This window comes from Methylobacter sp. BlB1 (genome assembly GCF_015476545.1).
In the GTDB taxonomy this organism is placed as follows: Bacteria; Pseudomonadota; Gammaproteobacteria; order Methylococcales; family Methylomonadaceae; genus Methylobacter.
This window is the reverse complement of sequence record NZ_JADMKV010000010.1, coordinates 1-57084: the sequence shown is the minus strand read 5'-3', so window position 1 is coordinate 57084 and position 57084 is coordinate 1. Positions and strand designations below refer to the sequence as shown.

At 49.6% G+C, this 57084-nt stretch carries 57 protein-coding genes and 4 tRNA genes (1 of these 61 only partly in view); 32 read left to right on the top strand and 29 right to left on the bottom strand.

Annotation, left to right across the window (positions count from 1 at the left end):
* The 4 genes from ubiD to IT781_RS22220 all read right to left on the bottom strand — a co-directional run.
* Nucleotides 1-134 carry the 5' portion of a 4-hydroxy-3-polyprenylbenzoate decarboxylase gene (gene ubiD / locus IT781_RS06015; RefSeq protein WP_194969233.1) on the bottom strand. It extends 1327 nt beyond the left edge of the window, so 134 of the gene's 1461 nt are visible here — the first part of the coding sequence; its start codon is at nt 132-134; its stop codon lies off the left edge, out of view.
* Nucleotides 131-2170, bottom strand: coding sequence for an oligopeptidase A (gene prlC, locus IT781_RS06010; RefSeq protein WP_194969232.1), 2040 nt, complete (start codon nt 2168-2170; stop codon nt 131-133). Before prlC ends, ubiD begins: the two co-directional genes overlap by 4 nt.
* Nucleotides 2171-2510: 340 nt before the next feature.
* Entirely contained in the window at nt 2511-2981 is a 471-nt protein-coding gene (locus IT781_RS06005; protein ID WP_194969231.1) for an RDD family protein, read from the bottom strand.
* Complete coding sequence (locus tag IT781_RS22220; protein WP_228778958.1) at nt 2982-3161, bottom strand: hypothetical protein; 180 nt, start codon at nt 3159-3161, stop codon at nt 2982-2984.
* Nucleotides 3162-3391: 230 nt separating this feature from the next.
* Here IT781_RS22220 and pcnB point away from each other — a divergent pair, with 230 nt between their 5' ends.
* The 13 genes from pcnB (at nt 3392) to pmbA (ending at nt 18945) form a co-directional block, all read left to right on the top strand.
* A complete protein-coding gene (pcnB, locus tag IT781_RS06000) occupies nt 3392-4783 on the top strand; it encodes a polynucleotide adenylyltransferase PcnB (protein ID WP_194969272.1) in 1392 nt (463 codons plus the stop codon).
* 27 nt (nt 4784-4810) lie between these two features.
* Nucleotides 4811-5314, top strand: a complete 504-nt coding sequence (gene folK, locus IT781_RS05995; protein ID WP_194969230.1) for a 2-amino-4-hydroxy-6-hydroxymethyldihydropteridine diphosphokinase — start codon at nt 4811-4813, stop codon at nt 5312-5314.
* Between the two features lies 1 nt (nt 5315).
* On the top strand, nt 5316-6131 hold the full coding sequence (gene panB / locus IT781_RS05990) for a 3-methyl-2-oxobutanoate hydroxymethyltransferase (RefSeq protein ID WP_194969229.1): 816 nt from the start codon (nt 5316-5318) through the stop codon (nt 6129-6131).
* 3 nt (nt 6132-6134) lie between these two features.
* Nucleotides 6135-6977: a pantoate--beta-alanine ligase gene (gene panC / locus IT781_RS05985; RefSeq protein WP_194969228.1), complete on the top strand. Its 843-nt coding sequence runs from the start codon at nt 6135-6137 to the stop codon at nt 6975-6977.
* Nucleotides 6978-7169: 192 nt separating this feature from the next.
* On the top strand, nt 7170-7550 hold the full coding sequence (gene panD / locus IT781_RS05980; protein WP_194969227.1) for an aspartate 1-decarboxylase: 381 nt from the start codon (nt 7170-7172) through the stop codon (nt 7548-7550).
* A 585-nt stretch (nt 7551-8135) separates the two neighbouring features.
* Nucleotides 8136-8603, top strand: coding sequence for a 23S rRNA (pseudouridine(1915)-N(3))-methyltransferase RlmH (rlmH, locus tag IT781_RS05975; protein WP_194969271.1), 468 nt, complete (start codon nt 8136-8138; stop codon nt 8601-8603).
* Entirely contained in the window at nt 8603-9178 is a 576-nt protein-coding gene (locus IT781_RS05970; protein ID WP_194969226.1) for a nucleoside triphosphate pyrophosphatase, read from the top strand. The genes rlmH and IT781_RS05970 overlap by 1 nt, the downstream gene beginning before the upstream one ends.
* Nucleotides 9175-10629, top strand: coding sequence for a ribonuclease G (rng, locus tag IT781_RS05965; protein ID WP_194969225.1), 1455 nt, complete (start codon nt 9175-9177; stop codon nt 10627-10629). The genes IT781_RS05970 and rng overlap by 4 nt, the downstream gene beginning before the upstream one ends.
* 89 nt (nt 10630-10718) lie before the next feature.
* The gene (locus IT781_RS05960; RefSeq protein WP_194969224.1) at nt 10719-14582 is read left to right on the top strand and encodes a YhdP family protein; all 3864 of its coding nucleotides are present in this window, start codon (nt 10719-10721) and stop codon (nt 14580-14582) included.
* Nucleotides 14575-15387, top strand: a complete 813-nt coding sequence (locus IT781_RS05955; RefSeq protein ID WP_194969223.1) for a carbon-nitrogen hydrolase family protein — start codon at nt 14575-14577, stop codon at nt 15385-15387. Before IT781_RS05960 ends, IT781_RS05955 begins: the two co-directional genes overlap by 8 nt.
* A gap of 12 nt (nt 15388-15399) precedes the next feature.
* A complete protein-coding gene (gene bamC / locus IT781_RS05950; protein WP_194969222.1) occupies nt 15400-16005 on the top strand; it encodes an outer membrane protein assembly factor BamC in 606 nt (201 codons plus the stop codon).
* 47 nt (nt 16006-16052) lie between these two features.
* Nucleotides 16053-17492, top strand: a complete 1440-nt coding sequence (gene tldD / locus IT781_RS05945; protein WP_194969221.1) for a metalloprotease TldD — start codon at nt 16053-16055, stop codon at nt 17490-17492.
* Nucleotides 17493-17610: 118 nt separating this feature from the next.
* Complete coding sequence (gene pmbA, locus IT781_RS05940; protein ID WP_194969220.1) at nt 17611-18945, top strand: metalloprotease PmbA; 1335 nt, start codon at nt 17611-17613, stop codon at nt 18943-18945.
* Between the two features lie 43 nt (nt 18946-18988).
* Here the strand turns inward: pmbA and IT781_RS05935 are convergent, their stop codons facing one another.
* Nucleotides 18989-20002, bottom strand: a complete 1014-nt coding sequence (locus IT781_RS05935; RefSeq protein ID WP_194969219.1) for a quinone-dependent dihydroorotate dehydrogenase — start codon at nt 20000-20002, stop codon at nt 18989-18991.
* A 60-nt stretch (nt 20003-20062) separates the two neighbouring features.
* Nucleotides 20063-21160, bottom strand: coding sequence for a glycine oxidase ThiO (thiO, locus tag IT781_RS05930; RefSeq protein ID WP_194969218.1), 1098 nt, complete (start codon nt 21158-21160; stop codon nt 20063-20065).
* Between the two features lie 329 nt (nt 21161-21489).
* Here thiO and IT781_RS05925 point away from each other — a divergent pair, with 329 nt between their 5' ends.
* The 3 genes from IT781_RS05925 (at nt 21490) to IT781_RS05915 (ending at nt 24128) form a co-directional block, all read left to right on the top strand.
* The gene (locus tag IT781_RS05925; RefSeq protein WP_228778956.1) at nt 21490-22425 is read left to right on the top strand and encodes a porin family protein; all 936 of its coding nucleotides are present in this window, start codon (nt 21490-21492) and stop codon (nt 22423-22425) included.
* 166 nt (nt 22426-22591) lie between these two features.
* Nucleotides 22592-23554 (top strand): prolyl aminopeptidase, encoded by a 963-nt coding sequence (pip, locus tag IT781_RS05920; RefSeq protein ID WP_194969217.1) that lies wholly within the window; start codon nt 22592-22594, stop codon nt 23552-23554.
* A gap of 1 nt (nt 23555) precedes the next feature.
* A complete protein-coding gene (locus tag IT781_RS05915) occupies nt 23556-24128 on the top strand; it encodes a UbiX family flavin prenyltransferase (protein WP_194969216.1) in 573 nt (190 codons plus the stop codon).
* Nucleotides 24129-24213: 85 nt separating this feature from the next.
* On the opposite strand, the gene pqqE is transcribed toward IT781_RS05915, so the two are convergent.
* The 5 genes from pqqE to pqqA form a co-directional block, all read right to left on the bottom strand.
* Complete coding sequence (gene pqqE, locus IT781_RS05910; RefSeq protein WP_194969215.1) at nt 24214-25341, bottom strand: pyrroloquinoline quinone biosynthesis protein PqqE; 1128 nt, start codon at nt 25339-25341, stop codon at nt 24214-24216.
* Entirely contained in the window at nt 25319-25591 is a 273-nt protein-coding gene (gene pqqD / locus IT781_RS05905; RefSeq protein WP_194969214.1) for a pyrroloquinoline quinone biosynthesis peptide chaperone PqqD, read from the bottom strand. Before pqqD ends, pqqE begins: the two co-directional genes overlap by 23 nt.
* A 143-nt stretch (nt 25592-25734) precedes the next feature.
* Nucleotides 25735-26466 carry a pyrroloquinoline-quinone synthase PqqC gene (gene pqqC / locus IT781_RS05900; protein WP_194969213.1) on the bottom strand — a complete coding sequence of 244 codons (732 nt, stop codon included), beginning with the start codon at nt 26464-26466 and terminating at the stop codon, nt 25735-25737.
* Between the two features lie 10 nt (nt 26467-26476).
* Nucleotides 26477-27388 carry a pyrroloquinoline quinone biosynthesis protein PqqB gene (gene pqqB, locus IT781_RS05895; protein WP_194969212.1) on the bottom strand — a complete coding sequence of 304 codons (912 nt, stop codon included), beginning with the start codon at nt 27386-27388 and terminating at the stop codon, nt 26477-26479.
* Nucleotides 27389-27502: 114 nt separating this feature from the next.
* Nucleotides 27503-27577, bottom strand: a complete 75-nt coding sequence (gene pqqA, locus IT781_RS05890; protein ID WP_006892363.1) for a pyrroloquinoline quinone precursor peptide PqqA — start codon at nt 27575-27577, stop codon at nt 27503-27505.
* A gap of 271 nt (nt 27578-27848) precedes the next feature.
* Here pqqA and IT781_RS05885 point away from each other — a divergent pair, with 271 nt between their 5' ends.
* Complete coding sequence (locus tag IT781_RS05885; RefSeq protein WP_194969211.1) at nt 27849-28055, top strand: hypothetical protein; 207 nt, start codon at nt 27849-27851, stop codon at nt 28053-28055.
* 63 nt (nt 28056-28118) lie between these two features.
* Here IT781_RS05885 and IT781_RS05880 read toward each other — a convergent pair whose 3' ends face one another.
* Complete coding sequence (locus IT781_RS05880) at nt 28119-28865, bottom strand: molybdopterin-synthase adenylyltransferase MoeB (protein WP_194969269.1); 747 nt, start codon at nt 28863-28865, stop codon at nt 28119-28121.
* 142 nt (nt 28866-29007) lie between these two features.
* On the opposite strand from IT781_RS05880, the gene groES reads away from it, so the two are divergent.
* Both groES and groL read left to right on the top strand, forming a co-directional pair.
* A complete protein-coding gene (gene groES, locus IT781_RS05875) occupies nt 29008-29295 on the top strand; it encodes a co-chaperone GroES (RefSeq protein ID WP_194969210.1) in 288 nt (95 codons plus the stop codon).
* 54 nt (nt 29296-29349) lie between these two features.
* The gene (gene groL, locus IT781_RS05870) at nt 29350-30999 is read left to right on the top strand and encodes a chaperonin GroEL (RefSeq protein ID WP_194969209.1); all 1650 of its coding nucleotides are present in this window, start codon (nt 29350-29352) and stop codon (nt 30997-30999) included.
* Nucleotides 31000-31069: 70 nt separating this feature from the next.
* Here the strand turns inward: groL and IT781_RS05865 are convergent, their stop codons facing one another.
* The 13 genes from IT781_RS05865 to IT781_RS05805 form a co-directional block, all read right to left on the bottom strand.
* On the bottom strand, nt 31070-31966 hold the full coding sequence (locus tag IT781_RS05865) for an alpha/beta hydrolase (protein WP_194969208.1): 897 nt from the start codon (nt 31964-31966) through the stop codon (nt 31070-31072).
* A 392-nt stretch (nt 31967-32358) separates the two neighbouring features.
* On the bottom strand, nt 32359-33330 hold the full coding sequence (lipA, locus tag IT781_RS05860) for a lipoyl synthase (protein WP_194969207.1): 972 nt from the start codon (nt 33328-33330) through the stop codon (nt 32359-32361).
* Entirely contained in the window at nt 33327-33935 is a 609-nt protein-coding gene (gene lipB / locus IT781_RS05855) for a lipoyl(octanoyl) transferase LipB (protein WP_194969206.1), read from the bottom strand. The genes lipA and lipB overlap by 4 nt, the downstream gene beginning before the upstream one ends.
* 136 nt (nt 33936-34071) lie before the next feature.
* Nucleotides 34072-34338, bottom strand: a complete 267-nt coding sequence (locus IT781_RS05850; RefSeq protein WP_194969205.1) for a YbeD family protein — start codon at nt 34336-34338, stop codon at nt 34072-34074.
* The gene (locus IT781_RS05845; protein WP_194969204.1) at nt 34335-35180 is read right to left on the bottom strand and encodes a D-amino acid aminotransferase; all 846 of its coding nucleotides are present in this window, start codon (nt 35178-35180) and stop codon (nt 34335-34337) included. Before IT781_RS05845 ends, IT781_RS05850 begins: the two co-directional genes overlap by 4 nt.
* Nucleotides 35180-36346: a D-alanyl-D-alanine carboxypeptidase family protein gene (locus IT781_RS05840; RefSeq protein WP_194969203.1), complete on the bottom strand. Its 1167-nt coding sequence runs from the start codon at nt 36344-36346 to the stop codon at nt 35180-35182. The genes IT781_RS05845 and IT781_RS05840 overlap by 1 nt, the downstream gene beginning before the upstream one ends.
* A 259-nt stretch (nt 36347-36605) precedes the next feature.
* Nucleotides 36606-37190 (bottom strand): septal ring lytic transglycosylase RlpA family protein, encoded by a 585-nt coding sequence (locus IT781_RS22700; RefSeq protein WP_194969202.1) that lies wholly within the window; start codon nt 37188-37190, stop codon nt 36606-36608.
* A complete protein-coding gene (gene mltB, locus IT781_RS05830) occupies nt 37108-38085 on the bottom strand; it encodes a lytic murein transglycosylase B (protein ID WP_228778955.1) in 978 nt (325 codons plus the stop codon). Before mltB ends, IT781_RS22700 begins: the two co-directional genes overlap by 83 nt.
* A 92-nt stretch (nt 38086-38177) precedes the next feature.
* Entirely contained in the window at nt 38178-39308 is a 1131-nt protein-coding gene (gene rodA / locus IT781_RS05825; protein ID WP_194969200.1) for a rod shape-determining protein RodA, read from the bottom strand.
* The gene (mrdA, locus tag IT781_RS05820) at nt 39298-41142 is read right to left on the bottom strand and encodes a penicillin-binding protein 2 (protein ID WP_194969199.1); all 1845 of its coding nucleotides are present in this window, start codon (nt 41140-41142) and stop codon (nt 39298-39300) included. The genes rodA and mrdA overlap by 11 nt, the downstream gene beginning before the upstream one ends.
* Nucleotides 41143-41159: 17 nt before the next feature.
* Nucleotides 41160-41642 carry a rod shape-determining protein MreD gene (gene mreD / locus IT781_RS05815; RefSeq protein ID WP_194969198.1) on the bottom strand — a complete coding sequence of 161 codons (483 nt, stop codon included), beginning with the start codon at nt 41640-41642 and terminating at the stop codon, nt 41160-41162.
* Nucleotides 41635-42540, bottom strand: a complete 906-nt coding sequence (gene mreC, locus IT781_RS05810) for a rod shape-determining protein MreC (RefSeq protein ID WP_255528658.1) — start codon at nt 42538-42540, stop codon at nt 41635-41637. The genes mreD and mreC overlap by 8 nt, the downstream gene beginning before the upstream one ends.
* A gap of 120 nt (nt 42541-42660) precedes the next feature.
* Nucleotides 42661-43707, bottom strand: coding sequence for a rod shape-determining protein (locus tag IT781_RS05805; protein WP_194969197.1), 1047 nt, complete (start codon nt 43705-43707; stop codon nt 42661-42663).
* A 126-nt stretch (nt 43708-43833) separates the two neighbouring features.
* Between IT781_RS05805 and gatC the strand changes: the two genes are divergently transcribed.
* Genes gatC through gatB form a run of 3 tightly spaced genes read left to right on the top strand, consistent with a single transcriptional unit; the run spans nt 43834 to nt 47025 of the window.
* Complete coding sequence (gene gatC / locus IT781_RS05800) at nt 43834-44121, top strand: Asp-tRNA(Asn)/Glu-tRNA(Gln) amidotransferase subunit GatC (protein WP_194969196.1); 288 nt, start codon at nt 43834-43836, stop codon at nt 44119-44121.
* Between the two features lie 10 nt (nt 44122-44131).
* Nucleotides 44132-45583, top strand: a complete 1452-nt coding sequence (gatA, locus tag IT781_RS05795) for an Asp-tRNA(Asn)/Glu-tRNA(Gln) amidotransferase subunit GatA (RefSeq protein WP_194969195.1) — start codon at nt 44132-44134, stop codon at nt 45581-45583.
* A gap of 11 nt (nt 45584-45594) precedes the next feature.
* Complete coding sequence (gene gatB, locus IT781_RS05790) at nt 45595-47025, top strand: Asp-tRNA(Asn)/Glu-tRNA(Gln) amidotransferase subunit GatB (RefSeq protein WP_194969194.1); 1431 nt, start codon at nt 45595-45597, stop codon at nt 47023-47025.
* Between the two features lie 162 nt (nt 47026-47187).
* Here gatB and IT781_RS05785 read toward each other — a convergent pair whose 3' ends face one another.
* The 4 genes from IT781_RS05785 to hemA are packed head-to-tail and all read right to left on the bottom strand — an operon-like array spanning nt 47188 to nt 50831.
* On the bottom strand, nt 47188-47607 hold the full coding sequence (locus IT781_RS05785; protein ID WP_194969193.1) for a Mov34/MPN/PAD-1 family protein: 420 nt from the start codon (nt 47605-47607) through the stop codon (nt 47188-47190).
* Nucleotides 47608-47641: 34 nt separating this feature from the next.
* Nucleotides 47642-48484: a peptide chain release factor N(5)-glutamine methyltransferase gene (gene prmC / locus IT781_RS05780; RefSeq protein WP_194969192.1), complete on the bottom strand. Its 843-nt coding sequence runs from the start codon at nt 48482-48484 to the stop codon at nt 47642-47644.
* 5 nt (nt 48485-48489) lie between these two features.
* Nucleotides 48490-49575, bottom strand: coding sequence for a peptide chain release factor 1 (gene prfA / locus IT781_RS05775; protein WP_194969191.1), 1086 nt, complete (start codon nt 49573-49575; stop codon nt 48490-48492).
* Nucleotides 49572-50831 carry a glutamyl-tRNA reductase gene (gene hemA / locus IT781_RS05770; protein WP_194969190.1) on the bottom strand — a complete coding sequence of 420 codons (1260 nt, stop codon included), beginning with the start codon at nt 50829-50831 and terminating at the stop codon, nt 49572-49574. Before hemA ends, prfA begins: the two co-directional genes overlap by 4 nt.
* 299 nt (nt 50832-51130) lie before the next feature.
* On the opposite strand from hemA, the gene IT781_RS05765 reads away from it, so the two are divergent.
* The 10 genes from IT781_RS05765 (at nt 51131) to IT781_RS05720 (ending at nt 56997) form a co-directional block, all read left to right on the top strand.
* A complete protein-coding gene (locus tag IT781_RS05765) occupies nt 51131-52876 on the top strand; it encodes a tetratricopeptide repeat protein (RefSeq protein WP_194969189.1) in 1746 nt (581 codons plus the stop codon).
* Nucleotides 52877-52878: 2 nt separating this feature from the next.
* Nucleotides 52879-53472 (top strand): lipoprotein insertase outer membrane protein LolB, encoded by a 594-nt coding sequence (gene lolB, locus IT781_RS05760; protein ID WP_194969188.1) that lies wholly within the window; start codon nt 52879-52881, stop codon nt 53470-53472.
* Nucleotides 53453-54334 (top strand): 4-(cytidine 5'-diphospho)-2-C-methyl-D-erythritol kinase, encoded by an 882-nt coding sequence (gene ispE / locus IT781_RS05755; protein WP_194969187.1) that lies wholly within the window; start codon nt 53453-53455, stop codon nt 54332-54334. The genes lolB and ispE overlap by 20 nt, the downstream gene beginning before the upstream one ends.
* Before the next feature lie 4 nt (nt 54335-54338).
* A tRNA-Gln gene (locus tag IT781_RS05750) sits at nt 54339-54413 on the top strand.
* Nucleotides 54414-54468: 55 nt separating this feature from the next.
* Nucleotides 54469-55407 carry a ribose-phosphate diphosphokinase gene (locus tag IT781_RS05745; RefSeq protein ID WP_348532246.1) on the top strand — a complete coding sequence of 313 codons (939 nt, stop codon included), beginning with the start codon at nt 54469-54471 and terminating at the stop codon, nt 55405-55407.
* 45 nt (nt 55408-55452) lie between these two features.
* Nucleotides 55453-56058, top strand: a complete 606-nt coding sequence (locus IT781_RS05740; protein WP_194969185.1) for a 50S ribosomal protein L25/general stress protein Ctc — start codon at nt 55453-55455, stop codon at nt 56056-56058.
* A gap of 9 nt (nt 56059-56067) precedes the next feature.
* Entirely contained in the window at nt 56068-56634 is a 567-nt protein-coding gene (gene pth / locus IT781_RS05735) for an aminoacyl-tRNA hydrolase (protein ID WP_194969184.1), read from the top strand.
* Between the two features lie 93 nt (nt 56635-56727).
* A tRNA-Tyr gene (locus IT781_RS05730) sits at nt 56728-56812 on the top strand.
* A 20-nt stretch (nt 56813-56832) separates the two neighbouring features.
* A tRNA-Gly gene (locus IT781_RS05725) sits at nt 56833-56906 on the top strand.
* A gap of 15 nt (nt 56907-56921) precedes the next feature.
* Nucleotides 56922-56997, top strand: a tRNA-Thr gene (locus IT781_RS05720).
* Nucleotides 56998-57084: the final 87 nt, after the last annotated feature.

Genomic DNA, 57084 nt, shown 5'->3' with positions numbered 1-57084 from the left:
GGACCGCCTTGCTTCAAGGTGCGGTCGCAGATTTCGGTCATTTCCAGATAGGGATCGACAGGGATCGTGATCCGCTTCAGCTCGCCCTGTTTTTCCAGTTGCTTGATAAAGTCGCGCAGGTCCCTGTATTTCATGCCGCTATGCCGTTGTGCCGCAGTAACGCATCGATGGTCGGTTTGCGGCCGCGGAAGCGGACGAACAAGTCCATGGCATTTTCGCTGCCGCCTTTTTCAAGAATGTTGGCCAGGAATGAGCGACCGGTTTCCTGATCAAAAATGCCTTTTTCTTCAAACAGAGAGAAGGCGTCGCTGGATAGCACCTCGGCCCATTTATAGCTGTAATAGCCGGCGGCATAACCGCCTGCGAAAATATGCGAGAAGCTGTGCGCAAACCGGTTGAATTTGGGCGGCTTGATGACGGCGACCATATCTCTGACCTGTTCCAGTGTCTGGTAAATACGGTCGCCTTTTTTAGGATCGTAATCCCGGTGGATTCTGAAATCGAACAGGCTGAATTCGAGCTGTCTGACCATCATCATGCCGGACTGGAAGTTTCTGGCGGCCAGCATTTTATTGAACAGTTCTTCGGGCAGCGGTTCCCCGGTTTGATAATGGCCGGAGATCAGCGCCAACGCTTCTTTTTCCCAGCACCAGTTTTCCATGAACTGACTGGGCAGTTCGACAGCGTCCCACTCGACGCCGTTGATGCCCGATACGCCCAAATGATCGACCTGCGTGAGCATGTGGTGCAGGCCATGGCCGAATTCATGAAACAGCGTCGTGACTTCGTCATGGGTCAATAACGCCGGATCATTGCCGGCAGGCGGCGTAAAGTTGCAGGTTAAATACGCGACCGGCGTTTGAATGCGATCGCCGGATTTCTTGCGGCTTACGCAATCATCCATCCAGGCCCCGCCGCGTTTTTTCGGACGCGCATACAGATCGGTATAAAACTGGCCGCGCAGTTGGCCGTGCTGGTCGTGGATCTCGAAGAAGCGCACATCAGGATGCCAACTGTCGAAGCCGATAATTTCGCTGATATTCAGACCGAAAAGTTTTTCAACGACGGCAAACAGGCCCGGCAAGACGCGTGTGATGGGGAAGTAGGCTTTGACTTCTTCCTGGGACAGCTGGTAATAGTGCTGGCGCATTTTTTCCGAGTAATAGCCGATATCCCAAGGCTGCAGGTCACCGATGCCGTAGTGCTGCTTGGCGAACTGGCGCAATTCCACTAAATCCTTGCGTGCCTGGCGCCAGGATCGGTCGGCCAGATCTTCCAGGAAGCCGATCACGTCGTCGGGTTTTTCGGCCATTTTCCTGGCCAGCGACAATTCGGCATAATTGTTAAAACCCAGCAATAGCGCTTTCTCATGACGCAAGGCCAAGGTTTTTTTCATGATTTCGCCGTTGTCGTAAAGGCCGGCATGCGGTCCCTGGTCCGAGGCGCGCGTAGCAAAGGCTTCATAGTGTTCACGGCGCAATTCCCGGTTGTCGGCATAAGTCATGACCGCGCTGTAGGAAGGAAACTGCAGCGTGATCATCCAGCCTTCTTCATTATGGCTTTCAGCGGACTGCCGGGCCACCGCCAGTGCGGACTCCGGCAGTCCGGCCAGATCATCTGCATCTCTGATCAGCTTGGTCCAGGCATTGGTTGCGTCCATCAGGTTTTCTTCGTACTTGCTGGCAAGCTGCGATAATTCCTGACTGATTTCCTTATAACGCTGCTTTTTTTCGGCATCGAGATCGATACCGGACAACCTGAAGTCTCTTAACGCGTTCTGGATGATTTTTTGCTGCGCCGTATCCAACGCGGCATATGCATCGCTGGCGGCAATAAACTGATAGGCATTAAACAATCTTTCATTCTGACCCATTTCAGTCGAATATTCGCTGAGCTTGGGCAGGCAGGCGTTATATGCCTCGCGCAGGGCGTCGCTGTTGACGACCGAGTTCATATGGCTGACCGGAGACCAGGCCTTGCCCAGGCGGTCTTCCGCATCTTCAATCGGTTCAACCAAATTTTCCCAAGTGTATTCGGCAGTGGCCTGAAGATGCTGTTCGACAACGGCTCGGGCTTCAGCCAACAGTTGATCGATGGCAGGCTCAACCTGTTCGGGTTTGATTTGTGAAAATAACGGTAATACTGAGTTTTGCAGTAATGGATTGTTCATAGTTTTAAGCAAAGTAGGTTCGCGGTTGCATTGATGCGTTTTATGCGGTTCGTGCAGAGAAAAGTCAGGACTAATTCGTTACATCTCAATACGGCATAGGCGAGCATGGCTTTCTTGCTCTCTGAATCAAGACTGCTGATGGGGCCGGCCCATAGTAGCAAAGGTTGGTTTCGGTCTTCAGTGGGGCCAGGAGGCGTCCGGGATGCGGATAATTTATCTGCACTGGTGACGGATTGCCGCTCGATTTATCTATTGGATAAGCGTTTTTAGGGTCGGAAGAAAAATGTCGGATAAACCAATATAATGCCATCACGTCAATTCCTGATCTGATTGGCCTCAGTTAGCGCCGCATATCTTGAGAGTCAAAAAACAAGGCGGTTTTCGATAAATAGTCATGCCAGCCGCGACGGTTTTTATCGATAAGAATCCATAAAAAGCCCAATCCAAAAAAGGCCCAGGAGATTATAGCGCCTAAAAAGCGCAAAAAGGCTTGTTTCCAATTAATGGGTTCGCCGTTGAAGGTCAGTACTTTCAGTTTCCATGTCCGCAGTCCCAAGGTTTGTCCTCCATGGGTCCAGAACCAGGCATAAAAAAAGAAGCTGATAACGAGCAGATAAACGGGATAAAAAAATTGTTGGGAAGTGAAGGCCTCCCCGGCATTCAACGGCAGTAGCAGTGCTGTCGCGAAAAACAAAAGGGCGAGCAGCAGAAAAAGATCATAAATAATAGCCGCCAGACGGCGCAAAAAACCAGGTACTGGCGATGAGCCATTATCTGGTTTTAGCTGCTTTTTCCGGATCGAACGAGACAATTAGTCTTTAAATAAAGCCAGTTTTTGGCCGAAATACATGCACATAGTGACTAACGCTCCCAGCATCGCCAATGAGAACAGGAAAGGCGGTTTATGGAACAGAAGAATTAAGAAATCTGTTACAAAAAGGCTGGTTAGCAAAGGTTGGTCAATGAAGCCATTTATAATCTTTTTGAACATAACAATTCCGTCAAGCACGTTAATGATTTGTGCAGGTAGTTAAAAAAAGGGTTGCCTGATCTTTATAAACCGTTAAAAACAAAATGTCGAACCGATTGAGACTGCTATTAAAAATCAGGATTGCGATTTTACTATAATAAAAAGGGGAATGTAAAAGAAAAGAAAGTTGTCAATTGGGCTAGAATCATATGAAATGATATGATTACTAAATTTTAGAAAACAGACAGGGTATAAAGACTATTTTAAACTTCTTTAAAAAAATTATTAATCCAGCCAGAAATGAAGCTGAACCGGATGCTGTACCAGCAGTAAATGCGCCAGCAGTGAGAATATATGCGCGCGCCGAACATAATATTTCGCGGTCCCAGATCAGCGAAAATGCATTGAAGGTTTTATATCGGTTGCAGAAGTCGGGATTCCAGGCCTATCTTGTCGGCGGCTGTGTGCGGGATTTATTGCTGGGGCGGGAGCCTAAGGATTTCGATGTCGTAACGGATGCGGATCCCGAGCAGATCAGAAAGATTTTTCGCAATTGCCGCATAATCGGTCGCAGATTTCGCCTTGCGCATGTGCATTTCGGCCGCGAAATTATTGAAGTGGCTACTTTCCGCGGCGCAGGAGATGCTCAGGATGATAAGCAGGTGCTTAGCAAGGAAGGGCGCCTGCTGCGCGACAATGTCTACGGCACGATTGAGGAAGATGTCTGGCGGCGCGATTTTACGGTCAATGCGCTCTATTACAACATCAAGGATTTTTCGGTAGTCGATTACACCGGCGGCATGGACGACCATAAGACCGGAACGCTCAGGCTGATCGGCGATCCTGAAACGCGCTTTCGTGAAGACCCCGTGCGCATGCTGAGGGCGGTGCGTTTTGCCGTGAAGCTCGGTTTTAATCTGGACCCTGCTTGCGAGAAGCCCATTCATGAGCTCGCCGAGTTGCTGTACGGCATACCGGCTGCCCGGCTTTACGATGAAGCCTTGAAGCTGTTTTTGTCGGGCTACGCATTGCAGACTTTTGAAATGCTCAGGCATTATGGGCTGTTCCAGATATTGTTTCCCGATACCGAGAGCAGTCTGGCGCTCGAGGAAGAAGGTTTCCCCAAATTGTTCCTGGTCAAGGCGCTGGAAAATTCCGATAACAGGATTGCCGAAGGCAAAACCGTTACGGCTTATTTTCTATGGTCTGCTTTTTTATGGGAGCCGGTAGCGATACGGGCCAAGGAAAAAATAGCGAGAGGCATGGCGGAATCCATGGCCTATCAGGAAGCCGCCAATGAAGTGGTCTCCAGGCAGAATAGCAGTACGTCCCTGCCTCGCCATATTACCATGTCAATGCGCGAAGTCTGGACGCTGCAGCCCAAATTCAATATGCGCATCGGCTCCAAGCCCAGTCGTTTGCTGACACACCCGCGCTTTAGGGCTGCCTATGATTTTCTGGTGCTGCGTGCAGAGACCGGCGGTGCCGATCCTGAGCTGCCGACATGGTGGGCCCGGTATCAGGAGGCCGACGAAACCGAGCAAAGGAAGATGACCCGGCCTCCGCGCGGCGTTAAAACCGGCAAGGCAAAGCGGAAAAGAACTTACCGTAAAAAACCTGCCGCTCAGGATAAAAGTGTTTAAAGTGTTTGGTTTGAAATGAGTTCAGCTATGAAAAACTCAGGCAAGGACCAGGTTATCGCTTACATAGGCTTGGGCAGCAACCTTGAAAACCCGGCAGAGCAAATTCAATCGGCGCACGCAGCAATTGCCGGCTTGGCGGGTGTTGAAGAGCTTGCCTTTTCGAGCCTGTACCATAGTTCGCCGATGGGGCCGCAGGATCAGCCTGATTATGTCAATGCTGTTATGGCCATCACTACGGTCTTGTCGGCCATGGATTTGCTGAGAAACCTGCAGCGTATTGAGCATGAGCACGGCCGAGTGCGCAAAGGCGAGCGCTGGGGCGCCAGGACGCTGGATCTGGACTTGCTGGTTTATGGCCAGCAGCAAATTGATCTGCCTGAGTTGACCGTTCCGCATGTAGGCATCGCCGAGCGAGCCTTTGTGCTATATCCCTTGTATGAAATTGCGAAGGAACTATTGGTGCCGGGCAAAGGCCATATCGCGGAGCTGGTTAAAAACTGTCCTTTAAATGGCCTGAAACGGTTGGCTTGAGATGACTCAATATTCCTCGTTATCCACGGTAAAGCCATTATCAATCAATGATCTGGTTGCGATGAAGCGATGTGGTGAAAAAATTAGTTGCCTGACTGCCTACGATGCCAGTTTCAGCACGCTGATCGACAGTATTGGTATCGATGTGATGCTGGTGGGGGATTCCTTGGGCATGGTTATCCAGGGGCGTACTACCACTTTGCCGGTCACTATGGATGACATGGTTTACCATACCCGTTGCGTCAGTCATGTCAGGCGACGGGCGTTCGTTATCGCCGATCTGCCTTTTATGAGTTATGCCACGCCGCTTATGGCGGCCGAAAACGCTGCCCGTCTGATGCAAGCCGGCGGCGCGCAAATGGTCAAGCTCGAAGGGGCGCGCATTGACTGTGTCCGTTTTCTGGTCGATCAGGGTATTCCGGTTTGTGGACATTTAGGTTTATTGCCGCAATCCATCAATCAATTAGGCGATTATAAAGTGCAGGGCAAAGAGCGCCTCGAGGCCGAAAAAATAATTGCCGATGCGCATCAGCTGGAACAAGCGGGGGCGGGATTGCTGGTTCTGGAATGCGTACCTGCCGAGTTGGCCAAGGACGTCAGCACTCAGCTGACTATCCCCGTCATAGGCATCGGAGCCGGTATCGACTGCGACGGGCAGGTGCTGGTGCTTTATGACATGCTCAATATCGGCGTCAGCAAGCGGCCGCGATTTTCGAAGAATTTCATGCAGGATGCCGCTGATATCGGGCAGGCTATCGCCGCTTATCATTCAGCCGTCAAACAGTCGCAGTTTCCAGCATCCGAACACAGTTTTTAAATCATGCAGAAAGTTACTTTAGCATCTGAACTGCGCAAAGCCATCGCTGGCTGGCGCTCGGCCGGTGAGCGCATCGCCTTTGTGCCGACCATGGGCAACCTGCATGCAGGTCACTTGAAATTGGTCAGCGAGGCCCGGCAAAAAGCCGATCGCGTGGTGGTCAGCATTTTCGTCAATCCCACTCAATTCGGCGCGGGTGAGGATTTTGAAACGTATCCGCGCACTGAACGGGAAGATCAGGAAAAACTCGAGACTGTCGGCGCAGATCTGCTGTTTCTGCCTCCTGTTTCGGAAATGTATATGCCTGATGCCAAAACGGTCGTATCGGTAGCGGGGCTTTCCGAACTGCATTGCGGAGCGTCCAGGCCTGGGCATTTTAACGGCGTGGCGACAGTCGTCTGCAAATTATTTAATTTGGTGCAGCCGGATATTGCCTTATTCGGGTTAAAGGATTTTCAGCAATTGGCCGTGATACGGACCATGGTCAGGGATCTGAATTTTCCGGTGGAAATTATCGGCGTAGATACGGTGCGGGAGCCCAGCGGTTTGGCTATGAGTTCCAGAAACGGTTATTTATCCATGGAAGAAATAAAGGCGGCGCCTAAACTCTATGAATCCTTATGCATGGCGCGTGATGCCGTTTTATTCGGCAAGCAAGCTTATGCGGATATAGAGATTCAGGCGATGCTGTCTTTGCGCGAAGCCGGCTTCCAACCGGATTATTTTTCCATATGCCGCAGCAATGATCTAAAAAAAGCGGAAGCAGAGGATAAGGATTTGGTTATACTGGCAGCGGCAAAGCTGGGCAGAACCCGGTTGATCGATAATATCTATTTTTCCAGATAAAGTTAAAGGCGATAATTTCTTTAAACTGCTGCGTACTTGCTCGAATTTTTTGTTTTTGGCGCAAATCGGCAGGCCTTGTGCAATGATGGAAAATACTGGATGTCATTTTATTTTTGATATCTAAAAAGTTGAAGCCATTATGCAATTAATGCATAATGAGTAGTTCTTAAAAATATTTACATTGTTTTTAATATGCAACTTACAATGCTTAAAGCGAAATTACACAGAGCGACGGTAACCCATTCGGAATTGGGTTATGAAGGTTCCTGTGCAATCGATGGCAATATTCTTGATCTCGCAGGCATTCGGGAATACGAGCAGATACAGATTTACAATATTAATAACGGTGCCCGTTTTACTACCTATGCCATTCGCGCGGAAGAAGGTTCCGGATTGTTTTCCGTTAATGGGGCGGCGGCTCGAATGGCCTGCCCTGGCGATCTGATTATTGTTTGCGCTTATGCTATTTTGGATCAAAAAGAGCTGGCAAATTACAAACCTACGCTGGTCTATTTCAATGAAAAGAACGAAGTTCTGCGTTCTTCTCATGCCATTCCCGTTCAGGCCGCTTGAGTTCTTGATGTTTAGCATCGTATAGCAAATCAGCTAGATTTTTTTATTCTTATTCGGCTCAGAGTCTGAGCGCTTTTCATCTGAAGCCTGCCTGCCGTCGAATGGAGAGCAGGTTATATTCTTCAAATCATATTGGCCGAAATTGCTTCGGTGTCCCATTATTGGGAATGCGGCTATTCCGCTGTTTTTAGTCGTGGTCGCCAGTTTTTTTGATACCGTGAATAAAACTGTCGACGTCCGTTCTTATGCCGTAAGAAAACACCGGAAGAGAACTTGCTAAGGATTCGGTTGGAAATACTTCCCGACTTGTAGAATGACCTGTAGGGGCGAATTCATTCGCCCAAGGCGATTAAATCGCCTCTACAACTGTGCATCATCAGTTAAAAAAATTAAGCAAAAACGGAGCCATAAAGGCTACACTATAGTATTTTCGCTAACAGTTGATACGACTGAATGGTTAAGCTTCAGGCCGTATCATTTTTCGCCAGTATGCGCCTGATGATCGACCAGTATTTTTATTGAATGGCTGATTTTGTCCATCAGGCTGCATTGCATCAAAACCGTGATCTCTATATTCTGCACAGCATGCAAATAAATCTGATTTCAGTAGGAAACCGTATGCCCGGCTGGGTGCAGCAGGGATATGATGAGTATGCCAAGCGCCTGCCGCGTGAATGTGAGCTTGTGCTTAAAGAGATAGCGCCGGGTAAACGAGGGAAGAACAGCGACGTGGCCAGAATCGTCAAGGAAGAAGGTGAACGCATGCTGGCGGCCATCCCTCAAGGGGCGCATATTGTGACCCTGGATATTCCCGGCAAGCCCTGGACGACTCCCGAACTGGCACAGGCCATGAAGCGCTGGCTGGAAGGCGGGCAGAACATCGCCTTGCTGGTCGGCGGACCGGAAGGTCTGGCCGATGCGGCCAAGCAAATGGCCAGGGAATCCTGGAGTCTTTCAAAGCTGACATTTCCTCATCCCCTGGTGCGGATTATCGTGGCCGAGCAGATTTATCGTGCCTGGAGCATTCTTCACAATCACCCCTATCATCGATAATGACTGTACAGCTTATTCTTGCTTCCGCTTCGCCCCGCCGAAAGGAACTGCTGGATCAAATCAAGGTCACTTATGCGGTTAATCCGATCGACCTTGACGAGACGCCACACATTAATGAGTCGCCGCTGGATTATGTAAAGCGCGTGGCGGCGGAAAAATCGGCTGCCTGTGCCGCGCAAGTGGGAGTCAGCGTGCCGGTTCTGGCGGCCGATACGGCTGTGGTGTTGGATGATTTGATTATGGGAAAACCTAAAAATCAGCAGGATGCGATCGCCATGTTGACGCAGTTGTCGGGCAGAACCCATCAAGTCTATAGCGCAATTTCGCTCAGAGGGCGCGAACACTGGCAGGCTGTCAGCATTACTGACGTCACTTTCAGACCGCTAACGGAGCAGGAAATGCTGGCCTATTGGCATAGCGGCGAGCCGGCCGATAAAGCCGGAAGCTATGCCATTCAAGGGATGGGAGGAATATTTGTGGCGTCCATAAAGGGAAGTTTTTCCGGCGTGGTCGGCTTGCCTTTATTTGAAACTGCCGAACTATTAGCTAAACAAGGAATAGAGTTATTTAAATGAGCGAAGAAATTTTAATCAATGTTACCCCGCCCGAGACTCGCGTTGCCGTCATCGAAAATGGCGTTTTGCAGGAACTGATCATTGAAAGAAGCCGGCAGATAGGCTTGGTCGGCAATATTTATAAAGGCGAAGTGTGCCGGGTGCTGCCCGGCATGCAGGCGGCGTTTGTCGATATCGGCCTGCCTCGGGCCGCATTTCTGCATATCTCCGATTTGTGCAGCAGGGAACTGGAAAAAAAACGTTCGGAAAATATCGAGCATTATCTGCACGAAGGTCAGCACATCGTCGTACAGGTCGTCAAAGATCCCATCGGCACCAAAGGCGCGCGCTTGACGACGGAGATATCAATTCCTTCGCGCTATCAGGTATACATGCCTTATGCCAACAATTCCGGCGTATCTCAGCGCATTGAGTGCGAAGCCGAACGGGCTCGGCTGCGCGCGTGCATTGATTCCTTTCGGCGGGAGCACGACTGCGGCGGTTTTATCGCCAGAACAGCGGCGGAGTGCGTGGAAGAAGCTATATTGTTTTCCGACATGACGTTTTTGCTGAAATTATGGGAATCGATTTTGGCCAAAATCGCCACGGCCAAGCCCAAACAGTTCATTCACAAGGATTTGCCGCTCAGCGTCAGGACTTTGAGAGATTTATACAAAGAAGGCATTGAGCGGGTCCGCGTGGATTCCAAAGAAACCTACCATCGCTTGCTCGAATTCGCTGAAGTGTTCGTGCCGGAAATGGTGCCGGTCATCGAGCATTACACCGGCGAATGCCCGGTTTTCGATATTTACAGTGTCGAGGACGAAATTCAAAAGGCGCTGGAGCGCAAAGTCAAATTGAAATCGGGAGGGCATCTGGTGTTCGACCAGACTGAAGCGATGACGACGGTCGATGTCAATACCGGCGGTTATGTCGGCGGCCGCAATCTGGAAGAGACCATTTTTAAGACCAATCTGGAAGCGGCTCAGACGATTTCGCGTCAGCTCAGGCTGAGGAATCTGGGCGGCATCATCATTATCGATTTTATCGATATGCAAAGCGAAGATCATAAGAAGCAGGTTTTGCAGGCACTCGAGCGCCATCTGGAAAAAGATCATGCCAAGACCAAAATCACCGAAGTGTCGGTGCTGGGGCTCGTGGAAATGACGCGCAAAAGAACCCGCGAAAGCCTCGAGCATGTGCTCTGCGAGCCCTGCAAGGCCTGCGGCGGACGCGGCGTTCTGAAAACGGCCGAATCCATGTGCCTGGAAATATTCCGGGAAATCATCCGAGAGGTCAGACAATATAAAGTCCAGCAGTTGCTGGTGCTGGCTTCCAATGAAGTCGTGGAAATGCTGCTCGATGAAGAAGCCGATATGCTGGCCGAACTGGAGGCGTTCCTGGGCGTGCAGATCAAATTCCGAGCGGAAGCAGAATACAATCAGGAGCAGTATGATGTGGTGTTGCTTTAAAATAGACCATAGGCCGGTTTCATTCACCCCAAAAAGACTAACACCGCTTTTATAAAGCGCAGCATATCAACAGCAGAACTTTCAACATTGTGCCTGTTTTTGTAATTTATCATCTTACGCGGGCAACGCGGCATCTTATTTTCTGGTCCTTGATCGCTATAGCCGTAAGTTTGAGCGGCGTGCGTTTATTATTGTCCGGGATCGAGAGTTATAAATCCAATCTGGCAAGCAATATCGAAGAGCTCGTCGGTGCGCCGGTCGAAATAGGCCGATTAGGTGCAAAGATGCGCGGATTCAGCCCTGAATTGCTGCTCGAAGATATCACTATTCTGTCGCCGGGCACGCATAAGAAACCGCCCATCCAGTTTAAAGAAATACGCCTGGGCATCAATTTGCTCGATATGCTGATTAACAGGCAATTGCTGTCTTCTTCATGGGTCACGCTGGTCGGCGCCAAGCTGACCGTTATACGTAAACCTGACGGGAGTTTTGCCATTGTCGGACTGAAAGCCAGCGACGGGCAGCCGTTATGGCTGATGGAGGGCGGCAAATACGAGGTTTTACGCAGCGAAATCAGCTGGCAGGATGAAAGAAATCACAGCCAGCCTCTGATATTTAATGACGTGGATCTGGCGATCATCAATGCTGCCGATGCCAAACATCATCGCATTAATATGCTTATGAAGCTGCCGCCGCAGTATGGCGATGCGTTGAAAGTGTCGATGGATTTGGAAAGTAACGTTTTTGAATCTACCAATCTTCATGGCACAGCTTTTATTGAAGGCAGCCGGATAAAACTGGCCGAATGGGATAAATTCGGCCTGCCGTTGGATATGCAGATCGATTCCGGCATTGCCGATTTTAAGGCCTGGGCGAAATGGCAAAACTCCCAGCCTGTATCGGTTATCGGCGAGGCGCAAATTCAACGAGCGAAGCTTGCCCGCAAAGGCAAGGGCGCCTTTCCTGTCGATAGGCTGAGGACCCGGTTTCAATGGCAGGCCAAAGACAATCAGTGGCGTCTTGATGTCAAGGATTTCTGGCTGGAAACAGTCGATGCCCCTAATGGCGCCAGCAAAAAGTGGCCGGCCGCCGACTTCAGCGTATCGGGTGATTTTACTGAGGACAACTTATCGCGAAAACTTGCCGTGTTTGTCGAACAGCTGGATTTGCACGAAGCGTCCGGCGTTCTCGGCTTTTTTGCGCCTTTATCGGATCAGCAGTCAAAGGCGCTGGCGCAAGCCCGGCTAAGAGGCTTGCTCGAGAACTTTTCCGCGTTTGCCGATCTGCAGGCGGGTCATTTTGCCATTAACGGCCGCTTTGCCGGCATAAGCATGGCCCCGCAACCATCGATTCCGGGGCTGGAGAATCTGGCCGGCCACATAAGAGGCACCGAGCAAGGCGGCATTGTGCGCTTGATGACTGAGCGGGCGCTGCTGACATCACCGGAGCTGTTCCGCAACGCGCTGTCTATCGACAGTCTAAACGGGGTTATAAATTGGCGGCAAACAGAATCCGACTGGATTCTGACCAGTTCGATGATCCGGCTTGATAATGCTGATTTTCAGAGCGAGAATCGATTGCGCATAGCCATTCCCAAAGCCGATGGACAGGTTTTCATGGATCTGCAGAGTGCATTTCTCGGGCATGACATCAGTCAGGCCAAACATTATCTGCCGGTAGGTATTATGGGAAAGTCGGTCGTTGACTGGCTGGATCATGCCTTTATCGGCGGCCGCATAAAAAAAGGCGGCATGTTGTTTTACGGAAACCCCGGCGATTTCCCGTTCAAAGACGGCAACGGCGTCTTTGAAACCCTGTTTGAGGCTGAGCAGGCGGAACTGGCTTATCATCCGGAATGGCCGCACATAACCGACATGGCAGCGGACGTGTTGTTTCTGAAAGACGGCCTGCTTGTCGACGTGAAGCAAGGACGAAGCGATAAAGCCTCGATTAAACAGGCGCAAGTGGCAATTACATCGATGCAGGAAAGCGATTATTTACAGATCAAGGGGCAAGTGGCCGGTGAAATCGGCCAAATCCTGGGCTTTATGCAACAGACGCCGTTGCATTCGACGTTCGATGCCTTGCAGGATGTCATTACGCCGGCCGGAAATACCGAGGTGGCGCTGGATTTGCAGATTCCTTTGATTGACACAGTTGATGCCAAAGTCGACGGAACGGCGCAGCTGAACAATGCCCAGCTGACCGTAAATTCGCTGGATCTGCCGGTAAAAGGCATTTCCGGCGCTCTGAAATTCAATGAACAAGGGCTTTATAGCGATACGGTCCACGCGGCTGCGTTAGGCCATGCTATTCGGATTAACATGAATAGCGATGACAGCCAGACTATGATCAATGTATCTGGACATGCCGGCGTGGATGATTTGCAAGCGCAATTCAAAATGCCCTGGTGGGATATTGCCGAAGGGGAGACCGATTATCAGCTGCAGCTGCGCTTGCCTTATGGCGACAATAAGCCCGACTTGACGGTTCAATCTACATTGGCCGGGATAGCGCTGGATCTGCCTGATACTTTGGCTAAAAGCGCCGGACAGGAAAGGCCGCTATCGCTGAGGTTTGAGTTGACGGACGAAGCGTTATTGCCGATACAATTGAATTACGACAATAAATTGAAGGCGGCCATCAGCTTGAATGCGAAGCAGCAGCGTATCCATTCTGGCCATGTTCTGGTCGGAGCCGGCGAGGCAACTCTGCCTCGGGAAGCCGGACTTGAACTGGAAATCAACAGAGACCGGCTGGACTTGCCGGAATGGTTGAGTCTATCGGCGGCAGCCGCTCAGGGCCAGGAGAATGACGCCGGTGCAACGAGCGATATCAGGGAAATAAAAATTCACAGCGATCGGGGCATCTGGAAAAAAACCGAGCTGGGTGTTTTCGATCTGGCGCTAAAGCGTAATGGCGACTATTGGGTCGGCGATATCAGCAGCTCATTCGCTAGAGGAAACCTTCAGGTTCCCGTAAGTCCAAAGGGTGGTGACAGTATTAAGTTAAATATGGATGTGCTGGACATTTCGGCCTTGAGACAGCTCAGGCTCGAGGGGGCAGCCGTGCGGTCTGAACAAGTACCTTTATTGAATATCACGAGCCGGGAAACGCTGTGGCATTCGACCAATCTCGGGCAGTTGCTGCTGGAGACTGAGCGGATACCGGAAGGCATCCGTTTTAAGCGCGTGGAACTGCTAGGAGCGGATAAAAAATTGACCTTGTCTGGCACCTGGAGACAGCATGAGTCGCAGATAATAGGACGGCTGGAAACACCGCACTGGGGCCGGCTGCTCGCCAGACTCGGCGTTACGGACGACATGACCGAAACCAGCGGGGTCATGCATTATGACCTGCGTTGGCAGGGCGCGCCGTTTCAATTCTCGTTGGCGGGCCTTAATGGACAGGTTGATGTCAATTTAAAAAACGGACGAATTCTGAGTATAGAGCCGGGATTCGGCCGCGTGCTGGGCATGCTGGCTATGGCTCAATGGGTCAAGCGCATACAGCTTGATTTTAGTGATGTGTATGAGGAAGGGCTGACATTTAACAGCATCAAAGGTCACTTTGATTTATTGGACGGCTTGGCTAATACGCATGACCTGATTGTCGATGCCGTGCCGGCAAAGATCACGATCCGCGGGGATACGGATCTAGTCAATGGAACCATTGACCAGAATGTTAATGTAGTGCCTAAAAGTTCTGAGGCCGTGCCTATTGCTGGTACAATTGTGGGAAAAATAGCCGGCTTGGTCGCGCGCTCGCTGACCGGTGAAGATAAAGAAGGCTTCTTCTTCGGTTCGCAGTATCGCGTGAAAGGCGAATGGAGAAATGCGGAGATTATTCCGCTGCATGAAAACGATGGTCTGTTGCAGAAAACCTGGAACGGCATTACTGACTTTCCCTGGTTAGAGCAACGCGAGAATAATAAAGAGAATCAATATGAATAAATGTGCGGCCATACAAATGGCATCAAGTCCCAGTATCAGCGCTAATCTGCTGGAAGCCGACAAGCTGATTGGCGAGGCGGCAAAAGCCGGTGCAAAACTCGTTGTCCTGCCGGAAAATTTTGCCCTGATGGGGGAGCATGAATCAGATAAGCTCAACGCGAAAGAACCTGACGGTTCCGGTCCTATCCAGAATTTTTTATCTTCGGTCGCTAAAAAATACGGAGTATGGGTAGTCGGCGGCACTATTCCACTGGCTGCCGACAATGAAAATAAAGTGCGGGCAGCCTGCCTTATTTATAATGATCAGGGCGAGCGAGTGGCGCGTTATGACAAGGTGCACCTGTTCGATGTGAATGTGCCGGGCACGAGCGAGGTTTACCGCGAATCGGATAGCATTGAATGCGGCTCCGAGCCTTTGGTTATCGATACGCCTTTCGGCAAGCTCGGCGTGGCGGTCTGTTATGATCTTCGCTTCCCTGAGTTTTTCCGCAAGATGGTTGAGCAAGGCATGGAAATACTGGTGATCCCCTCCGCGTTTACCGCCGAAACAGGCGCTGCGCATTGGGAAATATTGCTGCGCGCGCGGGCGATAGAAAACCTGTGTTATGTCATCGCACCGAATCAGGGCGGTTTTCATCTGAATGGCCGCAAGACCTTTGGGCACAGTATGATCATCGACCCATGGGGCGTTGTGCTGGATTGCTATAAAACCGGCGGCGGTTTCGTTTGCGCCGATATTGATCGGGGCCGCCTGGAAAGAGTCCGCAGTGCATTTCCGGCGCTGAGTCATCGTCGTTTCTTTTAAAAATACCCGTTTATGCAAATAATCTTCAAAAACTTTATTCCTGCTGTATTGCTGGCTGCAACCTTGGTTTCCTGCGGAACGACGGAAGAGGTTCGATACCGTGATACTTCCATGCTTGAAAAACCGCCGACGCTGATCAGCAACAGGCCTGCCGGGGAGCAAAAAGGAGCCGATAGCAGCGCAGAGCCTGATAGCGCTGAATCGGAAGGAGAAGCTAAAACCGGCCTGGGAACTAAAGTCTATATGGCCGATTCCAATTCACCGTTGTTGATCATCAAGCAGCCTTTCGACGTGGCCTGGAGCACGCTTGCTCAAGCCTTAAAACAACAGGATATTGAAGTTGCAGACCGTAACCGGGAGTTAAAGGCTTATTATCTCACCTTTGATCCTGACGATTATGATCCTGAAAGCACTTTCTCATTTTTCAAAGACGATTATGCCAAAGAAGATTATCTGCTAAAGCTGGAAGACAGGGACGGTGAAACGGCAATAAGTGCTGAAGCGGTAGATAAACCCAAACCCGACAGCGCACCGGATGAGGACAGACCAGCCGATGGTGCTGAGAGACTGCTGAAGTCATTGCATGAAACCCTGCGCGATGATCTGATAAAAGAATAGCGCCCGGAACTATCTGTTGCGCAATTAACACTAATTTAAATTTTTCTATGGAACTATTAAATCTTGCACGACAATCGATTCTGACGCCGGCCGGCATACAGGATGGCGATATCGAAAAAATCATGAGCCAGCTGCTCAGCGCGCCGGTTGATGCGGCGGACATTTATTTTCAGTCCAGCCATTTCGAATCCTGGATCATGGAAGGCGGCATCATCAAAGAAGGCAGCCATAACATTGCGCAAGGCGCCGGCGTGCGCGCCGTATCCGGCGAGAAAACCGGTTTTGCCTACAGTGACCGGATTGAACTGCCGGTACTGCTGGAGGCGGCTAACAATGTTAAAGCCATCGTCCGGCAAGGGCAGGAAGCGAAAGTCGGCATCGTGAAAGCGGCTGAATGGCCGCTCTACTATGCGCCGCTGAACCCGTTAAAATCCCTGGCTGATCAGCAAAAGATCGATTTGCTACGCAGAGTCGACATTGAAACCCGCAAGCTGGACAGCCGCATTGAAGAAGTCATCGTCAGCCTGGTCGGTGTCCATGACAGTATTCTGGTCGCCAATCAGGACGGCTCGCTGGCGGCCGATGTCCGGCCGTTGGTGCGCATGAATGTCACCGTGATCGTACAGGCAAACGGCCGCCGCGAACAGGGCAGCATGGGCGGTGGCGCGCGCAGCGATTACAGCGGATTCATCGACCAGGACAAGGCGCTCGAATACGGCAGAGAGGCGGTCAGACAAGCGCTGGTCAATCTGGATGCGGTCGAGGCGCCGGCCGGGAACATGACCGTCGTGCTGGGGCCGGGCTGGCCAGGCATTCTGCTTCATGAAGCGATAGGGCACGGCCTGGAAGGCGATTTCAATCGCAAAGGCACATCCGCATTCAGCGGCCGGGTCGGTCAGCGCGTCGCCTCCGATTTATGCACCGTCGTCGATGACGGTACGCTGCCAAACCGGCGCGGCTCATTGAGCATCGATGATGAAGGTACGCCGACCGAAAAAACCGTATTGATTGAAAACGGCATTCTGAGAGGCTATATGCAGGATAAGCTCAACGCCCGCCTGATGGGCGTCAAGCCAACCGGCAACGGCCGCCGCGAGTCCTACGCGAATCTGCCGATGCCGCGCATGACCAATACCTACATGCTGCCAGGGCCCCATGATCCCGAAGAAATCATACGATCGGTCAAAAAAGGCCTCTACGCGAAGAATTTCGGCGGCGGCCAGGTCGACATCACGTCCGGCAAGTTCGTATTTTCAGCCAGCGAAGCCTATCTGATCGAAGATGGAAAAATCATGCAGGCAGTTAAAGGCGCGACCCTGATCGGCAACGGCCCCGATGTGCTGACCAAGGTATCGATGGTGGGCACCGATCTGGAGCTGGACAGCGGCGTCGGCACCTGCGGCAAGGACGGCCAGAGCGTACCGGTCGGCGTCGGCCAGCCTACGCTGAAAATCGACGGGCTGACTGTCGGCGGCACCAACGTTTAGATAAACGATTTGAATTTATAGCGGCCGCGAAGGTCACGAAAGCATCTCGTATTCTTTGCGGCGAATACAGATGGCACTTTTGGGCGCTTAAACCTAAACAACAATAGCTTAAGAGAATATGTTGCAGACCCAGGAAGAAATCAGCCGATTAAAAACGATTGTTCAGTCCATACTGGATGAGGCTAAAAATCAGGGAGCCAGCGCGGCCGAGGCCGGCTTGAGCCAGGAAAGCGGCTTATCCGTAACGGCTCGCCTTGGCGATGTCGAAACGATAGAGCATCATCGCGACCAGGGGCTTGGCGTAACCGTGTACTTCGGCCAGCGAAAAGGTTCTGCCAGCTCGTCGGATCTGTCGCCGGCATCGATCAAAGAGACCGTCAGCGCGGCTTGCAGTATTGCCCGCTATACCAGCGAAGACGAATATGCCGGCTTGCCCGAGAAAGAACAGTTGGCGACCGAGTTTCCGGATCTGGATCTTAATCATCCGTGGGATTTACGCGCTGATGAAGCCATCGCGCTGGCTATCGAGTGCGAAAATGCCGCCCGCGGTTATCATGCGGAAATCAGCAATTCCGAAGGCGCCTCGGTCAATACCCATCAAGGCATCCGGGTCATGGGCAATACACTGGGCTTTCTGCAAGGTTATGCCTCGACCCGCCACTCGCTGAGCTGTTCGGTATTGGCGCAGCGCGGCGACAGCATGCAGCGCGATTACTGGTATACGGTAGCCAGGGATGCGCATAATCTCGAGCCGGCCGTGGATGTCGGCAGAAAATCCGCGGAACGGGCTCTGCGGCGCTTGCAGGCGCGCAGCCTGAGCACCCGGCAATGCCCGGTCATGTATGCGGCTGAGGTGGCTTCAGGTCTTCTGGGCTCGTTTATCAGTGCGGTCAGCGGCGGCAATTTGTACCGCAAATCATCATTCCTGCTGGATGCGCTTGATACGCAGGTTTTTCCCGAATTTATCCGTATTCACGAGCAGCCGCATTTAAAAGGCGCTCTGGGCAGCGCCAACTATGACGGCGAAGGCGTCGCTACTCAAACGCGTGATATTGTCAGCGGAGGCATTCTGCGCGGCTATGTGCTAAGCACTTATTCAGCCCGCAAGCTTGACATGCGCAGTACCGGCAATGCCGGCGGCGTGCACAATTTAACGATAGATCCCGGCGAGCACGATTATCAAGGCATGCTGAAGCAACTGCATACCGGCTTGCTGGTGACCGAGTTGATGGGACAGGGCATCAATATGGTGACGGGCGATTACTCGCGCGGCGCCGCCGGATTCTGGGTCGAAAACGGAGAAATACAATATCCGGTCGAGGAAATCACGATTGCCGGCAATCTGAAAGACATGTTCAAGAATATTGTGGCCATCGGCAATGATGTCGATTACCGCGGCAATATCCGGACCGGTTCAATACTGGTTGAACGCCTGTCTATCGCCGGGCAATAAACCATTGGACTGACAGGGCGATGTACTTATCGCCCTGTTCGGATCAAAGGCTTTTTACAATATCCTCTATCAATTGTGGTCCTTTATAGATAAGACCGCTGTATATCTGTACCAGACTCGCGCCTGCCGCTATTTTCTCTTGTGCATCGGCCGCACTCAAAATGCCCCCGGCCGCTATAATCGGGCAGCGGTCGTTCAGTTCGGCGGCCAGTTCGCGCACGACTGCAGTTGATTTGCCCTTGACCGGCGCGCCGCTCAATCCGCCAGTTTCATGCGCCAACGGATGGCCTGCAATCGCATCGCGCGCAATAGTGGTATTGGTGGCGATAACGCCGTCGATTTCAAATGCCAACAGCAGCCGGGCAATATGGCCGATTTCATCGGTCGTCAGATCCGGTGCGATTTTCAGCACCAAAGGCACGTATCTGCCGTGTTCCTGTCGCAGCTTGAGCTGTTCTTCCTTTAATGCGGAAATCAGGCTTTTGATCTCGTCGCCTTGCTGCAGTTGGCGCAGGCTCTTCGTGTTCGGAGACGAAATATTGATCGTGATGTAACTGGCCGAGTTATAGGCTTTGCGCAAGCCGATCAGATAATCGTCGACGGCGCTTTCAATCGGCGTGTCGAAATTCTTGCCGATATTAATGCCCAGTATGCCGGTATAACGGCTTTGTTTCACCTGCGCCAGCAAATGCTCGATGCCATGATTGTTAAAGCCCATACGGTTTATGATGGCCTGGTGTTCGGGCAACCTGAACAGCCGCGGCTTCGGATTGCCAGGTTGCGGCCTCGGCGTCACGGTGCCTATTTCCACAAAGCCGAAGCCTAAAGCTGCCAAACTGTCCAGATAGTCGCCATTCTTGTCCAGGCCTGCCGCCAGACCGACAGGATTTTTGAATTCCAGTCCCATGACCGTGACCGGCTTATCTTCGATAGACGGATAGATCAGTTTCGATAAACCGGATGCATATGCCGTATTTAACAGTTTCAGTGTGACTTCATGAGCGGTTTCCGGATCAAGCGAAAATAACAGCGGTCGGAGCAGGGGATAAAAATTCATAGGATGTGTTAGCGCTTCGGGCAAATAGGTTTAATAAAAAGCTGTAGAATGATTTTTTGGTTAATGTGGGCTCGATAATTTGTAAGGCTCTGGCGATACGGCTGCAGGTCGATCCAGGATCAGGTCAACCATCAGTTGCGCCGATGCCGGCCCCATCGCCAGTCCGTTCCTGAAATGGCCGGCATTCAGGCTTAAATTGACGATTTCAGGGTGTTTATCGATATAGGGTATGCCATGCTCAGTGCCCGGCCTTAAGCCGGCCCAATGGTTTATCACTGGATACTTTTTAAGTGCGGGCAGCAAGTTTATTGCGAAGCTTTCCAACCGGTTTCTGGCTTCCATCGTCGTGGTTTTATTGAAGCCATCCTGTTCCACGGTGCTGCCCGCCAGGATTTTTCCGTCCAGGCGCGGAATCAGGTATTGGTCTTCGTCCAGCACCATATAGGGCAGCGTGTCCGGCTTGGCGTCGAACAGCAGCATTTGACCTTTGACAGGCGCAATTTCCGGCGCATGGCCAATAGACGGAAAAAACTGACGAAACAGTTGTCCGGTCCAGGCGCCTGCGCAAATAATCAATTGATTGACGGCGAACTGGCCGGCGCTGGTGGCGATGGCGGTAATGCGGTTTTGTTCCAGGATAACGTTTTCCAGCTCGCACTGCTCAATTAGGCGGACGCCTTTGTTGATCAGATCCTGCTTTAATGATTTGACCAGGCGGGGGTTGCGCGCCTGTGCAATATCAGGCAGCCAGAGCGGATTGTCAGGCTGCGTATTGATCAGATTGAAAAAATCGGCGCTGGCTGGTTCAAAACGGACGCCGTTAGTGCGGCACCAGTCGGCGGCGGCCGCAATATCGGGATTTTTTGTCATCAGCAGGCCGCATGGGTTCCATTCCGGGTCTATCTGGGCTTCGGCTTTCAGTTGCGAAGCCAGCACAGGATACAAGCTCAGGCTTTGCATGATCAGGCGCGTAATCGCATCCGGCTGGCGCCATGGATAAAGCGGCAGCAAAATTCCTCCGCCAGCCCATGAAGATTCCTGACCGATCCGGTTTTTTTCGATAACGGTCACTGTAGCGCCGGCGTGGAAAAATTCGCGAGCTGTTAAAAGGCCGATAACACCGCCGCCTATAATAGTAATATCCGTGATTTTGTTCATAAGGTAAAAGTATATAGAGAAGCAAAAATGCTTCTGACGATAAATATTTGCATTATAACTTACCCAAAAAATTGCGCAGCACAGTAGAAAATTAACTCGAACTTAAGAGGATACATTGAGACAAATCTGTTGCTTTTTCCAGACAAGTCAATAAATAAAATAAATATTTTTTTATTACTTTTTGATTTTTAACGATTTTTATTTATTAAAAAAATGACGTTAAAACTTGTGGGGAATCAGTTTTACTGCTATATTTAGGCTGTGAAAAAGGCTTTGTTGTAAGAAGGCAAATTTAATAAGAAATAACAACCACCTCACGAGGGGGAACAATGACATTTACAAAAACTAAATTAGCGCTGGGTATCGCTACAGCAACTTTAACTATGGCGGGTGCTCTGGTTTCTCCACAGGCAGCCGCTCACTCTAAAGCGCAGCGTGTTGCTGAGAGCGCCAACAGCAGAACTGAGGCGTTAGAGGCCCAAATGAACCAGATGCAACAGATGATGCAGTCCATGCAGGCTGAACTGGATCGCGTCAGATCTGAAGCAGCCCGTCCTTCTGCAGATTCAGCAAAGGTTCAGGAACTGGATCAATGGATGGCATCTCAGAAGGCTCACCCTGTAGCAGAAAAACACCACGATAACACTCTGTTCTTCCGTGGCGGTTATGCGCATCAGAATAACGACAGAGGCGGCACAATTGATCCTACTGTTGTTCCAGGTGTCGGCTCAAGCCGGGATGGCGTAGCAGTGGGTCCGATTGCTGATAAAGATGGTTTTTACTTTGGCGCGGGCTTTGATTTCAGCTTGACTGACAATGTCTGGGGTATGTTGGACAGTACTCAAGTGTTGGCTGAGTTGATGTTTGATTACACGGAATTCGCCAAAAATAAACCTAATGGCTTATCTCCTCAGGAAACAGCAGTACTGGATTCATTAGGTTTTCCTCTACCTGCCGGCAACACTGAACAAGCAACTGTTAACATGTTAAGGTTGACTGCTTCACCAAAAATCAAGTTCATGCAAGGCAGCGCTTTCCGTCCATGGGTTATTCCAGTCGGTTTTGAATTGAGCATTATCAGCCCTCCATCCGATGCAATTACCGTATTAACTCCAGGTATGCAGTTCGGTGCTGGTGCTGATTACAGAATATGGAAAGATATCTTCATCGGTGCTGATGCGCGTTACCACTATGCGCCTGGCGATGTTGATGGCGTTCAGGTTAATGGCTTGACTGCTGGTGGTTATCTCGGTATCGGTTTCTAAACTAAACGTTTAAAAGCCAATCTGATAAAAGGGAGGGGCTCAACCCCTCCCTTTTTTTATGCCTGAAAAAATTAATGGAGAGGTACAATGTGAAGGAGCAAGGTAAAATAGTGTTTTCAGGCTTCTTTGTTTGCCTGTGGAGCCGATCGAGATTGAAGCTATAGCCATGAAAACCCTTTATCCTGAAATCCTGCCTTACCAAACATTTTTTTTGGACACCGGCGGTAAGCATTCCGTTTATGTAGAACAATCCGGCAATCCAGACGGTCTGCCCGTAATTTTTTTGCATGGTGGACCGTGTTCGGGCACTAAGCCCGATCACCGGCGTTTTTTCAATCCAGAAAAATACCGCATTATCCTTTTTGACCAGCGCGGCTGCGGCCAGTCTTTGCCGTTCGGTGAGCTGGAAGGCAATACTACGCAGGATTTAATCGATGACATGGAGCGTATCCGCAAACGGCTTAGCATTGAGCAATGGCTGTTGTTTGGCGGTTCCTGGGGTGGTGCGCTGGCATTGCTGTATGCCCAGCAGCATCTCGATAAAGTGATGGGCATGATGATCCGCGGCGTGTTTCTGGCAAGACAGCAAGATCTAGATTGGTTCGCCAAATCAGGCGCCGGGTTGATTTATCCCGAGCAATGGCAGCATCTGCTTGAAAGCATCCCCGAGCCGAGCCGTAAAAATCCGATACAAGGGATATGCGATGTATTATGGGGTGATGATGAGGTAGCAAAACGCCGTGTCACAAAGGAATGGATGGCCTGGAGCGGGCAGGTGGCGCTAGGCAAGGATTATCAGCCTGGCCAGGAATCCGAGCATGTTACGGAAAAAATGGTCAAACAGGTGAGCATGGAAATGCACTATGCTCGCAATCGTTATTTTATCTGCGAGAACCAGATTCTGGAGAACTGTGACAGGTTACACCCGATTCCAGCCATGATCATTCATGGTCGTAATGACTTGGTATGCCCTATGGAGGCCGGCATGAGGCTGCATCAGGCATTGCCTGAGGCTGAATATATCGTCCTGCCCAATGCCGGGCATGTCGCCCAGGGCGAAGAAATGATCGATGCGCTGGTTTCCGCGGCCGATAAGTTTGCTGAGAAGCAGGTCTTTAAACTGAACTGACATGAATAAAAAACGTTTGATTATCGCCATGACCGGCGCCACCGGCGCGATCTACGGCGTAAGAATGCTGCAGGTATTGCAGCAACAGGAAGATTGGGAAACACATCTGGTGATTTCATCAGCCGGTCTCGTGAATCTGAAGCACGAGCTGGATATGGGACGATCGGAATTGCATGAGCTGGCCGATGTGACGCATGGCATCGATGATATTGCCGCCAGTATCGCCAGCGGCGGCTTTAAAACGGAAGGCATGGTTATTGCGCCCTGTTCGATGAAAACGCTGGCTGCGGTCGCGCATGGTTTCGGCGACAACCTGATCTCGCGCGGGGCCGATGTGGTATTAAAAGAGCGGCGGCGGCTTGTGGTCATGCCCAGGGAGACGCCGCTGAATCTGGTGCATATTCGCAATATGGCTGTTGTGACTGAAATGGGCGGCATTATCTTTCCGCCGATGCCGGCTTTTTATAGCAAAACGGACTCGCTGGCGGCGATGGTTGATGAAGCCGTGGGCCGGGTCCTGGATATGTTCGGCGTCAATGTGGAAGGATTGTATGAGCCCTGGCAGGGGCTGTAGCTTTAATGCAGGCTGGCAGTTTGTTTGGGGCCGAATGCCAACAGTAGGCGCTCCAGGCGAATTCGGCCCTACAATGTGCAGTTTTTTATGACAAGATCCGTGAGTTTTTGCTGTTACGGAAAATCAGCGGTTTCTCATCAGCGGATAAGGTGCTGGCTCTGGCCGAATTGATTGCCTGTTGAATGACGGCATGGTCTGGCGATTTGCTGCAGACCGGATCGGCATTGTACATGTCGCCCGATAACAGATAGGCCTGACAGCGACAGCCGCCGAAGTCTTTTTCCTTCTCATCGCAGCTGCGGCAGGGTTCTTTCATCCATTCAAAGCCGCGGAAGAAATTGAACGCTTTCGATTCGTTCCAGATCTGCTCGATGCTGTACTCTTTGACATTAGGGCAATCAAGGCCCGGCAGTTCGCGCGCAGAGTGGCAAGGCAGCGCGACGCCATCCGGGGCGATCGTCAGGAATGTCGTGCCCCAGCCGTTCATGCAGGCTTTGGGGCGATCTTCGTAAAAATCCGGTACCACATAGTAGATTTTCATTTTGCCGGCGACTTTTTCTTTAAAAGCCTGGGCGATTTGTTCGGCCTGCTCGAATTGTTCTTTGGTAGGCAACAGTAAGTCACGGTTGACATGGGCCCAGCCGTAATACTGTGTATTGGCCAGTTCCAGGTAGTCAGCGCCGAGCTCTTCAGCCATCTCCAGTATTTGCGGCATTTGATGGATATTTTCCCGATGGATGACCACGCACAGCACCATCGGATAGCCGTGTTTCTTGACCAGGCGCGCAACTTCTTTTTTATGCTGATAGGACTCCGTGCCGGCCAGATGGTCGCTCAATTCCTGCGTACTGGCCTGAATGCTGACCTGGATATGATCGAGCCCCGCTTCCTTAAGCTGGATGATTTTTTCTTCGGACAATCCGTAGCCGGAAGTGATCAGGTTGGAATAATAGCCCAGTTCCCGCGCATGCCTGACCAGTTCGATCAGGTCTTTGCGAGTCAGCGGTTCGCCGCCCGAAAAACCTAACTGCACAGCGCCCATTTTGCGAGCCTGCGTCAGTACGCGTTTCCAGTCTTCCGTCGCCAGTTCGGACTGATGCTTCGCGTAGTCGATCGGATTGGAGCAGTAAGGGCATTGCAGCGGACAGGCATAAGTGAGTTCCGCCAGCAGCCAGCGGGGCGGCGTAATCTTAGTTTTGTTGAATCCAGCCATTTTTTAAAGCGACTTCCAGAAAAGTAGTGATATCTTTGGTAAGACCCGTCGTGGCGAATTTCTGTTCCAGTTCGGCTACGATTTGGGGGAGATTGCGCGTGCCGTCGCACAATTTCAGTATTTCCGCAGAACTCTGGTTAAGTTCCACCATGCCTTCCGGATAGAGAATAACATCTTTCTGCTGGGCTTCTTCCCATTGCAATCTGTGTAGGGGTGAAAACTTGAAAGGGAGATCGGGATTGATAGTCATTATGATCGTTCGGTAGTGGTGGGTCATGAGAAGGAGAATGGGAAATTATCTCGTCATTACCCTGAAAAAGCCGCAGAGGACACAGAATTTTCAACATTAAGTGCTTTTTCTGTGCTTCTGCGGTAAAAATAAGTTAATAGCTCTTATGCTTCAATATTATAGTATGGCGGCATATTATTAATGTAGGCCATATACATCGCATCGGCCATGGTCCAGAGCACATCCAGTTTAAACTTCAGGATTTGGATCATGCGTTCTTGTTGCTCGCGGGTTTTATACCAGTCCAACGTGATTGCCAAACCATGCTCGACATCGCGCCGCGCTTCTGTCAGGCGCTTGCGGAAATAGGTATAACCTTCTTTTTCTACCCAGGGATAATGCTCAGGCCAATTGTCGAGGCGTTGCTGATGGATTTTGGGCGCAAACAGCTCAGTCAGCGATGAGCTGGCCGCTTCATGCCATTCAGCTCTGCGTGCAAAGTTCACATAGGCATCGACAGCAAAACGCACGCCTGGCAGGACATATTTTTGCGAGGTGATTTCTTCGCGCGTCAAGCCGACCGCTATGCCCAGTTGTATCCAAGCCTCGATGCCGCCTGGATCGCCAGGGTGGCCGTCATGGTCCAGAATGCGCTGAACCCAGAGTGCGCGTGTCTCGCGGTCCGGGCAGTTTGCTAAAATATTGGCGTCTTTAATGGGAATGCAGACCTGGTAATAATAACGGTTGGCAACCCAGCCTTGCAGTTGTTCTTTAGTGAGTTTGCCTTCATTCATCAGGGTGTGATAAGGGTGATGAATGTGGTAATACCTTTCCATGCCCCGCAGTTGGGCTTCAAACTCTTCTTTGGTCCACGCTTGGTTGTCAGAGCAGCTCATAATGTACCTTCTATAAATCAATTTCTAATCCGTCGTAAGCGACCTCAATGCCGGCCGCATCGAGCATTTTGCGAGGCTCGGAATCTTCGTCCAGTATCGGATTCGTGTTGTTGATATGGATCAATATTTTGCGGGCTTTTTTGACGCCGCTTAACACTTCTATCATGCCGCCCGGGCCGGATTGAGGCAAGTGGCCGATTTCACGCGCTTTTTTAAGGCTGATATTTTGCGTGCACATTTCGTCCTCTGTCCAGAATGTGCCGTCCACCATCAGGCAGTCTGCAGCTTGCATGGCGGCCATGACATGCGGTTCGATTTCGCCCAAGCCTGGAGAATAAAATAATTTTTTGCCAGTGGAGATCTGCTCGACAATAACGCCGATATTGTCGCCTTCGTGCGGGTCATGTCGATGCGGCGAATAAGGGGGCGCTTTGCTTTTTAAAGCCTGGGTGTAAAAGCGTAAGTCATCAATGCCCGGAATGGTGAAGCTGCTGCCATCAACAGGGACAGGGTGATGATTGACGGTGCAGTAATCAGCCAGCATGTTGAACAAAGGAAAGCCCGTGGTCAGGTCCTGTTTGACCATGTCGGTGCAATAGACTTCCAGCGGCTTGCCTTCTCTAAGCATGAGCAGGCCAGTGGTGTGATCAATCTGGCTGTCGATCAGCATAATGGCTTTGATGCCGGTATCGCGAATGCCTTCTTTAGGCTGGATGGCAGGGAAGGCTTCCAATTGCGCGCGAATATCGGGCGAGGTATTGAACAGCAGCCAGTTTCTGTTATCGGTGCTTACGGCAATGGATGATTGGGTGCGGGCTTTGCCGTTCATTTGATTGTGGCGCAAGCGGTGGCAATTATGGCAATTGCAGTTCCATTGAGGAAAACCGCCGCCAGCGCCTGAACCTAAAACTCTGATTTTCATAGTTTGGACGGTATTTGAAAAAAGCTGTGAAGAAATGAATGATACGGGAATAAAGACAAGCAGGCAAAAAAAAGGGGCTCATGCGGAGCCCCTTTTTACTCTGAACCGAATGGATTAACGGTTATAGATATACATTGTTACTTCGAAACCGAAACGCAGGTCTGTGTAACTTGGTGTTTCCCATTTCATCGTATTAACCTCCAGAAGTTTTTTATGTTATAGGCTAGCTTGATCAAGTAAGCTGGCCCGAAGTATACGATGAACCGTTTTTTTACGCAACTTTTGGCGGGAGGCGTTTGTCTCCTACGGAATTCAATCATTGATTGAAACCGATAAAAAACAATTAAATTCGTCAGATTTTTAATTAATTTCTTCGGGGTGTTTTTTTTCTTGTAAGAGAGTATTATCCAATTTCACCTAAAAATAATAATAGATATTGATAAAATCATGAGGAGGTGTTATGAGTGGAGTCATTGTGCTGTTTTTGGGCATGTTCATTCTGGCGGCGTTTTCGTTTGCGCCATTGGGTTATTTCATTTACAAGTTTTCGCAGAAAAACGCCAAGCCTTTCGGTGAAACCGAGCCGCATGGCGACAGCCCGTCTGTGATAAATGATCTAGCGGAGAAAGCAATTAGTTTAGCGAAGGGGTTGTTTAGCAAAAAGTAATATTTCATTTTGGACTTTCCGGATGCTCCTGGAGGTCCGGAAAGTCCTTCTCCAGCCATAAATTCAAACAGCACTGCAGGTCGGGCAGCTAGGGTTTTTTCGCAATTTCATGGTGTTGAATTCCATTGTATAGCCGTCGACCAACAGTAACCGGCCGGTCAGCGTTTCCCCGATATTCATAATCAGCTTCATGGCTTCCAGTGCTTGAATGCTGCCGATAATGCCCGTAATAGGCGCTATCACGCCATTGGTTGAGCAGGTCTGTTGCTCCTCGCCATCGTTACGATACAGACAGTTGTAGCAAGGGCTGTCATTCTTGCCCGGCGTAAATACGGCTACTTGGCCTTCAAAGCGTATGGCTGCACCTGATACCAGCGAGGTTTTGTGTTTGACGCAGGCGTTGTTAATGGCAAAACGCGTTGAGAAATTATCAGAGCAATCCAGTACTACATCGGCCGATGCCACAGCCGTTTCAAGCTGCTCGCCTTCCAGCCGCTCTTTAATAGCTTGCACGTTTATTTCCGGATTTAGATTTTTAAGTGTCCGCTGGGTTGAAATTACTTTATCAATCCCTATATCGTTGGTGTGATGAGCAATTTGCCTTTGTAAGTTGGACAAGTCTACTTCGTCATCATCATAAATCGTAATGCTACCGGCACCGGCAGCGGCAAGATAGATTGATGCGGGAGATCCAAGTCCTCCGGCGCCAATAATCAGTATCCTGGCTTCCAGGAGTTTTTGCTGCCCCTCAATATCAATTTGAGGCAGCATGATTTGACGGCTATAGCGTAATAGTTGGTTGTCATTCATTAGTCGTGTGGTTTCCGTATAAGGATAAGAGATGATGCCAAAGAACTTGACAGTCTGCAAAAGCTGATTATTATTAGCACTCATTGCCAGAGAGTGCTAACAACTGGATTAACCTTTTATATTTAACTGTTAGGAGACATTAATGAAAATACGTCCGTTACACGATAGAGTGATTGTTAAACGTGTTGAAGAGGAAACAACCACCGCAGGTGGTATTGTTCTGCCTGGCTCTGCGGCAGAAAAACCAAGCCAAGGCGTGGTTTTGGCCGTAGGTAACGGTAAAGTGCTGGATAACGGCGATGTTCGTCCATTGGATGTTAAAGTCGGCGATAAAGTACTGTTTGGCAAATATGCCGGCAACGAAGTTAAAGTTGACGGTGAAGAACTTATCGTTATGCGTGAAGAAGACATCATGGGCGTTTTAGGTTAAGCCTGAGTCTTATTAATCACAATCATTTTTAACATAACAAATTAAGGAATAAAAATGGCAGCAAAAGACGTATTATTTGGCGATGACGCGCGTAGCCGCATGGTGCGAGGCGTTAACATTTTAGCAAACGCAGTAAAAGTAACATTGGGCCCTAAAGGCCGCAATGCGGTATTGGACAAAAGCTTCGGCGCACCGACCATTACTAAAGACGGTGTATCGGTTGCAAAAGAAATCGAATTGAAAGACAAATTCGAAAACATGGGCGCGCAAATGGTTAAGGAAGTAGCTTCAAAAACTTCCGATGTAGCCGGCGACGGTACAACCACTGCGACTGTATTGGCCCAAGCTATCGTTAATGAAGGTCTGAAAGCTGTTGCCGCCGGCATGAATCCAATGGATCTGAAACGCGGTATTGATTTGGCTGTATCTAAAGCCGTTGAGTCTATTGTAGCTTCAGCTGCGCCTTGCACAGATAACAAAGCCATTGCGCAAGTGGGCACTATCTCTGCAAACTCTGACGAGTCTGTAGGCCAGATCATTGCCGAAGCAATGGAAAAAGTCGGCAAAGAAGGCGTAATCACTGTTGAAGAAGGTTCAGGTCTGGACAACCAGCTGGATGTCGTAGAAGGCATGCAGTTCGACCGCGGTTACCTGTCTCCTTACTTCATCAACAACCAGGACAGCATGAGCGCTGAATTGGACAATCCGTTCATCCTGCTGTACGACAAAAAAATCTCCAACATCCGCGACATGTTACCGGTACTGGAAGGCGTTGCGAAATCCGGCCGTCCATTATTGATCATCGCTGAAGATGTGGAAGGCGAAGCGTTGGCGACTCTGGTGGTCAACACGATTCGTGGCATCGTTAAAGTTGCTGCGGTTAAAGCGCCAGGCTTCGGTGATCGTCGTAAAGCCATGCTGGAAGATATCGCTGTTCTGACAGGTGGTACTGTGATTTCTGAAGAAGTCGGTCTGTCTCTGGAAAAAGCGGAACTCGACTTGTTAGGCACTGCTAAAAAAGTACAAGTCGGCAAAGAAAACACCACGGTTATTGATGGCGCGGGTTCTGAAGAAAGCATCAAAGGCCGAATTGCGCAAATCCGCAAACAAGCTGAAGAAGCCACTTCCGATTATGATAGAGAAAAATTGCAAGAGCGTCTGGCTAAATTAGCCGGCGGCGTTGCTGTTATCAAAGTCGGTGCGGCGACCGAAGTTGAGATGAAAGAGAAAAAAGCACGCGTTGAAGACGCGCTGCACTCTACCCGTGCAGCGGTTGAAGAAGGCGTCGTTGCAGGCGGCGGTACCGCTCTGGTTCGCGCATTGAAGGCTCTGGAAGGTCTGAAAGGCGTCAACCACGATCAGGACGTTGGCATTAACATTCTGCGTCGTGCAATGGAAGAGCCATTACGTCAAATCGTTGCCAATGCCGGTGATGAATCGTCTGTGGTGCTGAACGAGGTCGCTAAAGGCACAGGTAACTACGGTTATAACGCAGCAACTGCCCAGTACGGCGATATGATCGAAATGGGTATTCTGGACCCGGCTAAAGTAACCCGTTTTGCGCTGCAAAACGCTGCTTCTATTGCAAGTTTGATTATTACTACGGAAGTCATGGTTGCTGACGCACCGGTTGAAGAAAAAGGCCATGGCATGCCGGATATGGGCGGCATGGGTGGTATGGGCGGCATGGGCGGCATGATGTAATCATGCTGTCTTAAAGCCTGTCGCTTTAAGCAAGCCCCGGCTGTTTTTAATAGCCGGGGCTTTTTTATAACTAGAGTTTTCGCGAAAGATCGGTTTCAGGTTCTGCGATCGGGGTAGGAAGTCCTTTCTGAGCTAAATGATGTTGCTGTAGAAAATTCAATAAGCTCGAGCGATTATTTTGAAGATGAAAAGTCTCATCATGACCGACTTCCGATTGGACCATTATTTTGGGCTGTCTTGCTGCCTGATAAAGTTTTTGTCCTTGCGAAAAAGGCACGATTGAATCTTGGCTGCCATGAGCCAGCAATAATGGAACGGGCGCGATATCGGCAATGACATCAATCGGGTTATAGGGATAGTCCATCATGGCCGCTGCAGGATATTGGAATGGCCAGCTGAGCCAGTTTGAGGCGGACACATGGCGAACGATTTCAAAATAGCTGCTGAATGCCGAATCGCTGACAATGCCGGCAAGATGCTGTTTAGCTTTTGGATTGGTTGCTGTAAAGTAGATGCCCAGGCTGGCGCCTATGCTTTGGCCCAGCAAAAAAATGGGTTTATGGTCAGCATGGCCAAGCAGCCAATTGAAGCCCGCTTCAATATCCCAAAAAACTTCTGGTAGACGGGGAGCTCCATCCGATCGGCCAAAGCCTCGGTAATCAATTAGGAAAACCTGATAACCATGCTGCGGCAGCCACGCTACGTTCTGCACATGGGTGCTGATGTTTTGGGCATTGCCGTGCAGAAAATAGATACTGCCTTTCAACTCGCCTTGCGCAGGTAAAAGCCAACCGTATATTTTCAGGCCGTCCCTGGCTTCCAACTGAACATCCTGATAGGCGAGCCCTAGCTTTGCAGGTGTTCTGACTAACGCTTTATCTGGATAAAACATCAGGCCGGAACAAGCTTGCAGCGTGTATGAGAAAATAATGAGGCTGACGATTTTAGATACTCTTTTGATAGCCATCAGAAGTAATACCTGTAGGATTACTGGGCCTGAAGCTTTCATAGCAAAATTGTGATCCAGACCCAATTGAGAAAGAGAAAAGCCGTCTACATTTTTCGATCCAAGGGCAAGCTAACTGGTTCCCAATAATGAGTAAAATAGTCGGCTGAGTGTGATTTCCAGACTTGGATCAATCTCAGCAAAAAAATTGCTATGATCCAGATGAGCATCAATGAGCAATAGCTCAAGCTGTTGTTGAATAAGACGCAAGATAGGCTGATTTCAGCGCTATCTGTGGGCGGGCAAATTATTAGAGTCTACCCCAGACAACGCCAGGAAGTGGTTTGACAGGCCGCTCTGTGGCCGGGGGGCATTATTGTGAGTACAGATGATGAAGCGATTATGCGGGACAGTTAGTCAGTTGGCACATTTATAATAGCCTTGGCTTGCGCGTCAGCGTGATAAGACGACCTGACTAATGGTGCGCTGGCAACTTGTTTAAAGCCCAATGCCTTTGCCATGACGGCATATTCCTCAAATTGTTCCGGAGTAATATAGCGCTTGACCGGCAAATGGGCTTTGCTGGGCTGCAGGTATTGGCCCAGGGTCAGCATGGAGCAGCCGTGATCCAGTAAATCTTTCATGACCTGATGGACTTCATGAGGCTCCTCTCCAAGGCCGAGCATCAGTCCGGATTTGGTAGGGGTCTGAGGCTGAGCATCGCTATATTTTTGAAGCAATTGCAATGAACCTGAATAGTCGGCGCCGGGGCGAGCCTGCTGGTACAGCCTGGGAACCGTTTCCAGGTTATGGTTAAAGACATCACAGGGCTGTCCGGCCAATATTTCAACGGCCTTATCCATGCGGCCGCGAAAGTCCGGCACCAGAATTTCGATTTTGGTTGTGGGAATCAATTGCCGAATCGCACCAATGCAGTCAGCAAAGTGGCCAGCGCCGCCGTCTTTCAGATCGTCCCGATTTACCGAAGTGATGACGACATATTTCAAGGCCAATGCCTGAATCGCCTGAGCCAGATGTTGGGGCTCTTCTTTGTCGAGCGCCAATGGTTTGCCGTGGGCAACATCGCAGAACGGGCAGCGGCGCGTGCATAAATCACCCATGATCATGAAAGTCGCTGTGCCGTGCTGAAAGCACTCGGAGAGATTGGGGCAGGCGGCTTCCTCGCAGACCGTATGCAGCTGGTTCTGGCGCAATAACTGTTTTACCCGGCTGACTTCCTCGCTGGCCGATAGTTTCATGCGTATCCATTCGGGTTTGCGCAGAGGAGTCTGGACCGGCTCGACTTTGATCGGAATCCTTGCCAGTTTTTCAGCATTGCGTTGGTGCGATTCGGGCGTGGAGCGGGAAGGCGCTTGATGAGTCATTTTTGTATAGCCGTGGTTATAGCCTGAATAACAGGGATGGCGAGTTCGGAATTGTTGACGGTGACGCCCAGATCAGCCAGTTGGGTCACTTCCAGTTCAGGATAGCCGCAAGTATTGATGGAGTCAAAAGGACTCAAATCCATCTGGTTATTGAAGCTTAGGCCGTGATAGCTGCAGTTTTTCTTGATCCGTATGCCGAGCGAACCGATTTTTTTGCCGTCCACGTAGACGCCGGGCGCATCGGCTCTGGCAAGCGCAGTAATGCCATAGCAGGCCAAAGTATCGATCATGGCTTGCTCCAGAATCGTCACCAATTGCCGGACGCCTATTTTTAGCCGTTTAATGTCCAGCAATGTATAAATGACCAATTGCCCAGGGCCGTGATAAGTAATTTGACCGCCCCGGTCGGAATGAATGACGGGGATGGCACCTGCATCGAGCAGGTGTTCGGGCTTGCCGTTTATGCCCAGTGTATAAACGGGAAAATGCTCCACGACCCATATCTCATCGATCGTTTCTTCGGTACGATCCAGCGTGAACTGCTGCATAGCCTGCCACGTCGTTTCGTAGTGCTGTAGCCCCAGGTTTCGTATCGTTATCTGCATGGCGCTAAGTTAGGCTTTTGCCAGAGAGGCAGAGAATCCCGTATAGTAGAGCCAACCGTTTTTCTCTGCGTCTTCGTGGCTAAGAGTGTTGCTTGGACGGTGTTGTGAGCAAAGCATTGAGCCATGCTATGCCCGCCTACAACGCCATCAAAACATGCGGGCTGGCCGTCAAATCCTGATAGATGGCATCCAGCTGTTCCCGGCTGAACGCCTCTACCGTTACAGTGATGGCGGTGTAATTGCCGCCCTTGCTGGGACGGGATGTCACTGCGCCTTCTCTGAGGTCAGGACTGTGGCGACGGATAATTTCCACGATCAGCACATCAAGCTCGGGGCTGGTTCTGCCCATTACTTTGATAGCAAATTGGCAGGGAAATTCTAAAAGGGATTGTTCTTCGTTCATGACAGGGACTGCTTATAAGCTTGGAAAAGCCGATTCATGTTCTGCCATACCGGACCGGGTCTGCCGTCTGCCACTTTGTGGGAGTCAAACTCTACAACTGGTATGATTTCACGCGTGGAACTGGTTAACCAGATCTCGCTGGCATTGTTTAAAGCTTCCAAGGCAATAATTTCCTCTCTGTAAGGAATGTTGTTTTGTTGTGCGATTTCCAGAATGACATCGCGGGTAATTCCCGGCAATATCTCGCAGCTTTTGGGCGGAGTAATCAGGATGCCATCGATCACCGCGAAAATATTGCTTGCCGCGCCCTCGGTCACATAGCCGTCTTTATTGACTAAGACAGCCTCGGCGCAGCCTTGTTCAACAGCCTGTTGCCTAAGAAGGATATTAGCCAGCAGCGTGGTCGCTTTGACATGACACAGCTCCCAACGGCTGTCATCCAGGCTGATTGCCTTGACGCCGGTCTCCCGCCCTTCAAACGGCGCTATGTTTGAACACATGGCGAAAACGGTAGGCTCGGTTTTTTCCGGAAACGCATGGTCTCTTTTAGGCGCAACGCCGCGCGTAACCTGTAGATAGATATATTGATCCCCGCTAGGGCTTAGCAGTTCCGTCAGAATCTTCAGCCACTGCTCGCGGCTATGAGGATTGGTCAGGCGAATATTGTTAAGGCTGTTTTCCAACCGTTCCATGTGCTCCTGGAAGCGGAATAACTGACCATGATAGGCCGGAATGACTTCATAGATGCCGTCGCCGAACAAAAATCCACGGTCCATAACCGATATTTTAGCTTCACTAAGAGGCAGGTATTGGCCGTTTAAATAAACCGTTTTATTTTCCATTATTTTTCCATTAATAGTAGAGCTTGATCATAGATTCTTTGAAGAATATTGCCCTTCTCCACGGCTTTAAGCACTACCAGATCTTTAGTGGTAATCACTTCATTTGCCAGCGAGACTGTTACAGTGCCGAATTTTTCGCCTTCTTTTACTGGCGCGGTAATGTTTTTATCGACATTCATGACAGCTTTCAGGTCTTTATAGTGATGGCGTGGAACCGTAGCAAAAAGATCTTCTGTCAGACCGAGGGACACATTTTTGCTGTCGCCTCTCCATATTCTCGCTTCGGTTATAGGCGTTTTGGCCTGATAGAGCCGGTGCGATTCAAAAAAGCGGAATCCGTAATTAAGCAGGTTTTGATTTTCGTTAGCTCTGACATTAGAACTCGACGTCCCCATCACGACAGAGATCAATCGCATATTATCCCTTAATGCAGAAGCGACGAGGCAATAGCCGGCATCATCGGTGAAGCCGGTCTTAACACCATCTACTGTTGCATCGCGCCAGAGCAATTTATTGCGATTTTGCTGGGTGATCTTGTTATAAGTAAATTCCTTCTGTGAAAACCAGCGGTAGTACTCGGGAAATTCCTTGATTAGAGCGCGGGTCAGCGTCGCAAGATCGCGCGCCGTTGTGTAATGCTCCGGGGCAGGCAGTCCATCGCTGTTGACGAAATGGGTATTGACCATGCCCAGGCGTGCCGCATGCTGATTCATCATGTCGGCGAATGTCGTCTCATTGCCGCCTATATGTTCGGCTAAAGCGACGCTGGCATCATTGCCCGATTGAATGATTATGCCATGCAGCAAATCTTCAATGGATACCTGATTATTGACTTCAAGAAACATGCGCGAGCCGGAAGTCTGCCAGGCTTTTTGACTGATAGTGGCTTTGTCGTCGAGATGCAGGTGGCCGTTGCTGAGTTCCCGGAAGGCCACATAGACGGTCATGATTTTGGTGAGACTGGCCGGGGCTACCTTGGCGTCAGCGTTGCTGTCCGCCAGTACTTTTCCCGTAGCAAAATCCTGCAAAATATAAGCGCTTGCGGCAACAGTAGGCGCAGCCGGGGTTGCAATGTCCTCATCTGCTGAATTTGCCTGGAAAGCGGCAAGCAGTAAACCCAAAAATATAACAAAGTAGAAGCGGAAATAACTTTTTAAAAACATCATGATAAGTAAGGGCTAGGGCTGGCTAAATCGTAGCCTTATTGTACCATGTGATTTTTTAATTTTGTCTGGTTTCTGTGACAAATTTAAGCATCTTTTACGACAATTTTTTGCCAATTGCCCATTCAGCTTGTCCGCATCCATAGCTGAGTCTATAGGGGCATCTAAACTTTATAAAGAATGGATTTTTATAGGGTGGAGAATAAAATTTTAGGCTGGCGCAAGCCATGAGTAATAATTTTGTCTTATAACTTCTGCGCTTTTAGGGGGTATCTAAAGCACCTACTTGCAAATAGGCCTGATTTTTCTGCTTTGTTGCAGAGGCTCGCTGTTGGGACAAGGCCTGTTCAGGCGCTAAGGGCTTGATTTCAACCATCCCGGTTCCAGTTTTATGAATTCCCAGTTTTTTGGCTGCTATATAGGACAGATCCAATACTCTGTTGCCGTGATAAGGTCCCCGATCATTGATGCGGACAATGACGCTGCGCTTGTTTTTCAAGTTGGTCACGCGAGCATACGATGGAATCGGCAGCGTTTTCGAGGCAGCAGTCATGGCGTACATGTCGAATATTTCACCGTTAGCGGTTTTTTTGCCATGAAAGCGGGGGCCATACCATGAAGCAACGCCTTTTTTCAGATAGTGGGTAATACCGGATGATAGATTTTCTTGTTGAGATGCTTCCTTTGAAGCGGCGCTCTTTTGCTCATCCTTTGATAAGGGATGAAACCATGAGTCAGTGATAGATCTAGAAGCCAACTCGACTTTAGAGATCTGGATTTTTTCTATCTGCTCCGTAGCGCAACTGGTCAGAATGAAAAAGGAAATGGGGATTATGATTTTCTTCATATATTGAAGCCTTTTTGTTTGAAATGGCCTGGCTTAACTGGTAAACCGCCATTGCATATAAAGGGCTGTGATTGTAACGCGTGATCACATAAAAATTGTCTAAAGCAGCCCAGAGTTCTTTATTTTGTTCTTGTTCAAAGGCAAGAAGTTTTATCTTGCTGTTTATAGGTAATGATGCTGATATATCAACGTCAAAGGATTGTAACTCTGCAATAGTTAAATCGGGCTTAAGGTCGGGCTTGAGGATGGCCTTATACTTTTTGCCTTTGGCTTTAACCGGAAAGGCGATTGCCTGGCCCGGTTGCCATTGATGCCGGGAAAAATAATTGGCGATACTGGCGATGACATCGTTGTTGTTATGCCAGATATCGCGGCGATTATCATGATCAAAATCGACGGCATAAGTTCTGAAACTGCTGGGCATAAACTGCGGTATGCCCATGGCGCCAGCATAAGAGCCGGTTGGCTCAAGCGGATTTATGTGCTCATCGCGGCAAAGCAGCAGAAAATTTTCCAATTCGCCGAGAAAGAATTGGCTGCGCGGCGGATAGGCAAACGCCAGGGTAGATAGCGCGTCGATGACGCGATGATTGCCGGTATTTTGTCCATACAGGGTTTCAACCCCTATGATGGCGACAATAATTGCCGCCGGAACGCCATATTGCTGTTCGGCGGAGGCCAGGGCTTGCGCATTTTCCTGCCAGAATTTCACTCCGCCGTTGATGCGGGATTCGGTCATAAATATGTTGCGATATTTATGCCATGGCAGCCCTTCGGCCGGCTTCGAAATGGTTTTAAGTATGTTTTCCTTTATCTGGACTGACTGAAACAGCTCATTAAGTTCGGATTCATCGAATTGATGCGTTGCGGCCATTTGCTGGATGAAAGCATCCATGCGGTCCGTTTCTTTAATATTGGAGGTGCATGAGGCGGCAGTTAAACAGAGGCCGCTTAGCAGAAAGCGGCCTAGCATATTTTTCAATTTCATCAGTTTGGCAAAAGTTTTCTATGCGTATGAATGGACATCAGGATACCGAATCCGGCCAGCAGGGTCACTATTGAGGTGCCGCCGTAACTGATTAACGGTAACGGAACGCCTACGACAGGCAGAATGCCTATGACCATGCCAATGTTGACGAACACGTACACGAAAAAAGTGAAGGACAGACTGCCGGCCAGTAATCGGCTGTAGGTATCTTGAGCCTGCGAGGCGATGTACAGGCAGCGGCCAATAATGAGCAGGTACAGTATCAGTAGACCCACGCAGCCGAAAAGACCGAATTCCTCGGCAAATACGGCAAAAATAAAGTCAGTCGAACTTTCCGGCAGGAAATCCAGTTCCGACTGTGTACTGCCCAGCCAGCCCTTGCCGTAGATGCCGCCCGAGCCGATAGCTATTTTCGATTGAATAATATGATAGCCTCTGCCCATCGGATCGGCTTCGGGATTTAGGAAAGTCAGTACCCGGTCGCGTTGATAGTCGTGCATCAGGTGCCAGACGATAGGCGCCAGAGAAGCTAATATAGCAATAATAGCCAGGATGAAAAGCCAGGAAAGACCGGCAAAAAACAGCACGCCGGCGCCAGAACTGGCTACCAGCAGAGCCGTCCCCAGATCCGGTTGTTTGGCAATCAATAAAGTCGGGACCACGATCAGAACGGCGGCTATGCAGAGTTGTTTCCATTTAGGAGGCAGTGAGTGCTCGGACAGATACCAGGCAATCATCATGGGCGTCGTGATTTTGATCATTTCCGACGGCTGGAAGCGAAAAAAGCCCAGGTCCAGCCAGCGCTGCGCGCCTTTACCGATCTGTCCCATGATCAGTACGGCGATGAGCAGCAAGATGCCCAGGCTAAACAGCACGGCCGAATAACGCTTAAACTGATAAGGATTGACATGAGCCAGTAATGTCATCAAGCCAAAGGCCAGTCCGACCCGAGCCGCCTGGCGTATCAGTATGCCCATTTCCTGGCTGCCAGCGCTGTAAAGAATCACGAAACTGACCATTGCCGCGAGGAAAAGCGCGATAAACAAGGGCACATCGATGTGCAGTTTTCTGAGCAGATTGCCTAAAGCTGAAGGCGGTTCGAATTGTTCTCTGCGGGTTTCAGTTCTCATTGTCGCTCTCTAAATATTGCTTAATGACTTTTCCGGCGATAGGCGCTGCGACCGAGCCGCCATGACCGCCGTTTTCAGCAATGACCGCCACTGCAATCTTGGGATCATCGGCCGGTGCAAAAGCAATAAACAACGCGTGATCGCGCAGTTTGAATTCGATTTCATTTTCGTTGTATTTGGCGTCCTGTTTAATATTGAAAACCTGCGCGGTCCCCGTTTTTCCGCCAATTTGATAATTAATGTTCCTGCCGATGATCTTGGCTGTCCCGCGTTCGCCATGGACCACGTTGACCATGGCGGTGAGAATACTATTGATGTTTTCCTGCTTAACCGGCAGGGTGCCTTTATGGGTCTCGGGGCCATGCGTCGTGCTATCGGCATTGACGATTTTGTCCACCAGAAACGGTGTGACAATATTGCCTTTATTGGCCAGTGTCGCCATGGCTCTGGCAAGCTGCAATGGCGTTACTTGGGTAAAACCCTGGCCGATGCCGGTGATTATCGTTTCCCCAGGATACCAGGATTGATTTCTCTGTCGGCGTTTCCACTCACGAGATGGCATCAAGCCCGCTTTCTCCCCGACCAGATCGATGCCGGTTTTCTCGCCAAAGCCGAACTGCTGCAAAAAATCATGCATGTTATCTATGCCTAAAGCAGAAGCTAGGCTATAAAAATAGACGTCGCAAGACTGCATGATGGCATCGTTTAAATTAACAGAGCCGTGGCCCCACTTTTTCCAGTCCCGGTAGCGGTGGCTGACGCCAGGCAGCTGATAAAAGCCCGGACAGAAAATTCTGTGCTGCGTGCCTATTGCGTTATATTCAAGCCCTGCCAGACCGACAAATGGCTTCAGTGTCGAGCCGGGCGGATACAGACCGCGCAGTGCGCGATTGTAGAGCGGCCGGTTCTCGGATGAATTCAGCGCCTGATAGGCGTCATTGCTTATGCCGACAACGAACGGATTGGGATCGAAGCCGGGACGGCTGGCGAATACCAGTACGCCGCCCGTTTTAACATCAATCGCAACAACGGCGCCGTTATAGATGTCCAGCGCGTCGTAGGCGGTTTTCTGGAGATCAATATCCAGTGTAAGGTAGAGATTGGCGCCGGGTGTCGGCTCCACGGCATTGACCGTTCGGATGGCTCGCGCCTGGGCGTTGGTTTCGATTTCCGCATACCCTGTTTTGCCGTGAAGTTGAGCTTCATAGCTGCTTTCAATGCCTATTTTGCCGATATGGCTTGAGCCCTGATATTCAGCCACCGGCAATGTCTTGAGTTCGGTTTCGTTGATGCGCCCCACATAGCCGACCACATGAGAGGCCAACTCGGCATAGGGATAATGCCGGGCCAGATGAACCTGAATATCAACGCCGGGGAAAAAAGGACGGGCGACGGCAAACTTGGCAAGCTCTTCTTCGGTCATGTTCATCAGCAGCGGGGTGCTGGCGAAGCGTTTTTCCCGTTTGCGCTGCTTATGGTACTGCTGGATTTTTTCGTCGGGGATATTGAGCAGTTTCTGTAAGCGCTTCAATGTGTCATTGAGGTCTTTGATCTGTTCAGGGATTAGCTCAAGGCTATAAGAAGGCATGTTCTCGGCCAGAATCTTTCCATTGCGATCATAAATCATGCCTCGAGTTGGTACTAAAGGCTTGATTTTGATGCTGTTGTCTTTTGCCAGGCTTGAATAATGCTCATGACCGACAATTTGCAGATAGACCAGTCGGACAATCAGGGCGGAAGTTAATAGTAAGATGATAACGAATGCGACGATGATGCGGTTGAGGAACAGGCGATTCTCTACTGAGTTATCTTTAATAATATATGTGCGGGACATGACAGCAGCGAATTGTTTTACTTAGCGCGTCGTGACAGACGGATAAAGCGTAGCATTGTATAAACCAAAGGCCAGCATAATGTGCCAGTAATAACGGGAAGCCAGAAGGATGGATGAAGCTGGGAAGGGTGCTGGAGATTTTTTATCCAGAACAGCAGCAATTGGGATAACAACAGGCAGAAAAAGATAAACAGCCCCTGTTGAATCAAAGGGTATTGGCGCAGCCGCTTATGAAGCTTGAGGCAAAGATAAATAACTAGCGAATAAGCCAATGCATATTGGCCGAATAACTTGCCCATCAACACATCGGTAAGCAAACCAAAAGCCCAGGCATGGAATATGCCGACTCGCTCCGGCACGGCAAGCGACCAATAGATGAGAGACAGCAGCACCCAGTCGGGATTAATGGCCGCCATCATGTCCGGCATGGGGGCAATTCTTAAGCACATCGCCAAGACTATGGTCAAAATGATTCGGCCAAAGCCATAGTAGTTATTCATCGGCAGGTGTCTCGGTTTTCTTGTCGTTCGCTTTTTGTGGTGAGGTTAAAGGAATGGGCGTGGTATTGCTCCAGACAATCATCAGTTCCCTGTTTCGGTTCAGCATGGCTTTAGGTGTCGCGGTAATGCTGGCGAAAGGTTTATTGGGCTCCGGTGTAAATTCATCCACAACCGCGACAGGGTAGCCTTGCGGAAAAGTGCCGCCCAAACCGGATGTAATCAATAAGTCGCCAGGTTGGATATCGGCATTGTTCGGCAAATAGGGCAGATTAAGCCGGTTCATTTGGCCGCTACCGACTGCAATGGTCAGCAAGCCGTTTCGATTTACCTGAACCGGAATGGCATGATTCGGATCGGTAATCAACATGATCTCAGAGCTGAGCGGCAGGCTCCGAATGACCTGTCCGACAACGCCGTTGGCGTCAAGCACGGGCTGCTGAGGGTGAACGCCGAAGCGAGTCCCTTTGTTGACTTGCACAATGTGTTCATAAGGATCCATGTTGATCGACAGCAATTCTGCAACCAGCACCTGTTCGCCGAGTTTGAATGAGTTCTCCAGCAGTGCGCGTAGTCGGATATTTTCTTTTTCCAGCGCAGCAAATTTCAGTAGTCGGGTTTGTTGGATAAGTTGCTCTTCGCGCAATCTTTCATTTTCTTTTTTTAAGGCGGTGTAAGAGCTGATAGAGTCGGAAGTCTGCTCGATCAGCGTGGAAGGCAAATTGACCAGATATTTTATTGGGTCGATAAAAAACGATAATGTGGCGCGAAGCGGGTCCAGTCGGATGCTGGTCTGTTCCGTCGCTAGCAGGGCGATAGAGGCGATTACTGCCACTAGCAGGCGGGTATTGATCGATGGACCGGTGGCAAATAAAAGTTTGATGGCGGATTTCCTCGGCAATTGCTCCTAGCGCTGCTCTACCTCCTGCATCCGTGCAGTCATCTTATCAGTTAAAAAGAAGCGGCCGGGCGGCGTGCGTCCCGGCATCTGCCAGAATAAGCGATTAAAGGCTATGCATCATTATTCTAATGAAAAGGTTGAGACTCCTTTTTTATCCAGCATTTCCAGAACCATGCCGCCGCCTCTGGCAACACAAGTCAAGGGGTCGTCGGCAATAAACACAGGCAAGCCTGTTTCTTCAGCCAGCAGCCGATCAATGTCCTTTAGCAAGGCACCGCCCCCGGTCAAATAAATACCACGGTTGGCGACATCGGCTCCCAATTCGGGCGGAGTCTGCTCCAAGGCCACTTTGACTGCTCCGACGATGCCCGACAGCGGTTCCTGCAGTGCTTCCAGTATTTCGTTGCTGTTCAGGGCGAAACTGCGCGGCACGCCTTCTGCCAGATTACGTCCCTTTACTTCTATTTCCTTGACTTCACTGCCGGGATAAGCCGTGCCGATTTCAAATTTTATTCTCTCTGCTGTGGATTCGCCGATTAGCGTGCCGTAGTTTCTGCGCACATAATTAATGATGGCTTCATCAAAACGGTCGCCCCCGATACGGACAGAGTTGGAATAGACGATACCGTTTATGGAGATGACGGCCACCTCGGAAGTGCCGCCGCCGATATCGAGAACCATCGACCCCGATGCCTCATCGACCGGGAGGCCTGCACCGATCGCTGCAGACATGGGTTCTTCTATCAAGTAAACCTCACGCGCACCGGCCATGGCCGCAGATTCCCGAATGGCGCGACGTTCAACCTGGGTTGACCCACAAGGCACGCAGATCAAAATGCGCGGACTAGGACGCAACAGTTTGCTTTGGTGGACTTTTTCGATAAAAAATCTGAGCATTCTTTCCGTGACGGCAAAATCGGCGATTACACCGTCTTTCAAAGGACGGATGGCCGTGATATTGCCAGGGGTGCGTCCTAGCATGCGCTTTGCGTCAGCGCCAACCGCGGCGATGGTTTTAGAGCCACGGACTTTGTCTTCTTTGATGGCGACAACTGACGGTTCATTAAGCACAATCCCCTGGCCGGGAATATAAATCAATGTGTTGGCGGTACCCAAGTCAATCGAAAGGTCATTAGAAAAAAGGCCGCGAATTCTTTTGAAGAACATTTTTTACCTGTGTCCTTTGTGGGGAATAAAATTGTACTACTTTATCAATCAAGCGGGTATTTGAGCAAGATATAAAGTATCATATTTATAATTATACAAAATCTCTGAAATTTTGAGGAGTTGATAGTGTCTTTGACGACTGATGATGTGAAGAAAATTGCGCATTTAGCGCGCTTGGGTATTGATGAATCGGACATTGAATCTTACGCAAAGGACTTATCCCGCATGCTGGATTTAATGACGCAGATGAGCGAACTGAATACCGATGACGTCATTCCAATGGCTCATCCGATGGATCAGGTGCAAAGATTAAGGCCGGATACCGTTACGGAACGGAACAACCGCGAGCAGTTCCAGGCCATTGCGCCACAAGTTGAAGCGGGACTTTATCTAGTGCCGAAAGTCATTGAATAAGGGAATAGTCATGCACAATAAGTCAATTACAGATTTAGCTAAAGGCCTGCGTTCAGGCGAATTTTCAAGTGTCGAACTGACTCAGGCGTTTTTGAACCGGATCAAACAACACAGCTCGCTTAATTGTTATATTACAGTCACCGAAGATTTAGCCCTCCAGGAGGCTAAGGCCGCCGATGACAGAATCGCCAAAGGCGATGCGACACTGCTGACCGGCATACCTATCGCACAGAAAGACATTTTTTGCACGCAAGGCGTGAAAACCACTTGCGGCTCTAAAATACTCGATAACTTCATCGCGCCCTATAACGCCACCGTCGTGGAGAAATTCAACCAGGCCGGGTCCGTGATGCTGGGCAAGCTCAATATGGACGAATTCGCCATGGGCTCGTCAAACGAAACCAGTTATTACGGCGCGGTCAGAAACCCTTGGGATCACAATGCTATTCCAGGCGGTTCGTCAGGCGGTTCGGCCGCGGCCGTGGCGGCGGGACTGGCCGTCTGCGCGACTGGAACGGATACGGGCGGGTCAATTCGCCAGCCAGCCTCGCATTGCGGCATTACGGGGTTGAAGCCGACTTACGGGCGCGTGTCGCGTTACGGCATGATCGCTTATGCGTCCAGCCTGGATCAAGGCGGCCCCATGGCGCGTAGCGCCGAAGATGCGGCCATCATGCTGCAGGTGATGGCAGGGTTCGATGAGCGGGATTCAACCAGTGTCGATCTGCCGGTGCCTGATTATCGCGCGGGGCTGAGTAATCCTATCGAAGGACTCAAAATCGGGCTGCCGAAAGAGTTCTTCGGCGCCGGGCTCAACAGCGACGTTGCCGCCGTTATTGAAGCCGCCGTCAATGAATACCGGAAATTGGGCGCGCATATCAAGGAAGTTTCGATGCCTAATCTGAAGCTGGCCATTCCGGCTTATTACGTTATCGCGTCGGCCGAATGTTCAGCCAACCTGTCCCGCTTTGATGGTGTACGCTACGGCTACCGTTGCGCCAATCCGGAAGATCTAACGGATCTCTATACGCGCTCACGTGGCGAAGGCTTCGGCAAGGAAGTCAAACGCCGGATTCTGATGGGAACCTATGCGCTATCGGCCGGCTATTATGACGCCTACTATATTAAGGCTCAGAAAGTTCGCCGCTTAATCAGTGATGACTTTAAAAAGGCCTTGTCGGAAGTCGATGTGATCATGGGGCCGGTGGCGCCGTCTGCCGCTTTCGGCATAGGCGAGAAAATCGGCAATCCAATCGAGATGTATTTATCCGATATCTATACCATTGCCATCAACCTCGCCGGATTGCCGGCCATGTCCATGCCAGCCGGAGTCGTCGGTGGTAAACCGGTGGGCCTGCAGATCATCGGCAATTATTTTGCGGAACACCGGTTGTTGAATATTGCTCATCAATATCAGCAGGTTACCGATTGGCATCAACAAAGTCCTAAAGGTTTTGAGTAAAGGGGAAAATCATGGAATGGGAAGCAGTGATCGGGTTGGAAATTCATACGCAACTCGCCACAAAATCTAAAATTTTTTCCGGCGCCTCGACAGCTTACGGCGCAGAGCCTAATACGCAGGCTTGCGCGGTCGATCTGGGTCTGCCCGGTGTTCTGCCGGTTCTGAACGAGGAAGCCGTACGCATGGCGGTACTGTTCGGCCTGGCTATTGAAGCGGAAGTTGCGCCGTATTCGGTTTTCGCCAGAAAAAACTATTTTTATCCGGACTTACCTAAGGGCTATCAAATCAGTCAGTTTGAGTTGCCCATCGTAGGCCTTGGGCATCTGGATATTGACGTGGATGGCGTCAAAAAACGCGTCGGCGTGACGCGCGCGCATCTTGAAGAAGACGCCGGTAAATCGCTGCACGAGGATTTTCATGGCTTGACCGGTATCGACTTAAACCGTGCCGGTACGCCGCTGCTGGAGATCGTGTCCGAGCCGGATATGCGTTCGGCGAAAGAAGCGGTCGCCTACATGAGAAAACTGCATGAGCTGGTGCGTTACCTGGGCATTTGCGACGGCAATATGCAGGAAGGTTCATTCCGCTGCGATGCCAACGTGTCGGTGCGGCCCAAAGGCCAGCAAGCGTTCGGCACGCGTGCCGAAATCAAGAATATCAACTCGTTCAGGTTCGTCGAGAAGGCTATCAACTATGAAATTGAGCGCCAGATCGATCTGATCGAGAGCGGTGGCGAGGTAGTTCAGGAAACACGGCTTTATGATGCAGATAAGGATCAGACCCGCTCAATGCGCAGCAAGGAAGAGGCCAACGATTACCGGTATTTCCCCGATCCGGACCTGTTGCCCGTGGTTGTCGATGAGGCGTTTAAAGCACAAGTAAAAGCGACAATGCCCGAATTGCCGGATGCGAAAAAGCAGCGCTTCAAGGATCAATACGGATTGGATGATGAAAGCACCGCAATACTGACTTCATCGCGCCCATTGGCCGATTATTTTGAGGCTGTGGTGAAAGAATCAGCTTGTGAAGCAAGAATTTGTGCCAATTGGGTAACGGGCGATCTCTCAGCCGCGCTTAACCGGTCTGGATTGGAAATCACTGATTCGCCGGTTAGCCACGAACGTTTGGCGGGATTGCTGGCGCGCATCAGCGACAACACGATTTCGGGAAAAATCGCCAAGCAGGTGTTTGAGGAGATGTGGCAAGGCACGGCTTCAGCCGATGAGATTATCGAAGCCAAGGGCTTAAAGCAAATTACCGACACTGGCGCGATAGAAGCCATTATCGACAAGATCATCGCCAATAACCCGGAGCAGGTTGAGCAATATCGTAGCGGTAAAGACAAAGTGTTCGGCTTTTTTGTCGGTCAGGTCATGAAAGAGATGCAGGGCAAGGCCAATCCCGGCGAAGTGAATAAAATGCTGAAGGATAAGTTGAAATAAGCTCTGTCTTATGAAATGTGCCGGGCATCTGTACTTTAACAGTCATGCCCGGCACATTTCAGCATCGGTTCAATTGGCCGGAAGCCGGTTGACCGCTTTTGAACCTTGGCATGAAAGGCTACTGCTGCCAATATCAACGGCAAAACCGGGATTGAGCAAGGTTTAGTCTTCGCTCAACGCCAGCGCGATTTCTCTGGCAGATTGCTGTTCTATCCTGAAGCCGCGCATTTCCAGAATGCCTTTCGTGTTTAATGAAATAATCAGATACAGCGCGTCCGGGTAAGCGGCCCATTCCAAGTCAATAGCTGACGGTTGGGCCGGCGCGCTTGGGTGCGAATGATAAATGGCGAAAAGCGCTTCGCCCTGATCGCGCATAGCGGCCATGGCGGCGATTTGTTGCGATGGATCCAGTTGAAAACGCTGTCCAGGCCGTTCTGCAATGTTGTTGATCGGATAGCAGCGAATCGGCAGGCCATTTTTACTGCCGATAAGACCGCAGACTTCCTGGTCGGGGGATTGCTGCGCGAGATGCAGTAACTGGTTGGTGATTTTGCGTGGAATATGGATTTCTTCTTGCATCATAAGATGAGTAAAGTAAAAGTTAAAATCGGCGGGCTTATTTATTCCATTGGCCGTAGGTGACGCGCGGTTGCCCTGACAAATCCTGATAGGTTTGCACCTTATCATAGCCCAAGCCTTTAAAGATTGTTTGTATCTGATGTTGCTGGTTGTAGCCATGTTCGATCAGTAAATGCCCTTGAGGTTTCAAGCGGCCACGCGCCCCGTCCGCTATAATCTTTATATCTCTGAGCCCTTGCTGGGCGGCGACCAGGGCGGTTTGCGGTTCAAACCGGACATCACCTTCCTGTAGATGGCTATCGTCTTCGGCAATATAAGGTGGATTGCTGATCACCAGATCGAATTGGATGTTGGGTACATTGTTAAACCAGTCGCTCTGGTAAAAGCGGATGTTGGTGATGTGGTGTTGTTGGGCATTATGCTCGGCTATTTTTAGCGCTGCCGGACTGAAATCGGTTGCTATGACTTGAGCATGAGGGCGCTCGGCGGCCAGTGTGACGGCGATAATGCCGGAGCCGGTTCCCAGGTCTATAAGTTTGAAGGGTTTATTAGGCGGTATGAGCTCCAATCCAAGCTCTACGAGCAGTTCGGTGTCCGGGCGCGGGATCAGCACGTCCGGCGAGACGTGGAAATCGCGCGACCAGAATTCCCGGCGGCCGATAAGATAGGCAACAGGCATGCCTTTTCGTCGTTTTTCAATCGATGTCCAGAATTGTTCCAGCTGTTCAGGATCTAGCAGTTTATCGGGCCAGGTTCGCAGATAAGAGCGTTCTTTTTGAAGGGCATGACACAATAAAACCTCGGCATCCAGCAACGCGGAGTCGGAGATGGATGCCAGCGCGTCGACTGCATCAGCCAGCGCGGATTTGATGCTGTGCATCCGGCCTACTCTTCGCCCAGTTGAGTCAGTAATTCCGCCTGGTGCTCACTGATCAGCGGCTGGATGACCTGCTCAAGGCCTCCTTCCATGATGTCTTCAAGTTTATAGAGGGTCAGATTGATCCTGTGGTCAGTTAGCCGGCCTTGCGGATAGTTATAAGTGCGGATGCGCTCGGAGCGGTCGCCGCTGCCGACTTGCAGCTTTCGAGTCGCTGCCTGTTCGGCGTGGTGTTTTTCCTGTTCGGCGGCTAAAAGACGCGATTGCAGCAAAGACATGGCTCGGGCGCGGTTTTTGTGTTGCGAACGTTCATCCTGGCATTCGACTACGACACCGGTTGGGATGTGGGTGATACGAATTGCTGATTCGGTACGGTTAACGTGCTGGCCGCCGGCGCCTGATGCACGGTACGTGTCGACTCGCAGGTCGGCCGGATTGATGTCAAAAGCATCAATTTCCTCGACTTCGGGCATGACAGCGATAGTACAGGCGGAGGTATGAATACGGCCTTGCGATTCGGTTTCAGGCACCCGTTGTACACGGTGCGCGCCGGATTCGAATTTTAGCTGGGAGTAAACGTCCTGCCCGGAAACGCGCAGAATGACTTCCTTGTAGCCGCCGTGATCGCCGGGACTCTCGCTGATGATTTCGGTTCTCCAGCCTTTCCTTTCAGCAAAGCGTTGGTACATGCGCGCCAGATCGCCCGAGAAAATGGCCGCTTCATCACCGCCGGTTCCTGCCCGGACTTCCAGAAAAATGTTGCGGTTATCGTTGGGATCTTTAGGCAGCAATAGAATTTGCAGTTCATGTTCCAGCGCTTCTATCTGATTTTCCGCTTCAATAACCTCTTCCTTGGCCATTTCGCGCAGTTCCGGATCACTGTCGTTGGCCATTTCCTCGGCGGAAGCCAGCGCGTCCAGCGCTTTTTGATAGCGCTTGTAGCAATCAACGATCGGGTTGATTTGGGCATACTCCTGGCTCAGTGAACGAAATTTATTTTGATTGCCTTGAACTTCCGGGTCGGAGAGCAGCGCCGCGATTTCATCGTAGCGTTCGCACAAATTTTCGAGTTTATGTTGTATGGATGGTTTCATTGAGTCTGTTTTAATTTAAAAATTTCGCGGGCAGCGGCAACCAGATCATGTCTTTCGTTCTCGCCGGCTTCTCTGATTTGAATGCTGGGCGTATGTATCAGTTTATTGGTCAGGCTGTAAGCAAGCCGGCTCAAAGTTTCTTCAGGTGAGGTGCCGTTCTTTAGCAATGCCAATGCTTTTTGCAGAGCTTCATCGCGCACTTGTTCAGCTTGATGACGATAGTCGCGGATAGTTGACTGTGCGCCTTGCGAGCGTAACCAGGCTAAAAAATAGCCCACTTGTGTGTCAATGATTTCTTCGGCCTGTTCCGCGGCTTGGCGGCGCGAGTTCATGTTCTGGTCTATAGTGTTCTGCAGATCATCAATCGTATAAAGATATACATCTCTGAGCTGCTCTACTTCAGCTTCGATATCGCGCGGAACGGCCAGATCTACCATGAACACGGGCTTATGTTTGCGTTTCTTGATCGCGCTTTCGACACTGCCTTTACCAAGGATCGGCAACTGGCTGGCCGTTGATGAGATGACAATGTCGGCTTCAGCCAGATGAGTGGGCAGTTCGGATAAGGCGATAGCATAACCGTTGAACTGGGAAGCTAAAGTATGGGCTTTATCGTATGTGCGATTAGCGACAATAATGCGGCCTATGCCCTGTTGTGATAGATGACGGGCTGCCAATTCGATGGTTTCGCCGGCGCCGATCAGCAAGGCAGTTTGTTCGCTGAGTTTGTCAAAGATTTGCTGTGCCAGCTGGACAGCTGCGAAGGCCACCGATACCGGGCTAGAGCCGATAGCCGTATCTGTGCGGACTTTCTTGGCTGCTGAAAATGTGTATTGGAAAAGTTTGCCTAACTGTTTTCCTAAAGTTCCTGCTTCATAGGCTGCCTGATAAGCCGTTTTCATCTGTCCGAGAATTTGCGGTTCGCCTAGTATCATTGAATCCAGGCCGCATGCGACCCGAAACATATGGCGGATCAGTTGGCTGTCAGTATGGCAATACAGGTAAGGCGTAAGCTCTGCCGGGTCGATATTTCTGCTTTCGGCAACCCAATCGATCAGAATCTGCTTGTTTGCCGTGGATGTTTTGCAGTAAAACTCGGTCCTGTTACAGGTTGAAAGAATCGCGGCTTCACTGATTTCTTTCAGGTGCCATAATTCCTGTAGCGATGATTCCAGAATTTCGGCAGGGAATGCCAGGCGCTCCCGGATGGAAACCGGGGCGGTATTGTAATTAATCCCTACTGCAAGAAGTGTCATGGTATCGATGGTTAAGAGTTTATGTGTTCTAGAGTACTATAATAATATTTTTATACAGTGATTTTTTATCTTGGCATCGACACAGTCGATCAGGAACTTTGCTGTAGCCAACACGTCCACAGCTATACACAATTACTGAGACCAGATGGCTTTCAGGTAAATTCAAAGTATATTATGAGGGCTTATTCTAAAGAAATATAACGGCTTTATCCAAATCGAATAAATCAACTGTCTGAATCAGCTGATTTTTCTGATAATCTATTAACTTATATCTAGTGAGTGATAAATAGGACGATTGCGTGGTGATTTTTAGATTGATTTCAGTGCTAACTCTGGTCTTGCTTAATGGCTGTGCTGGTTCGCAGGATAAGCTTAATTCGCAGGAGGAGTCTGTTGAGCCTGTCAAAATATCCCAAACAAAGGGAGAAGCTCAGTCCGGCAGTATAAAAACGGAGATCGATCCTGATGTGATGTATATGTTATTGGCGGCAGAACTTGCTGGGCAAAGAGGGCAATATGAGATTGCGCTGGAAGGTTATATGGAAGCTGCCAAGCGTACCAAGGATCCGCGATTTGCTGAGAGAGCTGCAAAAATCGCTATGTATATGAAAGACAGCAATAAGACAAACGAGGCTGTTTCCCTATGGTTGTCTCAAGATTCCAATAATATAACAGCCAGAAAAATTGCTGCATTATCGGCTTTAAGAGCGGGTGATAAACAAGTTGCCGTTGAGCATATGGATAAATTGCTGATAATTGATCCTGCCGGTTTTGAGAATTCAATGCTGGAATTGGCGGTTGCGCTGGAAAAGGAAAATAAGGTCTCTTTCTTGTATGATGTGTTGGATGCGTTATCTCTGCGTCATCAAAATCAGGCTGAGGTCTATTTTGTACAGTCATTGTTGGCCATGCAGATGAAAAATACTGATTTGGCTAAAACGAAAATACAGCAAGCTTTGGATGTGCAGCCTGATTGGGATAAGGCGCAGATTTTTCAGGCTCAGATCTCGGCGTCTTCAGGCGATCTGAATACTGCGGCAAAATTGCTGGAGAAGGCGGCCGCCAAGTATCCGGAAAATGATAAAATTAAAAAATTATTGGCGCAGGTTTTAATAAAAGCAGAAAAATATGAAGAGGCCGGTGAAGTTTATCAGGGCATAATTTCTGCTAATCCAAATGATGCTGAAAGCCAGTTCGCCTTGGCATTGGTGCATTTGCAGTTAAGTAGAGATAATAAGGCTGAGGATATTTTAAAAAAATTGCTGGAGCAGCCGGAGTGGCAATCCCAAGCTAGCTTTTATCTGGGTAAGATAGAAGAAAAACGCAAGAACACGAAAAAGGCTATGGCTTGGTTTGATAAGGTAAAGGATGGGCCTTTTGTTCTCGATGCAGAGATTTCCGCGATTTCATTGCTTGCAAAAGATAATCAATTTGATGAAGCTAATTCCAGGCTCAACAGTTTGCGGAGTCAGTTTCCAAAACAGAAGCTGCGGCTCATTCTGATTCAGGCCGAGCTGTATAATCAACAAAAGCAATATGAGCAAGCGTTTAATCTATTAACAAATGCGTTGGCCGATATGCCTGAGCAGAAAGAATTGTTATATACCCGGGCATTGATGGCTGAGCGCCTCAACAGATTGGATATATTGGAAGTCGATCTAAAAAAAATACTGGCTGAAGATCCTGATAATGCCGAAGCGCTAAATGCTTTAGGATATACCTTGGCGGAAAAAACTGATCGTTACGCTGAAGCTGAAAAATATCTGGAGAAAGCGCTTAGGCTGCAGCCGGACGAGGCAGTTATTATGGATAGTTATGGATGGTTGCAATTTAAGCTAGGAAATACTGAGCAAGCCTTGTTTTACCTTCAGAAGGCCTATGCAAAAAGGCAGGAAGGTGAAATAGCGGCGCATCTTGCCGAGGTTTTGTGGGCTTTAAATAGAAAATCTGAAGCGAGAAAAATATTTACTAAAGCCATTAAAGATGCCCCGGAAGATGAAGATCTATTGGATTTTCAACAAAGAGTACTAAACACTGCGGAATAGTTGTGTCACGTTTTAAAGCAAAGCTTTTTATTTGTGGTTGTTTGTCCCTATTAATGTCGGCCTGTTCCGTTGTTCCAGTTGAGCCTGGCGGGTATTACTCGAAGGCTGGAAGAGCTCATCTTTATAAGTTGAAACAGTGGGCTTTTGATGGGCGTTTGGCTGTTTCAGGGCATAACGATTCCTGGACCGCAAATATAAGTTGGGAGCATGAGCCTGGCGAAGAAAAAATAAAACTATCTGGACCGTTGGGGCAGGGCGCCATGCTTATCCGGCTGGTGAACGATTTTGTGACTGTTGATCGCGGAGATGGAAAAGTAGAATCTTCAGCAAGGTCGGAAGAATTTATTAATCAACAGTTAGGTATCTTTGTGCCTGTGCATTCGCTTCGGTACTGGGTTGTGGGGTTGCCCGAGCCTTCCCGGGAATTTGAAGAAGTTGGTGACGGTTTCAGGCAGGCGGGATGGCATAGCGAATACAAAGAAATGCAGCGCGCAGAAGGTGAGATTATGCCGCGTAAAATCACAGTAACAAATGATCAAGTCAAATTAAAGTTAATCGTAGATCGTTGGGATTTAGATGTCGCAAAAGCAAAATAAGCAGTCCGCATGGATGGAGAAATGGCCGGCGCCGGCAAAATTAAATTTGATGTTACGTATTACTGGTCAAAGAGAAGATGGCTATCATCTGTTACAAACTGTATTTCAATTTGTGGATCTATGTGATTGGATAACCTTTCGCCCGGTTGAGGATGGGCGAGTCAGTTTGCATAAAGCTATTCCCGGTGTTCCCGAGTTAGATGATTTAACCATTAAGGCAGCAAATTTATTGAAGGCAGAGACCGGATGCACTCATGGAGTGTGCATTGAGGTGGAGAAGAACTTGCCTATGGGTGGCGGTTTGGGTGGAGGAAGCTCTGACGCTGCTACTACTTTAGTGGTGCTGAATGAATTGTGGAGCCTAGGTTTGACAACTGAGAAGTTGATGACGTTAGGTCTGGCTTTGGGGGCGGATGTTCCGATATTTGTGTATGGCTATTCCTCCTGGGCAGAAGGTGTCGGTGAAAAACTTGAAAAAATAGATATTCCAGAACAATGGGTTGTGATTATTAAGCCTGATTGTCATGTGAATACAAAAGAAATATTTTCAGCAAAAGATTTGACAAGAAATAGTAAATCAATCACAATAGGCGACTTTATAGCGGGCCAGCATCAAAATGATTGTCTTGGTGTGGTTCGTGAGCGTTACCAGTCTGTTAAAGATGCTTTGGTTGATTTGTCTGATTTTTCTGAGGCAAGGCTGACCGGAACAGGTGCTTGTATTTTTGCGCAATTTGATTCGGAAGATACTGCAGTTTATGCCTATAAGTCGCTTAAAGATAAGTGGCAGGCTTATCTGGCTAAGGGAGTTAATGAATCACCACTGTTTTCAAAGCTGAAGTTTGGTAAGTATACATCTTGATTATTGGGCCGTCGCCAAGCGGTAAGGCACGGGGTTTTGATCCCCGCATACCAAGGTTCGAATCCTTGCGGCCCAGCCATTTACCTCCACTAAGTTAAATTCAGTTTGGGAGTGCTTGAATGAGTGACACCTCTATGATGGTGTTTTCTGGAAATGCTAACCTGGCTTTGTCTGAAGGTATAGTAAGAAAGCTCAATATGCGCCTTGGTATGGCGACTGTCGGTAGATTTAGCGATGGTGAGGTTGCGGTAGAAATAGAGGAGAACGTCCGGGGTAAGGATGTTTTTGTTATTCAGCCGACCTGTTCGCCTACAAATGAAAACTTAATGGAATTGCTTGTGATGATTGATGCGCTTAAAAGGGCGTCAGCGTCACGGATTACTGCTGTCATGCCATATTATGGTTATGCTAGGCAGGATAGAAGATCGCGATCGGCTCGGGTGCCTATCAGTGCGAAGTTGGTTGCCAGGATGATCGAACAGGCGGGCGCCAACAGGGTGTTGACTGTTGATTTGCATGCTGATCAGATCCAAGGTTTTTTTGACATACCAGTTGATAATGTGTATTCGTCGCCAATTCTTCTCGGTGATGTGTGGCGGCAGAAATATAAAGATCTGATTGTTGTCTCGCCGGATGTGGGTGGTGTAGTTAGGGCGCGTGCCCTTGCTAAACGATTGGATGATGCTGATCTTGCAATCATTGATAAGCGCAGGCCAAAGGCTAACGTTGCAGAGGTTATGCATATTATTGGTGATGTTAATGGGCGCACCTGTGTATTGATTGATGACTTGGTTGATACTGCGGGCACTTTATGTCATGCAGCGGATGCGCTAAAAAAGCATGGGGCGATAAAGGTGGTTGCTTACTGCACGCATGCTGTGCTTTCAGGTAAGGCCATGAAAAACCTCTATGGTTCGGAACTTGATGAGCTGGTTGTTACCGATACTATACCATTAAGTCAAGAAGCGATCAGCTTGGGTAAGATAAGGCAATTGAGTGTTGCTGAAATGTTGGCTGAGACTATAAGGCGTATAGCAGTAGGTGAATCAGTTAGTTCACTTTATGTCGATTGATATAATTTAATGTGTGTGCTTGAAGGCACGGAGTTGAGAGGAAAGATGTCTAACGTATTTGAGTTTGTTGCCGAAAGTCGTGGGCAATCAGGTAAAAGCGCAGCAAGAAGCGTGCGTCGTCAAGGTAAGGTTCCTGCGGTGATATACGGTGGGCATGGTGAGCCTCAAATGCTGTTGTTGAGTCACAATGAAGTTGTTAAGCATTTGGCGCATGAGGCGGTTTACTCTCATGTTCTTGATGTTACTGTTGATGGAAAAACAGAAAAAGCCATTTTGAAAGGTGTTCAGCGTCATCCTGCTAAGGTTCAGGTTCTCCATTTGGATTTTCAGCGTGTGAGTATGTCAGAGGTTCTTAAGGTGCATGTGCCTTTGCATTTTATCAATGAAGATACTTCCATAGGCGGCAAAAAGGGTGGGGTTGCTACTCACTCTATGGTTGATGTGGAGGTTACATGCTTGCCTTCTGCTCTGCCAGAATATATTGAAGTAAATTTGGCTAATTTGGATATTGGTGAGTCGATTCATCTCTCTGACTTAGTTCTGCCGGCTGGAGTGGAAATTGTGGTATTGTCGCACGGGCCTGAGCATGATTTGCCTGTGGTGTCTATGATGGCTTCAAGAGGTAGTGCTGAAGAATCATCAGAAGCTTAAAAACAGCGGGTGATTAAACTTGTAGTTGGGCTGGGTAATCCTGGGCGACAATATGAAAAAACCCGGCATAATGCCGGGTTTTTATTTTTGGATGAACTGGCATCTAAATTCGGCTGTGTTTGGGTGAGTGATCCCAGATTTCAAGGGGTGCTCTCTGAGTATAATGCTTCGATGGGGAAGGTGATGCTTTTAAAGCCTGAAACCTTCATGAATCGTAGTGGGCAATCTGTTGGTAAGATTGTGCGTTATTATAAAATAATGCCGGAAGAGATTTTGGTTGTTCATGATGAACTGGATCTTGATGCGGGTATCGTCAAGCTGAAAAAGGGTGGCGGGCATGCAGGGCATAATGGTTTAAAGGATATTATTGCGCATCTGGGCTCAAGAGACTTTTGTAGATTAAGGATAGGTATTGGTCGGCCAGGTGTAGGGAAGGTTGTTGCTGACTATGTGCTGGGATCTCCTTCAAAGAGTGAGTGGGAGTTAATTAATTCAGCCATTGACGCAGGGATTGCGTGTATGGATAAGTTGGTGGCTGGTGACGTCGCGGCTGTGATGAATAAATTGCACGCCTAATGTGCTGGGTGTGCCAGTGAAAAATAAAATTTCCAAATAAAAAAGTTGACAAGTTGTCATTGTTCCAAGATAATAGTTGACTTATCCGATATCGGAGGGGTTCCCGAGCGGCCAAAGGGATCAGACTGTAAATCTGCCGGTTCTACCTTCGGAGGTTCGAATCCTCCCCCCTCCACCATCATCAATTAAAAGAAATCTGCGGGTGTAGTTCAATGGTAGAACTCCAGCCTTCCAAGCTGATCACGTGGGTTCGATTCCCATCACCCGCTCCAAATTTTCTGTATTAGGCCCATATAGCTCAGGAGGTAGAGCACTTCCTTGGTAAGGAAGAGGTCACCGGTTCAAATCCGGTTATGGGCTCCAGTTGTAATATTGATTGTTAAAGGCGTATTAAAATGGCCAAAGAAAAATTTACACGTACTAAGCCACACGTAAACGTAGGCACCATCG

What these genes read in the sequence shown, in the direction of transcription:
- pip (WP_194969217.1), top strand. Translation starts at nt 22,592, where the DNA reads ATGAAAACCCTTTATCCTGAAATCCTGCCTTACCAAACATTTTTTTTG.
- IT781_RS05785 (WP_194969193.1), bottom strand. Translation starts at nt 47,607, where the DNA reads ATGATGCAAGAAGAAATCCATATTCCACGCAAAATCACCAACCAGTTA.
- gatB (WP_194969194.1), top strand. Translation starts at nt 45,595, where the DNA reads ATGGAATGGGAAGCAGTGATCGGGTTGGAAATTCATACGCAACTCGCC.
- rodA (WP_194969200.1), bottom strand. Translation starts at nt 39,308, where the DNA reads ATGAGAACTGAAACCCGCAGAGAACAATTCGAACCGCCTTCAGCTTTA.
- mltB (WP_228778955.1), bottom strand. Translation starts at nt 38,085, where the DNA reads ATGGATGCTTTCATCCAGCAAATGGCCGCAACGCATCAATTCGATGAA.
- IT781_RS05880 (WP_194969269.1), bottom strand. Translation starts at nt 28,865, where the DNA reads ATGAATGACAACCAACTATTACGCTATAGCCGTCAAATCATGCTGCCT.
- pqqC (WP_194969213.1), bottom strand. Translation starts at nt 26,466, where the DNA reads ATGAGCTGCTCTGACAACCAAGCGTGGACCAAAGAAGAGTTTGAAGCC.
- IT781_RS05745 (WP_348532246.1), top strand. Translation starts at nt 54,469, where the DNA reads ATGATGGTGTTTTCTGGAAATGCTAACCTGGCTTTGTCTGAAGGTATA.
- folK (WP_194969230.1), top strand. Translation starts at nt 4,811, where the DNA reads ATGAAAAACTCAGGCAAGGACCAGGTTATCGCTTACATAGGCTTGGGC.
- mreD (WP_194969198.1), bottom strand. Translation starts at nt 41,642, where the DNA reads ATGAATAACTACTATGGCTTTGGCCGAATCATTTTGACCATAGTCTTG.
- ispE (WP_194969187.1), top strand. Translation starts at nt 53,453, where the DNA reads ATGTCGCAAAAGCAAAATAAGCAGTCCGCATGGATGGAGAAATGGCCG.
- IT781_RS05925 (WP_228778956.1), top strand. Translation starts at nt 21,490, where the DNA reads ATGACATTTACAAAAACTAAATTAGCGCTGGGTATCGCTACAGCAACT.
- thiO (WP_194969218.1), bottom strand. Translation starts at nt 21,160, where the DNA reads ATGAACAAAATCACGGATATTACTATTATAGGCGGCGGTGTTATCGGC.
- IT781_RS05850 (WP_194969205.1), bottom strand. Translation starts at nt 34,338, where the DNA reads ATGAACGAAGAACAATCCCTTTTAGAATTTCCCTGCCAATTTGCTATC.
- prlC (WP_194969232.1), bottom strand. Translation starts at nt 2,170, where the DNA reads ATGAACAATCCATTACTGCAAAACTCAGTATTACCGTTATTTTCACAA.
- IT781_RS05845 (WP_194969204.1), bottom strand. Translation starts at nt 35,180, where the DNA reads ATGGAAAATAAAACGGTTTATTTAAACGGCCAATACCTGCCTCTTAGT.
- rlmH (WP_194969271.1), top strand. Translation starts at nt 8,136, where the DNA reads ATGCAAATAAATCTGATTTCAGTAGGAAACCGTATGCCCGGCTGGGTG.
- panB (WP_194969229.1), top strand. Translation starts at nt 5,316, where the DNA reads ATGACTCAATATTCCTCGTTATCCACGGTAAAGCCATTATCAATCAAT.
- pqqD (WP_194969214.1), bottom strand. Translation starts at nt 25,591, where the DNA reads ATGACTATCAATCCCGATCTCCCTTTCAAGTTTTCACCCCTACACAGA.
- tldD (WP_194969221.1), top strand. Translation starts at nt 16,053, where the DNA reads ATGGAACTATTAAATCTTGCACGACAATCGATTCTGACGCCGGCCGGC.
- IT781_RS05865 (WP_194969208.1), bottom strand. Translation starts at nt 31,966, where the DNA reads ATGGCTATCAAAAGAGTATCTAAAATCGTCAGCCTCATTATTTTCTCA.
- hemA (WP_194969190.1), bottom strand. Translation starts at nt 50,831, where the DNA reads ATGACACTTCTTGCAGTAGGGATTAATTACAATACCGCCCCGGTTTCC.
- pqqE (WP_194969215.1), bottom strand. Translation starts at nt 25,341, where the DNA reads ATGGCTGGATTCAACAAAACTAAGATTACGCCGCCCCGCTGGCTGCTG.
- pmbA (WP_194969220.1), top strand. Translation starts at nt 17,611, where the DNA reads ATGTTGCAGACCCAGGAAGAAATCAGCCGATTAAAAACGATTGTTCAG.
- bamC (WP_194969222.1), top strand. Translation starts at nt 15,400, where the DNA reads ATGCAAATAATCTTCAAAAACTTTATTCCTGCTGTATTGCTGGCTGCA.
- prmC (WP_194969192.1), bottom strand. Translation starts at nt 48,484, where the DNA reads ATGCACAGCATCAAATCCGCGCTGGCTGATGCAGTCGACGCGCTGGCA.
- pqqB (WP_194969212.1), bottom strand. Translation starts at nt 27,388, where the DNA reads ATGAAAATCAGAGTTTTAGGTTCAGGCGCTGGCGGCGGTTTTCCTCAA.
- IT781_RS22220 (WP_228778958.1), bottom strand. Translation starts at nt 3,161, where the DNA reads ATGTTCAAAAAGATTATAAATGGCTTCATTGACCAACCTTTGCTAACC.
- panD (WP_194969227.1), top strand. Translation starts at nt 7,170, where the DNA reads ATGCAACTTACAATGCTTAAAGCGAAATTACACAGAGCGACGGTAACC.
- gatA (WP_194969195.1), top strand. Translation starts at nt 44,132, where the DNA reads ATGCACAATAAGTCAATTACAGATTTAGCTAAAGGCCTGCGTTCAGGC.
- IT781_RS05935 (WP_194969219.1), bottom strand. Translation starts at nt 20,002, where the DNA reads ATGAATTTTTATCCCCTGCTCCGACCGCTGTTATTTTCGCTTGATCCG.
- rng (WP_194969225.1), top strand. Translation starts at nt 9,175, where the DNA reads ATGAGCGAAGAAATTTTAATCAATGTTACCCCGCCCGAGACTCGCGTT.
- IT781_RS05840 (WP_194969203.1), bottom strand. Translation starts at nt 36,346, where the DNA reads ATGATGTTTTTAAAAAGTTATTTCCGCTTCTACTTTGTTATATTTTTG.
- IT781_RS22700 (WP_194969202.1), bottom strand. Translation starts at nt 37,190, where the DNA reads ATGAAGAAAATCATAATCCCCATTTCCTTTTTCATTCTGACCAGTTGC.
- mrdA (WP_194969199.1), bottom strand. Translation starts at nt 41,142, where the DNA reads ATGTCCCGCACATATATTATTAAAGATAACTCAGTAGAGAATCGCCTG.
- lipB (WP_194969206.1), bottom strand. Translation starts at nt 33,935, where the DNA reads ATGCAGATAACGATACGAAACCTGGGGCTACAGCACTACGAAACGACG.
- lipA (WP_194969207.1), bottom strand. Translation starts at nt 33,330, where the DNA reads ATGACTCATCAAGCGCCTTCCCGCTCCACGCCCGAATCGCACCAACGC.
- prfA (WP_194969191.1), bottom strand. Translation starts at nt 49,575, where the DNA reads ATGAAACCATCCATACAACATAAACTCGAAAATTTGTGCGAACGCTAC.
- IT781_RS05955 (WP_194969223.1), top strand. Translation starts at nt 14,575, where the DNA reads ATGAATAAATGTGCGGCCATACAAATGGCATCAAGTCCCAGTATCAGC.
- groES (WP_194969210.1), top strand. Translation starts at nt 29,008, where the DNA reads ATGAAAATACGTCCGTTACACGATAGAGTGATTGTTAAACGTGTTGAA.
- IT781_RS05740 (WP_194969185.1), top strand. Translation starts at nt 55,453, where the DNA reads ATGTCTAACGTATTTGAGTTTGTTGCCGAAAGTCGTGGGCAATCAGGT.
- IT781_RS05805 (WP_194969197.1), bottom strand. Translation starts at nt 43,707, where the DNA reads ATGTTCTTCAAAAGAATTCGCGGCCTTTTTTCTAATGACCTTTCGATT.
- IT781_RS05915 (WP_194969216.1), top strand. Translation starts at nt 23,556, where the DNA reads ATGAATAAAAAACGTTTGATTATCGCCATGACCGGCGCCACCGGCGCG.
- panC (WP_194969228.1), top strand. Translation starts at nt 6,135, where the DNA reads ATGCAGAAAGTTACTTTAGCATCTGAACTGCGCAAAGCCATCGCTGGC.
- groL (WP_194969209.1), top strand. Translation starts at nt 29,350, where the DNA reads ATGGCAGCAAAAGACGTATTATTTGGCGATGACGCGCGTAGCCGCATG.
- IT781_RS05885 (WP_194969211.1), top strand. Translation starts at nt 27,849, where the DNA reads ATGAGTGGAGTCATTGTGCTGTTTTTGGGCATGTTCATTCTGGCGGCG.
- IT781_RS05970 (WP_194969226.1), top strand. Translation starts at nt 8,603, where the DNA reads ATGACTGTACAGCTTATTCTTGCTTCCGCTTCGCCCCGCCGAAAGGAA.